A 57,671-nucleotide genomic window follows, 5' to 3' on the forward strand; every position below is an offset into this window, starting at 1 on the left:
TGGCTAAAAAATTCCCATTTTCTGTATTTATCAATAGGTTTTTAACCAAATGATCGATAAAATAACTTTCCTGCTCAAAATGCTCTTTTTGTGCAGAAAGCTTAGACTTTAAATATTTATTCCATTGTCCATCTAAGAACATCGAAATTCCATTAACTAATTTGTGATTTAACTCTGGGGAAAATTTAAAACCTGAATTGATGTAATTTGCAATTAAATCTAGTTCAGAACCTAAAACCATAGTCACTTTTTCTCCATCTAAAGCAATTTTTTCAATGGCACTTGCTGCGCTAATTTTATCATTTGTATGAAAGTCATACTCTTCCCTGGGAAACATAAAGGCGGGGTGGGTGCTGAATAAATTACAACGTGAAGTTAAGTATTGAATCATGTCAGGAAGTGTACTCATTTCAGTAATTGCAGATTTCCAAGCAAGAGCATCCATTATAGTGAAATGTTTGCTATTTCTAAATACTGATGTTTGGTAATACTTTACATCTTGACTGAGATTAATGACAATTCTGTATACATGATTAATGGTCTCTTTAATAAACACTTCTTCACTACGATCAGGATGTTTAAGAACAATTGGGCGTTGTCCAAATAGTTTTCTTTCGGCTCCTTCAATCTGGCTTATTGCTTTTTCAATGGTGTTATTAAAATAGCGTTCATAATTGCCCTTAAAAGTGTAATTTTTAACCGAAACAATTAAGCAGATATCATCAAATACAACCAAGAGATCACAGATTTCTTTATAATCTTTTGCAATGTCCAAGGGGCCAGGAAAACACCAGTATTTTAAGAAGGATTGATATGCAATAAAATTGACAAAATCTTCCCCTGCTTGTCCTTTATCCAATTCTAGATCGTTGTTCATCATTTATGCTTTGGAGTATTTAATGTATTCTAAATTTGAATGATTAAATCGCTAATGCAATTAGTAAAGCCATAATTAAATTTAAAGAAATATCTTTCTATAAATTGAAATTATTGAAGGTTTCAATTGTATTTAAAAGTTGATCTTTTGAAATGATTAAAAGGTTAGATGTATTAAATGTTGGCTTATCTACATTTCTAAGGAATTCAAAATATCGGTAAAGGTTTAAGAATGCACGATGCTTCTCATCATTATAACCGACGGCAATTCCAATTCTTCCCAATACTGAGGCATTGATTGCGCCTCCCATCAAATGTTTTCTGCTAACATTGTTTTCAACTTCAATCGCCATAAAGCACCTAGCGTTATAATTTGTGTAATAGAGCACCTCCACTTTTTGGTTAATTAATGCTATAATTTGATTACCATCCGTCGCCTCATTTATCAAACCGAGATTTTCCAAATGAATCTTGCATAACATTCTGAAAAATTGGATTTGGTTATTAAAAACATCATTGTGTTCAGCAGTCATATGTATTCCATCTTCAATGGCAAAAGGCCCGATTGCGACATCGACCCTGGGTGCATAAAGCCCATTGCCCATTTGCGACCGCCACTCAACAATCGTTTGGAACCCGAGTCTATCCTCTAAACTATTTTTTAGTATAGCCTGATAATTACCTACGCTCATTTTTTGAATTGATACTTAGTTTCTCTTTTGTAAAACGCATCCTTACCTCCCTCTAAGCTGACTAGTGTTTCTTTAGTCTTGGGGTTTTCAATTGTGGTACTGTGGATTTGTGTTTTGCCAGTCGTTTCATCGTTAGCGAGTATGTGGATATATTCAGCATCTCCATTGATTACGAAATTTGCATTATGTGTTGCGAAAATAATCTGCCTGCTTTGTTTAGATTTTTTTAGCACGTCCACTAAATAATTTGCAATAAGTAAGCTATCTAAATGCGCCTCTGGCTCATCTATTATTATTGGATTATTCCCTAACAATAACAAGATCACAAGGACGGCTGTGCATCTTTGTCCGAATGATGAAGAATCAACGGGCCTTCCGTCATAAAAAACATTTATTTTCCTAAAAGAGGCATAATCCAATAAGTTACGCTCACAAAGCCATTTATAAGCTTCAAAATTTGATGCCTCAGCAAATAGATCGATTAGAAAGAGTTTTGCGGCACTTGAACTGCTGTGAGATTTAAGTGCTACCAGCATTGTATCCCTATCTATAATATCTTCTGGATTAATTGTAAACAGTAGTTCTTTTAGAATTCCATCACCCTTATGCGCACTTTGATTAATGCGACCTTCGAACAGAGATTTGAAGTTGTCGAAAATTGCCTGTCTTGCAGCTTCCATATCAAAATCCAAGTGAAGTGAAATAGGTTTGACTGACTTATTGTCGATGTTTTCCAAGATCTCACTAATTGTTCTGATTTTGATTTCCAACTTTTCCTTGTATTCTATTGATGATTTTTTTAGTTTTTCCTTGTCAAAATTTTTGAGATTTTCTTCAAGGCTAGTGATCTCTTTTTCTTTCTCTGCTATTTCTCCTTCAAGCCCGCTTATTATAATTGCTGCATTGGAAATATCATTGAGATTTTCACTAGTAACACCTTTATCGGATAAAAATTGTCTTAGTTCAGCCTGCTTCACAGCAATAGTATTTTCCAAAGCCGTTAACTGTTCCTCTGCCTTTATAATTTCTCCTTCTGAAGATTTTGTTAGGCTACTTTTGATTTCGGAAACAATTCTTGCAGTTTCCTGATCAAAATAATTTTCTGTAGGCCGGCTACCAAGTGCTTTAATCAATTCTGATAGATCAGTTCCTAATTTGATGAAAGTTTCTTTGCCTTTTAAGAAATCACCGTAAACTTTGGTTGCATTTTGAACTGCCTGGCTAAGCTCTTTATATTCTGGACTGGAAAAAGAGTCAACTATTTTTTGATAACTGGCTTTCTCTTTTCTTTTTTGCAGAACATCTTTATTTAAACTGTTTAGCCGTGTGATGACGATCGTATTTAAGCGATATTTTAGAAGGTCGTTTTTTAACGCTTCCTCAAGTGTTTCAATGGATCCATCAATGTCGGATTTTAATAATCTAGAGTAGATTGCATTTGTTAGTTTGCTGTAATTTTGGGCAAATTCTTCTATTTCGTTTTGACTTAAAAATTCAATTTGCTTATCGTCATCATCATTGTCAATTTTTACACATTCGCTAATATCTATGACTTTTCCGTCTGCACCCTTTATTTTCTTGCTCCTGAAAAATATATTTTCACTTGGCTTTAACTTCTCATGTATGAGGTTTAATAATGTACTTTTGCCTGTTCCACGACCACCTATAATGCAGGTGAAATTAGGGCTAAAGTCAAGTTCCAATCTTCCGCTAAAACAAAAAGGTTCACCTTCAAATTCACAATTTTCAGGAAAGTCAAAAACTACCTTATCGATACTTCTAAGTGGATTTATTGGAGGTTCTTGCCCAACATAAACTCTATAAGATGGTTCATAAAGTATTTGTTTTAATCCTTCAAAAGTAGGCTCTGCTTTAATCCAAAGATTTTGTTTGACCGAGTAACTGTTGACGTCATGGTTGTCCGAGCAAATTATTGTTGGCATACTTTTGCCTGTTGTGCTCAAAACATGAGGTAAAACCATTTGGGCGTAAGCTTCAAAATCCTTTTCTTTTCCTAGTTCAAAAATATCAACTAATCTTGCAATATCTTCCTTTTGCGCCATACCGTGCGGTATAGCATGGGTAATGCGTTCAAAGCTATTAGATTTGGATCCAGCATGGATGGTTACAATTCCCCCAAGTTCCTTTATTTTTTCAATTGTTGATGGAAGTTCACAATAGACTTCATTATGTTTTTTTCCTTCACCTTCAATTTTTTTTAAACTGGTATTATGTTTCAGCTCGCCCCAAATGTAATCTAGTTTGCAGTCTTCGTCAAAAATCGCAATAAAATGGATTGGATCATCTGCTCGGGAATCGGAAAGAAATTCAATCCCAGGTAGAACAGTCAATCTACCTTTTCCTAATTTCTGTAGATTTCTTATACGAGCAACATCAATTGTATTGTGGTCTGTAATTGCAATGACCTCTACTCCACAACTAACTAATTTATCTACAATTTCTTGATCAGTAGTTGTTTTTGATTGGTGGTCATATGATGTTTGGGTGTGAAAATGTAAATCCCATTTCCTCCATTTTGAACCTGGCATAAGTTGAGCGTTATTATTTGAGTAAAGCTACTCATTAAATTATAACCACCCAACTCAAAGGTTAACAACAATTAAAACTAAAAATGTTAGTATATTGTTAATAACTTACTAATATTATTAGTATAAATTTGTAGTCCCAATTAACTATTCAAATTATGTCTGGCGATAAGCACATCATCCACATGGATCAAGATGCTTTTTTTGTGTCCGTTGAGGTCCGAAAAGATCCATCACTGATTGGTAAGCCCGTTATCATCGGGGGTACTGCGGATCGTGGTGTGGTGGCTTCGTGCAGTTATGAAGCCAGAAAGTTTGGGGTTCATTCTGCCATGCCCTCGCGGATGGCAAAGCTGTTATGCCCCCATGCCATCTTTGTTCGTGGGAACATGGACGAGTATTCCAAGGCTTCCCTAGAGATTACAGATATCCTTCGTGAACGTGTACCGCTGATCGAAAAGGCTAGCATCGATGAGCATTATATAGATATGACCGGAATGGACCGTTTCCATGGGGTGATGAAATATGCGCATGAACTGCGGGCAACGGTGATCAAGGAAACTGGGCTTCCCATTTCCTTTGGGCTTTCGGTGAATAAGACGGTTTCCAAGATGGCGACCAATGAATGCAAGCCAAACGGGGAGCTGAATATCGAACAGCCAGGGGTCGTTCCGTTTTTAAATCCGCTGTCGATCAAAAAAATACCTGGGCTTGGGGAAAAGACATTTATCAAGCTTTCGGATATGGGCATTCGCAAGATCATCAACCTTTCGCAGGTGCATCCCGATATGATGGTCTCGGTTTTGGGTAAAAATGGGCTGGTGCTATTGAACAAGGCGAAAGGGATCGACCATTCTCCGGTAATACCCTATGCCGAGCAGAAGAGCATCGGAACCCAGAGCACTTTTAAAGCAGATACGATTGATGTGGAAGCGATCAATCAATTGTTAACGGCTATGGTAATGGATTTGGGATTTGAGCTACGTGAGAAACAGAAACTGACCGCCTGTGTAACGGTAACGATCCGTTATTCCAATTTTGAAACGGTGACCAAACAGGCGATGATTCCCTATACTTCGCTGGACAAGGTGCTGCTTTTGAAAGTAAAGGAACTTTTTAAATCGGTGTATTCGAAACGTATGCTTTTGCGATTGGTCGGTGTGCGTTTTTCGCATCTGGTTTCGGGCTTTGAGCAGATGGATATGTATTCTTCTTCGCAGGAAGCCTATTCTTTATGCCAAGCGATGGACAAGATCAGAAGAAGGTTCGGCCAGGATTCAATTGCCCTTGCCTCCACTTTAAACCTAAATATGTAAGTGATGTATATCAATGTCCACTCCCAATATAGCTTGCGTTATGGCACGATGTCGATTGAAAAAATTGTTTCGGAGGCCATTGGTTTTGGGGTAACCCAATTGGTTCTGACCGATATCAATAACTCTACTGGAGTAATGGACTTTTTTCGCGAGTGTAGCGAAAAGGGAATAAAACCGATTGCGGGCATCGAGTTTCGTCGCGATAAAAAACTGCTCTTTATCGGTATTGCCAGAAATAAGGAAGGGATGAAAGAACTGAATGATTTTCTCACCTATCACAATTTGGAGCAGTTGGAACTTCCAGATGTTGCTCCGGCTTTTGTTCATGCGAACGTAGTTTACCCTTTTGGCCATTTAGGGGAACTGCTTTCAAATGAATATTTGGGAATCCATTTCTCGCAATTGCATGAGCTTTATGATAGGGATATTTCTGCCATTCGATCTAAACTTGTTGCGCTTCAACCTGTGTTTGTGGCCGATAAGATCGAATACCGTTTGCACGAATACCTTAGGGGGATTGATCTGAATACGCTACTTACGATGGTAGAGCCATTAGATAAATGCAGGTCTACCGACCGCTTTTTAAAGGCTGGGGAAATGGAATCAAAATTTGCAAAGCACAGTTTTATTTTGGATAATACCAGGGCGATGATGAACGATTGCGTGATGGATTATCCACTGGGTAGGATCAATCTGAATAGGAAAACGTTTACCGGTTCTAAAAAAGATGATAAGGCATTGCTAGAAAAATTGGCGATGAAGGGAATGGTCTACCGGTATGGTAGCAAGAACAAGGAGGCTTTGGGTAAGGTAAAACATGAGCTGAAGGTAATTGTCGATCTTGATTTCTGCGCTTATTTTCTCATTACTTGGGATATTATCCGCTATGCCAAAGACCAGGGATATTATCATGTAGGACGCGGTTCGGGTGCCAATTCTACGGTAGCCTACTGTCTGTGCATCACCGATGTTGACCCGATCGAGCTCGATCTGTATTTTGAGCGGTTCTTGAATGCAGAACGGACTTCTCCGCCAGATTTTGATTTGGATTTTTCTTGGGATGAGCGCGAAGATGTGCAGGATTATATCTTTAAGCGCTACGGCAGGGAGCATACCGCGCTGCTTGGTACAATGTCAACCTTTAAAGACCGTTCAGTGATCAGGGAAATTGGCAAAGTGATGGGTTTGCCCAAATCCGAAATTGATGGGTTCACCGACCCGACTAGAGCAGGGCTCAACAGGAACAATGAAACGTTCAAGAAAATTACGGCCATCTATAACCTCATGCAGAACATGCCCAACCAAAGGAGCATCCATGCTGGAGGAGTACTGATTTCAGAAGAGCCGATTACCTATTATACGGCTTTGGACTTGCCACCAAAGGGGATGCCTACGGTGCAATGGGATATGTACGAAGCGGAAAGAATAGGTTATGATAAATATGATATTCTTTCCCAGCGTGGTATCGGCCATATCAAGGAAGCGGTTCGACTAGTTGAGCTTAACCAACAGCGCACCATTGATATACATAAGGTGAAAGATTTTATGAAGGATCCGAATTTAAATGCTCGGCTAAAAGTTGGTAATACCATCGGCTGTTTTTATATCGAATCGCCAGCAATGCGACAACTGTTAACCAAACTTACCTGCGATAATTATTTGACCTTGGTGGCGGCGAGTTCGATCATTCGGCCTGGAGTTGCCAGTTCGGGGATGATGAAAACCTATATCCAAAGTTTCCATAATCCAACGGCTGTAAAATATCTGCACCCAGTAATGGAGGAAAGGTTGAAGGAAACATTTGGGGTAATGGTCTATCAGGAAGATGTGATCAAGATCTGCATCCACTTTGCAGGAATGGATGGTACGGATGCAGATATCCTAAGGCGTGGGATGAGCGGCAAGTACCGTTCCAAAAAAGAGTTTGATCGACTGGTCGAGCGGTTTTTTGAACTGGCCGAGGCACTGGGCAGGCCAAAAGAGGTAGTTGCAGAGGTCTGGCGACAGGTTTCCAGCTTTGCGGGCTATAGTTTTTCGAAGGCGCATTCGGCTTCCTTTGCGGTGGAGAGTTATCAATCGCTTTTTTTAAAGACCTATTATCCAAAGGAGTTTATGGTGGCGGTGCTGAACAATTATGGAGGCTTTTATTCAAGGTGGCTATATGTGCATGAACTTTCAAAGGCTGGGGCAAAAGTACATCTGCCCTGCGTGAACTGTAGTTTTGGAGTGGTTGCGATTTTTGGCGATGATGCCTATTTGGGCTTTATCGGAATCCAGGGATTTGAATCGAAGTACATCGAGATCATTACCGAAGAGCGGAGGATGAACGGGATTTATGCTTCGTTGGAAGAATTCGTAAAACGTGTGGGTATTACTTTGGACCAGTGCATTATTCTGATAAGGGTTGGTGCGTTGCGGTTTACCGGAAAGAGCAAAAAGGAAATGCTTTGGGAAGTTCACTTGCTATTTGGTTCCAAGGTCAAACCGAATAACCATGGGGAGCTGTTTGCAGTCGAGCATAAGGATTATGCAATGCCCGAACTGACCAATACTGCTTTGGAAGATGCGTATCATGAACTTGAACTGTTGGGCTTTCCGCTATCACTTTCCATGTTCGACCTACTGAAGACAGAATATCGGGGTGCTGCATTCGCACGGCAACTTTCTACTTTTGTGGGCAGACCAGTTCGGATGGTTGGACATTACGTGACCGAGAAAACGGTACATACCAAGAACAATAAAAAAATGTGGTTCGGTACGTTTTTGGATGCCGAAGGTGAATTCTTTGATACGGTTCATTTTCCCAATTCCACTCCTTCCTATCCATTTAGAGGCAGTGGATGTTATCTGATCGAGGGGAAAGTGGTGGAAGATTTCGGATTTCCTAGTATTGAGGTGCAGAAGTTCGCCAAATTGCCAATCGTAGAAAACCCAATTATGGTATAGGAAACACCTTTTACCGCATATACCTCTATAAAGGATATTCTGCTTTTTGTTCCAAAATCTCCTTGAGTTTTACTAATCTCGACTTTATGGGTTCATTTACTTTTGAATCGGGGTTTTCTTCCAATGCCTTAAAATGACTTTTTAAAAATAGACCAACATCGTTGATTCGCGCAGATGGGTCTAGGTAAACGGGTTCTTTTGGGATTTCGATGGAATTAAAGTAGTCTTTAAGTTCTTGGATCATCTTGCGAAGATAACCGCATCCAACCTAATTCCTCTCAAACTTTAACCTGAAGTTTTCCACTTTGAGTCCTATAAAACATTTAAAGAACATTTTTCATATAGGGAAATATAGAAATCTAAATTGAACTGTTTTCATCATACTGTTTTTCAACTGCATTCAAATACATCCAACCTTTTTGAGTAGCAAATTTCTGAACAATTGATTTTTCGAAAAGACCAGGCCCCCAAGGGGGTTTGCTGAAAAAATCTTCCCTGCTCGCTGCGCTCACGAGGTTTTTTTTCGCAAAGTCTTGTCTTGCAAATCAATTGTGTCAAGGTGAGGGGGCTTAACAAAAAGCCAGGAGGCGCTAGCCGACTGACCTAAATAATTAAGCCATGATAAGATTAAAAGACAGAAGCCCACCGAAAAAAAGCAGTGCCAAAAAATTAACTGCTCGAATTAGAAAAACTATGCCCATTGGGCAATTAATCAAAATTATCCACCCACAATTTTTAAAAACAGAAATCATGAAAACGTTAGATTTAAAAAGAAAAGCAGACAACAACGGTTCAAACGGAACAGCTACGGCAGTTCAAACGGCACAGGCTAAAAATGGAGCTATGCCAAATAGCACAACATTTGGCTATAAAAAGGAGGATGCCAAAAAAGTAGAAACCGCACAAGCGGTGCAAGTTCCCCAAACTCCAAAACCACAGACCGAAGAACCAAAAGCAGAAGAGAAAAAAGAGGAAGCAAAACCAATCATTGCTGAAAAACCAGCGTTAAACTTAGAGGGTACGTTAAAACTAGTGGAAGAATTACACAGACGTAAAATCCACCGTGATAATTTGCTGTCTACCATTAACACTTTGGATGGCTTTAAAGTACTGGTACAGGATGAAAATGAAGATATCGACTCGGCACAGTTCCAAGGTTGTAAATTGACGATTGAAGATGATGATAGAAATTCATTCATAACTAAAAACCCTGCAATCATCAAAGCGGTTGCCGATTACGTGAATAAGCTGTGTGTTGACAAATTGGCTGAAATCGAAGCTAATATTGTTATCCCTGCCTAAATCTTTTGCCCTTTGCCTATTGGCAAGGGGCAATTTTTTCTAATTCAAATTTACCAAAATGAAAAAGTACCACACCCTTTATTTAATGGTTAGGGTAGTTGCAGAAACTGAACTAACAACTATTTCCGATGCCGTCCACCAGGTGGAAATACATTCACGTTTGAATTTGCCCGATACGCCAAATGTGAAGATATTGGAAACAGAAATATTATTAACCCGAGTAACTAACCCAAATCGAATTAACCATGGCACACAATCTTAATTTCAATGAAGCCACGCAGAAACACAGTTTTTTCAGCGTTAAGGAAAAAGCCTGGCATGATCTCGGGCAGATTATCTCCGATTATCCAACAAGTGCCGAAGCTATCAAACATGCGCAGTTAGATTACTTGGTAGAGAAACGCCCTTTATTTACCTATGATAGTGAAAACCACAGGGGCAAAACGGATTTGATTATCCCCGAAATAGAAGTGAATAATTTTTACGCTACAGTTAGAATGGATACCGACCAAGTTTTAGGGGTAGTTGGCAAGGATTATCACATCGTACAGAACATTGACGCATTTGCATTTTTTGATTCCATTGTTGGCGGAAAAGATGGGATTCTATATGAAACCGCTGGTGCACTTGGCAACGGGGAAAAGATATTTATCACCGCAAAATTGCCCGATTATATCCGTGTAGGTAAAAATGATTTGATAGAGCAATATTTGTTTCTGACAACTTCGCACGATGGTTACGGAAGCATAACGGCAGCATTTACGCCCGTTCGCATCGTTTGCCAAAATACGCTAAATGCAGCGATGCGGAATAAAAGCAATTGCATTAAAATCCGTCACACCTCCAGTGCAACCGATAGGTTGAAACAGGCTCATGAACTGTTAGGCATTACCAATTTATTAGCGGGAGAAATGGAGCAACTGTTTAACCAATGGGCAAAAATCCGCATTACGGATTCCGAGGTTAAAAAATTGGTACAAATGGCAATGGCTCCAAATAAGGAAACCTTGCAGAGCCTGCAAAGTAACCGAGTAGATGAACTTTCGAGCATCTATAATAATTCGGTTAGTGCTGTCTTGGATTATGCAAATTCGCATCCTTCCCAATTAGAAGCCACCACACAAGGTACATTATATGGTGCTTACAATGCGGTAAATGGTTACTTTCAGAATGTGCGCAATTACAAGGATGAAGAGAGCAAATTTAAAAGCATTATGTACGGCACGGCATTACAACGAAACCAGACAGCATTTGATTTGTGCCAAAATTTTTTCAAAAGTGGCGTAAAGGCTTTTAATTAAAGCTAGTTTAGAAGTTATGGAACGTCTATAGGGATATAGACGTTTTTTTTGTGCGTTTTAAGTGCCTGATAAGTGAGGATTAAGGGAGTCAAAATTATTAATTTTTGTAGTACATTGTAAAGCCACAAAAGACCTAAAAGATGTGCGCTCAAAAGCTGTTTTACTGCAAGTATGGATAAAGAAATATTCAAGATTATCAATGTTGATCGGGATGCAATAGCTGTCAATAGAGGGTTTTATTATCAATACCTATGCTTATTAAAAAAGTGGATCAATAATTTTATAGCGGATAACTGCACAGAATTGTATTCCGAGGTTGGCGATGATATAAAGGAAGTTGGCGATGGTCTGGTGTTTACCCAGCTCAAGTGTTATTCAAGTTCGTTTAACTTAAAGTCGCCTGAAGTAAAGAAAGCTATATTTAATTTCTTTGTGCTTTATCTTAACGAAAAAGAGTTGATGCCGGAAATTCGTTTTGTATTTGAAACAAACTCCAGCATTGCTCCAAAAGAGAAATTATTGAAAATATGGGTTGAAAACCAGCAATATGTTGATGAAGAGCTTTTTACCTTGATTATAGATAAAATATCCGAAATTATTTTATCTGAACTAAAAAGATTGAGGGATGGTAAATTGCAGTCACCTAAGATGTCCGTAGAAAAGAGAGAAACCATTAAAAGGGCTTTTGAGAAATTTGGCAACGAAATTAAAAAAAATGGAGTAGGTGATTTTGTCAATAGGATCAGTTGGCAATTTGGCAATCAATCTCCTGAAAGCGCAATTCTTTCTACGGTTCATGAAATTAAATTCTTGCTGAAGGACAAAAAGTTCAGTAACAAATCCGAAGATCTATTAATCGATGTGCTTCTTTCAGAAATATATCGTTGCTCACAAGAAAAAGACCAATCAAGTCGAAAATTAGACAACGTCAAACTTTCAGCAATTTTAAGCAAGAATGATCAAGAACTTGAATCTCATATCAATAAAAAATTAATTGATCTCTTAGGCGGTAAGTTCATAGCAATGCAACATGCTATTGAAGAGCTTCAGAAAAGTCAGACCTTGCTAACTCGGCAGATTGAATCGATACAAAATAATGTTGACGTTAAGACATCGAAAGGGGCTCTGCCAAAATATATTACACCAGTCCCCCCAATTTATCCTGACCAAATTTTTGGGCGCGAGAATGATGTTGGTCTTGTGAAAAGCATGATAAGTAAACAAAAGCATTTGTCAATTTCAGGTGTCGGGGGAATGGGAAAGACTACATTGGCTAAGGCTTATGTAAATCAGGAAGCAGAAAATTATGACCATATAATCTGGGTCAATGTTCAGAGCAATTTGATTTCGAGCTTTGTAAACAACAATAGTTTTGAGTTACATTTCCCAGCAGGTCAAAATGGAAAAGAATTAGCAATCAATCGTTTTGATAGGATTTTAAGCCACTTAAATGATGCAAAGGGAAAAAACCTAATTGTCATCAATGATTTCAATGATGATCTAAAACATCTTAGTAAAATAAAAAGCTTGACAAATTGGGAAGTATTGGTAACCTCAAGGATGCTTTTAACAGGCATATCATCATTAAAGATTGCTGGGTTGGGTTTTGAGGCAGCAAAACACCTCTATCGAAAATATGAACCAAGTAGAATTGCTACTGATGAAACATTTTTGGTTTTTTTTGAAAGGATTGGCTATAATACACTGATAATTGAACTTGTTGCAAAGACCATAAATAACAGTTTTGAGCTTGACTTACTTGGGTTTATAGATTATATTAATTCCCAGGCGCTAGATGATTATGATTTGCAAATTGATATAGAAGATGATGTTCAAGAGCAAACTTCCCGACTTTTTGCCGTTCTGCAACAAACCTTCAGTATCGCAAACCTAAGTGATGTCGACCAGAGCCATTTAGTTTTCTTTGCCATTCTGCCTTCTGAAGGGGCAAAAATAAGTGAATTAATAGAGTGGTATGGCAAAGACCATGAAAAGCAGAACAAGGTGCAGTTCCCCAATCTGATCAACAAGCTTCAAAAAATAGGATGGATCGATAGAGATGGTGATGATGTTTTTATGCATAAAATGCTTCAAGAAACGATCATATATGAGGCCAGAAAGGAACTCAGTCCTTTTATGGGACAATGTCTCCAAATGGTCTGGCTTTCACGGAGATTAAATGAAGGTATAAGTAATGATCCTGCTAAAGCAATGCGATTTCTTAAGTATGGAGAATCTATTCTTGAGGCGATCAAAGAGCCATACAGAACGTCGGTTTACCAGCCTCTTCTAATTATAGAAAATGAAGTGCTTAATGTTTATAATTGGCTCATTGTCAAGCAAGATATGACAGCAAGATGGAAAGATCTAATGAAGCGTGCAGAAGGTTATTTAGGACCAGATTATGATGATCTCTTGGGGACAATCTATAATAACTATGCATTGTCGCTAAGTGTTAATCACCAAAATGAGGAGGCAATTTCTTTTTATAAAAAAGGAATTGTCATTCTACGTAAATATGGAGAAAAGACTGTCGCTAACCTGCTTTATGCTCTGAACAATCTGGCTAGAGCATATTCGGAGATGGAGCAGTTCGAACATTTCAAAACAACATTTGAACAGGCAATGGAGATCCGTGAGAGATATAAGCTGTTTAATGACCAGACTTTTGCAATACAATGTAACTTAATGGGCGTGGCAAATCAAAATGTGGGAAATTTCACTGCTGCAATTGATTTCTTTAAAATGGCGATCAAAGCACAGTACCAAATTCCTGTGGATAAAAGAAATGATCTAAATTTGGTAATATTTTTTAACAATCTTGCCTACAATCTTATGCTTATTGGTGAAAATGATATGGCGATGGGCTTTGTAAACAAATCTTTAGCTGAACTTGAAAAATTGGAGCTCTCCAATAATATTATATTTCCAGAAATAATCCGAACGCTGATTTTAATATTGGAGCAGCTAGGAGAGCATGATAAAGTAACCCAAATGAAGGACACATTGAAAGATATCTTGACTTAGTTGAACATAACCAGTAGTAGAATGAAACAGTTGACTGCTTTTCAAAAAGATTATCTCGCGAAGTTAAGGGAAGAAGAAATATCGGTTCTTGCAGAAAACTTTGAAATAATATCTTCTTTTAAGAAATATTGTGAGGCAATGGGTATTTTCCTTGGAGACGATAACTTCAAATATTATCACACTTCGGGGATCATTGCTACTTATCCCAATTTAATTGCATTACTTAACGATGATTTGACTGTAGATAAAGAAGGATTGTTGGATTTTGATATTCTTTGTAAGCAATTTGCCAGGAAGAGATTCATGAACGGGTTTCTGGATTGTGGGAATTACATGCTAATGGCTCATTATTACTTTAGACGTGGGTATCACCAGATCAATAATTTTGCCCCAAGTTTTATTGATATGTTCTGGGAACTTCCTAAGCCGAAAATGCAGAGCTATATTTCCATAGATCCAGATAGTGTCAGGATAAATATGGATGGCTATGCAATTATGGAGCGTGACATGTGGTTTGGTGCAAAGTTCGACAAGTTTATAGAAAGCATTCCTGATGGAATAGTTAAGCTAAGACCGCCATTGGATGTTGATGATTCTATCCTTTCATTCTTTTTCGCATCCGCCTATTGCCTAGATGTCAAATGGTCAACAAAGGAATTTATTAAAAGCATTCAGATCGAAGAATTCAAAAGTGAAGAAATTACAATAACTAAAAATACGAATGATTACTATCCAGTTAGGTATATCCACGCTGAATATGATCTTCAATCGCAATCATTTAGGCATTTTGATGGGGCTATTCATTTTTATTCTTCGGAAGAATATTTTCGTAGACGGGACAATGATTTTAATTATAATTCTAAAAACACCAATCATATTAAAACATTATCTCAAAAGCTTTTCAAAATTAATGGAACGGTTGAAGTTGAACATTTTGTTGAATTTACCTCTCATTTTTTCACAAAAAACCCATTAATTATTGAATATTTTGAAGGTGGGTATCCAAAGTACATTATTGAAATGTTGGAGAAGGTTAGGGCTAACAATTAGAAGATGGAGACGAAGGAAATATTGGCACGGATTGAACTTGCAATGGATAAGGTTATCGAGGAATATCAGAATGATAACTTTATTATTTTTTCTGACCATAATGATAAACAGAAATTTCTTTTCGACAAGGACTACTTCAAATCATTAAGATTTGGCAAAACGAATACCTGCATGTTTTTGGGATGTGTTCAGAGAGCAATTAATAATTCCCACACTATTCAAAAGGCGACATCCATTTCAACTATTTCAGAAGATGGACATTTGCTTTGGCCGACCTTTAATCACAAAAAAGGAGTTCTAGAGCTTAGCAAAATTGGATTAAATTATGCTTCAACTTTTCCTGGATTTTGTAGAGCTCATGAGCAAATGTTCAATCCTTTTGAAGAAAAAAAAGATATGAGTACAGAACAGGACTTTAGGCTTCAAGTTTACCGTTCGATCTGTAGGGAGATTGTAGAAAATAAACGGTCACTAGATACTTCATTGCTAAGAAGGAATCAGTACATTTTATTTCGAGATAACAAATTGTCTGAAATGATTAGAGCGGAAGCAGATGCTCTTCATATCGATAGCAAAAGTATTGTTTCGATGAGACATGAGTTCGTTGATTGGAGGTTAAGGGAACTAAACAAATCTGTAAAGCAAAGTGAAGCATATCTCGCTGATCTGCATAAACTTTACCTTTCTATTCACAATGATTTAGTAAAGAACAAGGCTCAGAAAGTTTTCGTGCAAGCAATGGAAGTTGATTGGGTGATCCCGTGTTGTTTGGCAGGAAGGGGCGGGTTTAAACTAAACAATAAGTCTAAAAGGAGAGCAGATATAATCCTAAATGCACTTCCTTATGAAAACAAAACTTTTTTGATTCTAGCCTCACATTTTAAAGACAAAAGATTTGTTGATACATACATCAACTCCTTTACCAAGCATCCGTTTCATCTGATAAAAATGGTAGAAAGCTGGATGTTATATGGATCAGATCACTGGTTTATTAGACCAAGTGTGTGGGAGTCACTAGCTGATGATGTAAAGGATAAAGTTTTAAAAGAGTTATTCAATTTCAATAAAAGCATATATGCTGTTGCCGATTTTGAAATTTTTGTTGGTTTGAGGGAACAACTGATATTAAGACAACAAACATAGGACATCCTTATAGCACAGAAGTGCAATAATTTGATTTTTAGGAGGTTGTATTGTAACGTTTAAGTTACAATAGATGTCTTGTTTACTAATATTCTTAGCTTTGAATACGTCAGTCATAAAGGTGTTTTTAACTAGTTAAAAACACCTTTATGACTGACCATTGTTTTAATAAAATTACTAAAATAATTAGTTTTATTTTGTATTTTTGCTAACAAATAAATGTGATGAAAAATATAAATGAAGTATGTGATTTCGTAGTTTTTAGATTGACTGGAGAAGGAAATGAATCTTTAAGTCACCTTAAACTGCAAAAAATACTTTTCTACATACAGTCGTGGCATTTAGCATTTGATAAGCAACCTCTGTTTGATGGAAAATTTCAAGCGTGGATACATGGTCCTGTAAATAGGACTATTTACAATAGGTTTAAGGATAGTAAGTATATGTATTCTTCGATTACCATGTCAGATATCCAATCCGACCTTACTTTTCCTTCATTAGATCAAAGTGACCGAGATCATATTAATGCGGTATTGGAAACGTATGCCCAATATAGTGATGTTCAGCTTGAAAAGATGACACATGATGAAAAACCTTGGATTGATGCAAGGGATGGTTTTCAACCATATGAAAGATGTGAAGTTGAAATAAATGAGTCAACTATGCAGAGTTATTATGCTGCTAGAATAAATGGCTAAGCAACCTCGTCTAGCAGAAAATATAGTACCTGAAAAGAAAATCCGTTCGGGAGTTCCGCAAGAGGAAAGGGCAATCCCAAAACCAATCGTAAAACCTGCACTAACAAGATTTACCTTTAGCTTACAATATTTTAAACAGATAAAATACTTTGAGATCGGCCAGCAACAACAAGCTTGGTATATATCTTTGATTGATCGCCTTCAGGAGCTTTCGTCCAAAACAAGAGAAGTTTTTTTGCGTGATATTACAGAGAAGCAAAATTTCAGATACCATGAAATTGATTGGAATGGAACAAACGTGCCAATTAAAAGAGAAGATCTCAATTGGATTGATACTGCTTACCTTTATAATAAAGAAGAGTACCCCTTTGTTCAATTTCATATTTCATTGGCGCTTGGAAGGGTTGTTGGATTTTGGGATGAGAACCATGTATTTCAAATCGTATTATTAGACCCTTTACACAATATACAGCCTTCAAAAAGATATGCTTATAAAGTAGATGATACTCACTTCATGAGTTCTCAGATATCTTCCCTATTGGTGGATATTCAGAAAATTAAAGCTAAAATTAAAGAGGGTTGTTCTTGTGAAACATGTTTGGAAATCAAAAAAATCCCAACAAAAATCAATATGACAAATTTGTTGATAGCTCATTTGGATGACTCCTATCTGGAAAAAATTGAAGGCTCAACCTTACATATTGAACAAATTTTAGAACTTGGCTTATTATCCATCGAGGAATGATATAATTGCTAAATCGTTTTTAAAATAAGAACTTTCTGATCATAAAATGGATGTATATTTTCGTAACGTTAGGGAATTAAAAAGAAAGCTAAAGTCAATAGAGGAACTAAATTTAGAGAACACCCCCTTAAGCAAGATATCAAATATCATAAATAAGGAGCTTTTTGTGCCCGTAACCGTTGCTAAAATCCATGCAGGACAATACGTAGAGCGTGTTCGGATTAATGCGGTAGGCGAAATTTTCAAACATAAGCAAGAACTCTCGTATAGATCAGATCCAGAAAATATTAAAAATTATGGGAGAGCAAATTCTCCAGGCAATTCGATATTTTATGGTTCGGTTAAAAGCAGTTTGGTTTCGTCTCCTAGAATAGTTGCCCTGGCAGAAACTGAAGAGGCATTACAAGGCGAACTCAAAGGAAATAGAGATAAAAAACTAATTATGACCGTAGGCAAATGGATTGTCAAAAAGGATATCCTCGTTTCAGAAATGGTGTTCAAGCGGGATGCAATTAATGCGATTTCTGAAGTAAAAATGGCATTCGATTTCCATTCAAATTTAATAAAACAAAACCAACCATCAGATATCGCTAAACAAAGTATTTTGTTGTTAGAATATTTTTCAGAGGTAATGTCAAAGCGAACAACAAAAAATAGCGATTACAAAATCAGTGCGGCATTTTCTGAAAGTATATTAAGATCTCCAAATATAGGGGGAATTCTATTCCAAAGTGTGCAGGCTAACTTCGAAGGAACAAATGTAGCCCTTAAGCCTGAGATAGTTGAAGATTGTTTATTTCTTGAGGAAGCTTTAATGGTACTTGTTGAAATCAGGGGTAAAAGGGTTTTTCTTGATAATATTGCCACAACGGGAACTCTGAAGCCAAACCAGACAATATTTGAATGGAAACTTTTAAAAAGGACCCCAAACAAAATAATTGAAGATTATTTTTTAAGTGGGACATTACCAGAAATCAAGTAGCATTTACAAAGTGCAATAACGATTTTAAGGCAAATCTTTGTATCTTCCATGATATGTCTTAACAAATGCAAAACGAAGATCTTACATTTTATTCTTTCGATGGGAACAAGGAAAACTTAATGGAATTCTTTGATAATTATGAAATTGAGAATATTTTTATTCCGCCAGATAGTGCCGTCCGAAACTTAAAAAAAAGGCCAGATAGAGTTTGTAGGTACTGCGGTCTTGGAGCAAACCAAACTACTTTTAAGAAAGAAGCCCACATCATCCCACATCTTATGGGAAATAGGTATATGGTATCTGATTTTGAATGTGATAGCTGCAATGAGCTTTTCTCGAAATATGAAAACCATTTAACCGATTTTTTGGGGATTACTCGAACGATATTTGGTACTGATGCCAAAAAAGGTACTCCGAATTATAGATCAAGGAATGCTGGACTAAGTGCTAAAGCATTAAATCTGCCGTCTGATCATAAAGCAATTGTTATTTCTGATAATAACGGGGAAAATTTTGAAATTGATGATGATAGCGGTAGGACAGAAATTTCGTACCAAAAAAATAAATATATCCCTCTGTTTGTTTATAAGAGTTTCTTGAAAATTGCACTAGGTCTTATAAAGCCTGACGATGTCATTAATTATAAGTATGCTTTTGAGCATTTAATTCATTCCCAAAGTGATGTCCAACTTGGTAAAGTTGCAACCATAAACGAATATAGTTATACTAGAAACTGTAAAGTCCACTGCTATTTATTTCGAAAACGTCGTAAAGACGATTTACGGCCAACCCATATTTTTCAGATATACTATGAAAATCTTTTATATCAATTTTTCATCCCGCTAAATTTAGAGGATTTGAATTTATATGATGGCAAAGAATTTACTATAAAATGGTGCCCACCTTTATTATTGTGGCCTCCAAAAGAAGGTGAAAACTGCAGGTCCAGAGCAAGAGATTTATCGGGACTAGAAAAGATTGATGAAGAAGGTCTCATATCGATGGAGTTCCTGCCGGGCACTATGAAAACGCTTTCTAGTTATGACCCAATAACAAAGGTCTTCATAGACGCTTCTGATTTTGATATGCAGAAAATCGTGAAGATACTGCTTGTTCCGCAAAATCCAGATATGGATTTTAAAGAGATCTTTAAGGACGGATTGCCTCCTGGGTATTAACAGCCATTTATGCCAGAACAATATTTTGTTGTAAACGAAACTTAAATTGATTTATTGTTTTCTTGAATGGATGGATAAAAACCTGTCTTCAGTTGTGTTTATGAGGTCAGTATTAGATTGTCTTTTACCCGAACTAATCCACTCCAATAATTCTGATCTGGAAAAATAAAGCCGTTTTCCCTTTTTGCAAAATGGAATCTCCTTTAGGCTGACCTTGCTGTACAATGTTGGCACAGCTAATGTTACAAGCTCTGAAGCTTGTTGAATGTTTAACAAATCTTGGTCGGGAAGGTTATAGCTTACTTTTAGATCTGTAATCATTTTCTCTATTGACAATAGCTTGTCATAAAGCACTACTATGGCTTCGGGCAATTGGTCAAAGGTTAGGTTTTCCATATCATCTTGTATGTGACAAAGATTGCACTTGAAAACCTATCAATAGTTTTATAAACCAGGTTATAACCCTAAGTAATAAAGTCCAATAACTTCTCTGCTACCTCGTGTTTTACCTTGCTCTCAAAACCTGCCCAATATTTTTGTGTTGTGGCAAGTGTTGTGTGTCCAAGCGCTTCTTGGGCAAATTCTAACCCTATTTCCCGGGTTACCGCCGTGGTAAAAGAATGCCTTGCGTACATTGTGCCAAGGTTAAACGGAATACCGACTATCTTTGCCAATCTGTTCATGTGCTGATTAACAAAACGGATAAAATTTTGGTTGACACGATGTCTTTCCTTTGCGTCCATTCCTTGTTCGAATATAGGGAATACATAATCTCTATCGTCTCCGTTTTTCCTGCCGTATTTGGAGATTATCCTGGCGACTGAAGCGGTTATTGGCACGACAATCGGCGTTGGGTCTTCTCTGGTTGTATTTAGAGTCTTGTGCCTAAGAAATGAAAAGTAGTCATCAGTAACATTCTTGAACTTTAGTTCAGCAATATCCCTAAAATTAATTCCATTGCACTGATAACTGAAAAACCAAAAATCTCTCGCCTTTATAATGAATTCATCATCTGTTTCCCAAGTGTAAAGTGATTTAAGTACATCTTTTTCAATGTTCTTCTTGATGTTTTTACCGGTAGGGATCTTGTATTTTTTAAAGGGATAGACTTCTGGTTCAATATCACCGTTTTCTATTGCTGTATTAAAAAGTTTTCTTAATGGTCTAAGATAGATGCCTACCGTACTTCGGCTCATATCTTTGTTAAGTGCCCACCGTTCGTACCTTTGCAAAAATTCGGGTGTGATGGTATCAAAAGTTAGCCTTTCAACTCTATGTGCCCTGTCCAGATTTACAAACCGCAAAATGGAGTTCATACTACACCTGTAGTTCGAGGCAGTACCAATCCTGTCTTGTCCCTCAAGATCGGAAATATATTCGCTGTAATGATCAATGATATTATTGATGCTTGCTTTGCTTCTGAACAATGCCCTTTCAAATTTTGCAAAAGAAAAAAAACGTAGAGTATTCGCGGCCTCTATTCCTTTGGATTCGATAGCTTTTAGACTTATCTGAATTTCTCTAAACCTACCACGGGGTGCGGGTTCTAAATATCCATGCTCAAATTCTTCAAGCGATACAGCCATTCCAGTCTCATACATTTTGGCTTTTTGATAATAGACACGCAACTTTATCGGAAATTTTCCATCCTCTAATGGTCTGCGGGTATCGTGGTAAAGGGAGATCAATGCTTTCTTCATACTATAACAAATATTTTTTGGCTTTTCATTTGCACAGATTTTGCACAAAAATCTTCGAAATAACCCAAAAAGAGTAAAATCAAAGATAAGAATAAAAAAGCTAAATACCTGATAAACAGAATACTTATAGATAACAATAGACATCACAAAACACCAAATAACTCCTGTTAATCAGAGGGTCGCTGGTTCGAGCCCAGCAGAAGGAGCAGAATAAAGCCCTTTACAAATCGTAAAGGGCTTTTCTTTTTTATCGTTTACCCTGCCCATCATGAAGAGATTTTTATACGGAATTGATTTTGGAACAACCAATTCGGCACTCGCCATTTATGATGAAGACGCCAAAGAAATTCATAGTACCATTATCATTCCATCCCTTATTTATTTTTATCATCAGCTAAATGCCGGGGATGACAAAAGTTACGTGGTAGGTGAAGAAGCCATCCATGCCTATCTCCATGATGGCATGAAAGGCCGCTTCATTAAATCAGTTAAACAAATCCTATCCAGAAGCAGTTTCACAGAAACACGGATACATAATAAAAGATATAATGCTTCTGACCTTGTAGCAATCATTCTAAAAGAATTGAAAAGCAGGGCAGATGAAGTGACCGGGCAGGACTGCCGAAAGGCTGTTATTGGCAGGCCTGTCTTTTTTGATGATGACAATGTACAAAAGGATACGCTGGCACAAAACAGACTTAATAAAGCTGCTGAAATTGCAGGTTTTACGGAAGTCCGTTTCCAGTTTGAGCCTATAGGTGCCGCTTTCGCTTATGAAAAAACGCTGCTAAAAAAAGAAAGTGTACTTGTTGCCGATCTAGGCGGTGGAACAACAGATTTTACTTATTTAGTTCTTGATCCTACAAAAGTAGGGAGTAAAGATCGAAAGAATGATATGATGGCCACCGGAGGAATTTATATAGGAGGTGATAGTTTTGATTCTGCTTTTATGTGGGAAAGAGGAACGCCCTACTTCGGTAAGCATACACAATACGAGGCAACTCCGGGTAAGGTATTAACGGTGCCTAAATCACTTTTCGCAAATATCTGCTCATGGGAACAGATGAATTTTTTTAACGGACAACGTATTCGAAAGGATATTGAAGACTATTATTATTTCTCCGGGAAAGACCGAAAGTTTAAAAATCTGATTACGCTCATCGAAAATAACTTAGGTTATTCCGTGTTTCAGGCGATAGAGAAGACTAAGATCACGCTGTCTAAATCAAATACATCAGAATTTCGGTACGATGGTATGGATATCCAAATTCAAGAGGAGGTCTCCTTGTCGGATTATGAGCAAATCATAAAAAAGGATGTTGATCGGATTTCAAATTATCTAAATGAATTTATGTCCCTGCACAATATTGGTGTAAATGATATTGACAGCCTTTTTCTAACTGGGGGTACTTCTATGGTTGGTAGTATTCAACAATTATTTAAAGATAAGTTTCCACACATCACTATGAATTCCGGAGATAATTTTAAAAGTGTTGCTAAAGGTTTAGCTTATAGTGGTTACCTGTTTGGGTAAACTAAATGATCGACTATCCTATTTCTTTGATTATTCCAGGACCTGTAAAGTAAGGTACTTTATCGCATCCTGATCTTTGTATTCCTGAGCTGCTGTGAGGAGCTTGGATTTGAAGCTCTTTAGCAGCGCTTCATACTTTTTGTCTGCAGCAAGATTATGAAGCTCATGCTTGTCATTCTTAAGGTCATAAAACTCCCAGGAGTTTAATTTCCCGTAAAAACGTATCAATTTATATTGTGAAGTCCTGATTCCAAAATGAGGATGTACCAGATGCGGACCCGGATATTCATAATAATGATAATATACCGGCTTTTCCGCGAGTCCGGTTTTGCTGCCATTCAGTGCAGACCAAAAAGATCTTCCTTGTATATCCATAGGTATCTTTCCTCCAGCCATATCTAATAAGGTAGGAGCCCAGTCGATATTTGCAACTACGTTATTGACCTTGCTGCCTGCCTTAATCTTTCCCGGGTATCTGATGACGAAAGGTGTTTTTAAGGATTCTTCGTACATAAATCTTTTATCAAACCATCCATGTTCTCCTAAATAAAACCCCTGGTCGGATGCATAAATTACTATTGTATTTTGTGAAAGCTCCTTTTTATCCAGGTAATCCAGCATTTTTCCTATGTTTCGGTCAAGTGAGTTTGCAGTAGCGTAATAATCCTTCATATAACGCTGATATTTCCATATCGCGAGTTCCTTTCCTGATGGTTTTTTGGCCTCGAAATCTTTAGTCACCTTTTGGATGTAGTAATTAGAAAACGCCTCACGCTGTGCTTTATTCATTCTTTTATAAAGGAGGAAATTTTCGAAATCAACGTTGACTTTTAGATCACGGTCCAACTCCATTGCCTTAGCTATACTCATGTATTGTTCCTTCGCAGCTTCACGACCATCATAATCATCGAAGAAAGTAGCTGGTATTGGGAAGTTGACGTGGTCATAGGCTCCAAGATCCTGTATATCAGGCAGCCACTCACGATGAGTGGCTTTCTCTCCAACTACTAAAAAGAATGGCTTTGTTTTATCCCGCTTATCCAGCCAGTCAGTTGCCTTTTGTGTGATGATATCGGTTACATAACCTGCTGTCCTGACTGTGTCATTTTGCTGATTGATGAAATCAGGGTTATAGTAAAAGCCCTGATCCGGCATGATCTCCCAATGATCAAACGCCTTCCCGGGTAAAGTGCCGAGATGCCACTTCCCAATCCAGGCAGTTTGGTAGCCTTCCTTACTCAACAATCCAGACAACATTTGTTGTTTTACATCAAATTTGCCATCATTAGCTTTATATCCGTTTATATGACTATACTTTCCAGTCAAAAAACAAGCTCTGCTGGGGCCACATATGGAATTTGTAACCAGCTGATTGTTTAATATAGCTCCTTCTTTTGCCAGTCGGTCAATATTTGGAGTTTTGGCAATTTTATTCCCGTAGGCACCTATTGCCTGATATGCATGATCATCTGAAATGATGAAAATGATATTTGGCTTCTGAGGTGCGGCTTCCTTGTGTCTGTTTATGCCAAATAATTTAGCGGATATTAATACGGCCGAAATGCCAATAAAAGCAAATATTGTAAGTAATCTGAACATCAATTAAGGATTTTATACAAAATAGCAATTTAAGTTATCGCTTACAAATCCAACTCAGCCCTGATCTGTTGAATATAGGTTGTCCCCGTTGTGATTCTGCTTTGCTTTTTATCAGTCATTGTGATGATCAGTCGATTATTAAAGTGTTTACTGATCTCCCCGATCTTGTCCTTATTAATTATGAAGGATTTTTGTACCCTTATAAAATTGGCAGGTAGTTTCTCTTCCAGGTCTGATAATGATAACTCGGATAAATACTCAGTTCCATTGTCGGTATATAAGGTAACATAACCAAGCTGAGATTCCAGATATACTAAATCCGGGAAGCGAACCAATAGGATCTTGTCTTTTACCTTTACCGGAAGGGCTGTAGCTTCTTTTTTAGGCTGCATCTGATCGAAAATCTCTTTTAGTTTTAAAAAATCGACCTGCATATTGCTATTATTCCAGCGTTTTATCTTTTCAATTGACTTCATAAACCGGCTGTCCTCAATAGGCTTAACGAGATAATCAAGTGTATTTTCCTGAAAAGCCCTGATCGCATATTGCTCAAAAGCAGTAGTGAAAATTACCAATGGCTTATGTCTAAGCCTGGTCAGCATATCAAATCCATTTAAGTCGGGCATGTGAACGTCAAGAAAAATCAGGTCAGGCTTTAGGTTGTCTATCAATTCAATCGCCTCTATTGCATTAGACGCCTCGGCAATGATTTCAAGAACATCGGGGTAATTTCCTGCGAGTCTGCTCATCATCAGTCTGGCAGGTCTCTCATCGTCAATGATAATGCTTCTCAATTTAGTGCTCACTATACTTTCGTCTTTAAATCGCTGATGGTAATTCTGACTTCTTTGGGTTCATTTAGAAAGGCAATCTCATACTTGCCTGCCGCTAATATATCCAATTTATCGTACAAAGATTTCAATCCATAACCAGGTTTTAAATCTGTATCAAAAGCCTTGCCTTCATCAAATACGCTGAGTATAATGTCTTTGCCGGATTTTTTAATACTTATGCTGATGACAATCCCATTTGGACCGGCACCGTATTTAACGGCGTTCTCCACCAGGGGCTGAAGCAAATGCATGGGAATTAAATCATTTTCAAGCCCTGGTTGGATTTTACTCGTGTATTGCAATCTTTCCTCAAATCTGATCTTTTCTATTTCCAGATAAAGAGAAACCATTTCCATCTCTTCGTTCACAGTAGCATAGTTATTTTCTTCCCTGTTGATGTTATAACGAAATAGTTTCGATAGGGCGATGGCCATATTCCGGGTTTTTAAGCCATCTTCCGTAGCCAGTCCGGCTATAGAATTTAATGAGTTGTATAGGAAATGTGGGTTTATTTTTGAAGCTAATGCATCCAATTGAGATTGAGCGACCTGTTGCTGGAGTCGAGATATCTGCAACTCTTTTTGCTGAATTTTGAATGCATTTAAGCGTGTCGCATAGCTGTAAATCAAAACAGCCAGACTAGTGCCGAATATTGCCGATGATGCAATTGCAAGACTAAGAAAAGCACGTTCTATGCCATATCCACTGCCTAATCGCATATTCGCGGTAAATTGAACGATTACTATTCCAATGCAGGCAATTAGAAACATTGTGAGAGCTTCGTAAAATGGTCTTTTGGCAGGGTTCTTTACCTCATTGATCCATCTTTCCTTAGCCCAGAAATAGATGAGATAAACTGAAGAAATAATTAGAGATATAACAAGACATCTAATTATTGGCAAAGTTGAGAGCCCAATATCCTGTCCGTCCGATCCAAATCTGAATTTCATGACAAGCATACCGAACAACTTTAATATTCCATAGCTAATGAACAAAATTATAGTTGACAACCAGGCTGCACTAAATGAAGCAAACCATTTATTCCTGATCGGCTTAGTAACTTTTTTAAAAACAATATTTATTAGTAAAAGGAATACAATAACTACTAAAAATGTGGCAATGGTATCTTGACTTAATACGTTGTTGAGCGCTCTTAGAGCTATGCTTTCTCTGTTCATAATTATTATTGTAAATAATGGATTTTTATTCAAATAAACAGGCCTCGAGCGCATATTGAAATTAAAATCTTGTAAACCTGAAGAAAACTGCTGCAAACCTGAAATAAAAGTCAATTCATTTTCTTAACATTGCTATAACCTAACGCCACAAACTAAACTAACCAAATGGACAATAAACTTGTGCACCATTTATTATGGGAACGCATCCGTTCCGGTGATAATAATGCATTCTTTGACCTTTACAAAGCGCTGTACTATGAACTTGTGAATTTCGGCATCCGTGTTTGCGGAGATGCTGAAACAGCAGGAGAGGCTACAGATCAGGTCTTTGTTACCATTTGGGAAAAACATGAACAACTAAACAGGGTCGACAATGTGCCGGCCTACCTGCGTACTTTTTTAAAACGTAAAATACTTCGGTTGCTCGAACGTAAAAAGAAGATCAACGATGCATTACAAAATGCTGGTTCGGAAGGGGAATGGATGGAGATGTCTTATGAAGAGTTTATTGTTAAGGTGCAGACTGATGAGTTAGTTAGGTATAAATTGAAAACAGCTCTTGAGAAACTAACCTTCAGACAAAAGCAACTCATCCATTTGAAGTTTTTTGACGGATTAAGTTACGAACAGATTGCAGAACAAACCCAGCAAACCATCAAGACTGCTTACAATACAGTTTATGATGCGCTTAAAATATTGAGAAAAGAACTCAAAGATTAGTATAGCGTTTCCATCCCACAGTGTCTTTTTTATCCAAAAAAATAAAAAAGTAAAATTTCCTTAGGAAAAGTTGAAGTTTTCAGGCACTGTCTTTATAAAAGCATAATATTATGATTGATCGTAGTCTTTTCAATGTCGAAGACTTTTTAGTGGATAATACTTTTCAGCTTTATTGTGCGGGAACAGATAAACTCTGCGTAACCTATTGGGAGAATTATATTGAAACTCATCCTGAACAAAAAGCCGTAATAACAGAAGCCAGACGTTTGTATGTCATCCTCAGTGGAAATAAAAAACCATTGAATCTGCAGGTCGAAACGCTAAAAGAAAACATTGAACACAAAAACAATATTGTCCCATTCCAAAGGAGATATAACTGGTTGAAAATTGCAGCGGCTATATTACTGCTGGCCGGTGTTTCTTTTTTTTACTTTAAAGCAGGGGATAAGGAGGGGGTCAAACAAATTATGGTCAGCAATTTTAATACGAAGGCTGGCGAACGCAAAAAGATCACGCTTAAGGATGGATCTGTAATTTTATTAAACGCCAAAAGTTCGTTATCCATTATCAAAGGGTTTAATGAAAAAACCCGTGAAGTAAACTTGGTAGGTGAAGCCTTTTTTGATGTGATGCATCAAAAGGACAAGCCTTTCAAAGTTCATACGGAAGATTTTGATATCAATGTATTGGGCACCTCTTTTAATGTGAAAATTTATCCTGACGAGCCTACATCAGAAGCTACTTTAATTAAGGGACTTATTGTGATGGAGGGTAAGGGGAGTAAAGGCAGTTCTATTACTTTAAGGCCAAGTCAAAAAGTGACATTCTATAAAAATCTGGACATTCAACCCCAAGCCAATAAACCCATAAAAGCCAAAAAACAATTGCCGGAAATTGCGATCAATCATTACACCAGGGTAAATGATAGCATCATCGCTGAAGTTGCCTGGACGCAAGACCGACTCGAAATTTCAGATCAGAGTTTTGCAGAAGTTAAGGGGGTATTGGAACGGTGGTATGATGTACAAATCAAATTTACTGATAAAGAAGTAGAGAAATATCGCTTTACGGCATCTTTCCCTGTAGAAAATATTGAGCAGGCATTAAACGCTTTACAAACAGCAGAACATTTTAAATATGAAATAAAAGGAAAACAAATTACCATATCGAAATAAGAAAGGGACGGTGTTGACGCACCGCCCCTATAAATTTTTTTGATATCAAGCAATGGCAGTTTTATGCGCAAACAGATTGCTGCCAAATACTATAGCAACCAAAAAAACAAAAATATGATTAATTATTACTTACTGCAAGCGCGCCGTGATTCCAGGGCGTTCTTAAAATTCATTATTTTAATGAAATTAACGTGTATCATAATTTTTATAACCTGCCTCAATGTCTCGGCATCGGTCTTTTCACAGCAAAAGATCAGCCTTGATGTGACCAAAACCAAGCTGAGTAAGGTCTTGAAAATTATTGAAGAACAGAGCGATTATCACTTCGTTTACAGTTCGGCAAATGTGCCTGTGAATAAAGATGTTACTTTATCTGTGAAAAACACATTGGTAACAGATGTACTCGCCGCAATCTTCAGCAATACCAATCTCAAATATTCCATTTCAAAAGAAGGATTAATTGTAATCAGCAGGAGAAAAGATACTAAGATTACCGGGACCGTAAAAGACAATGCCGGAGGACCATTGCCAGGAGCCACCGTCCGGGTAAAAGGTTCGGGAGCTGGTTCGTCTACAGATATCAATGGTAGGTTTTCTATCTCAGTTCCCGCAGGAGCCACTCTTGTCATTTCATTCGCCGGATTTCAAACTAAAGAGATCGCGGTCGACAATAAAACGGATATCGATGTAGTCCTTTTGGAAGATACCAAGTTGTTAAATGAAGTGGTGGTTACCGCTTTAGGTATCAAAAAGGAACGACGTGCTTTGGGGTATTCTGTTTCACAGGTACAAGGCGAGTCTCTGACCCAGGCCAGAGAAAATAATGTTGCCAATTCTCTGGTCGGCAAGGTAGCTGGTTTAGATATCAGTTCAACTTCAGGAGGTGCCGGAGCAGCTACAAGTGTGCTGATCCGCGGTGTGTCCAGTTTGAGCCAGACCAACCAGCCTTTGTATGTAATCAATGGTATTCCAATGGAAAATACGCCGACGGGGCTCAACAATCTAAATCCTAACGGGAATAAAGGTAGTCAATGGGACAATGCTCCGGATTTAGGAGATGCAGTTGGCAATTTAAACCCTGATGATATCGAAAGCATTTCTGTACTAAAAGGCGCAGCAGCCTCCGCATTGTACGGATCAAGGGCTAAAGCTGGTGTTATTTTGATCACCACCAAAAGTGGAAAGGGAAATAGCATAGATTTTAACAGCAATTATGTTGTAGAACAGGTGATGGATAGAACGGATTGGCAATATGTCTATGGACAAGGTGCCAATGGAGTAAAGTCCGCTGATGCGGCGGCGGCAGCACAGGTCGGAGGATCTAGCTGGGGAGCCAAACTGGATGGAAGTAATGTAGTTCAGTTCGATGGCGTGGCAAGACCATATTCTGCACAGAAAAACAATATAGAAGATTTTTATCGCAGTGGCGGAACCTGGTCAAACACCATTGCATTAAATAAGACATTTGAAGGTGGAACTATTCGTTTCTCTGCCAATGATGTACATAATAATTCTGTCGTGCCAAACTCTGGTTTGAACAGGCAGTCATTCAATTTGGTCGGCACATTTGAGCCTATAAAACGTCTTACGATCGATGCCCGTACCAATTACATTTTGGAACAGGCAAAAAATCGTCCTATGCTTTCTGACGGAGCAGGTAATGCCAACTATAACGTGGTATTCTTGCCTACCAGTATTGGTGTTAAAGACCTGAAGCCATGGAAGGATGCGAATGGAAATGAAATCCAGTACAATAAGGGGAACGCATACGCTACAAATCCCTGGTTTGCTGCAAATGAATTTAGAAATAACACCAAACGCGAACGCGCTATCAGTAGCTTCAGCGCAAAATACATTTTCGACAATGGCTTATTCTTGCAAGGTCGTGCAGGAAGAGATGCTTATAATGACAGCTATACCAATGTAGTTCCTTCAGGCACTGCTTATTATGCGCCTGGGAAAATAGCCGAACAAAAGACCAAATTTGCTGATGTAAGTACTGATATCCTGCTTGGTAAATCATTTACTGTACAGGATGATTTTACCATTACCCCAAATGTTGGTGCAAGCTACAGAAATACGCGGATCAACCAGACTACAAACAACGGGACTGATTTTGCGGTATTTGGTATCTATAATATCCTTAATGCAAAAAACAAGTCTGTTGATTATTCGGAGGCAGAATTTGAAACTCAATCTGTCTATGGTACCCTTGAGCTTTCGTACAGAGATATTTTATACCTGACAGGTAGCGGTAGAAGCGATTGGTTTTCTACACTTGCCACTCCTGGGAAAGATAATAAATTAAGTGTTTTCTATCCTTCTGTGAGTGGTTCATTTGTGTTTTCAGAACTATATAAGCCAAGCTATTTAAGCTTTGGTAAGTTAAGAGCCGGATATGCCATTGTTGGTCAGGCAACCGGTCCGTACCAAACCCTACTTACCTATGGTTTCAGAAGTGAAACCTTAAATGGTAATCCATTGGGGGTCATCAGTAATCCAAGTATTCCCAATCCAAGTCTGAAAGCTTCTAAAGCTACCGAATTGGAGATCGGTACTGAATTGAGGTTCTTTGGTGATCGTCTTAATCTTGATGTGACCTGGTATAAAAAGCACTCTAAGGATGAAATTTCTACCATAACTACAAGTAGCACGACAGGATATAGCGGAGCTGTACTCAACTCTGGAGAAATCGAAAATAAAGGAGTAGAGGCCTTAATCTCAGGGGTTGTCATTAAAAATGATGACTTCAACTGGACTTCCTCTATCAATGGAACTTATAATGAGAATACCATACTTTCATTAGCTAAAGGAATTACCTCTCAATTGCTGGCAACTTCACGTACCGGGGTGGGATACCTGCAAAATATTCCGGGAATGGCGGCAGCCCAGGTGATGGCTTATGATTTTAAATACGATGCCAACGGAGCTATCGTTAAAAATGCGCTGGGTGCACCAGAAAGAGGAGTTTTGAAACCATATGGCTCGGCTTACAATAAATGGTTTGCTGGCTGGAACAATGAATTTACTTACAAGGGCATAAATCTTTCATTTCTTATAGACGGTAAATGGGGAGGTAAGGTCTTTTCTGCTACTGATTACTATGGATATATATTTGGTTTGCACAAGGCAACCCTTGAAAATCGGGATGCTTTAGGCACTACCGCCGCTAAATTCTATGAAAACACGGCCGACAATGCCTCTCATAAGTTTGTTCAGGATGCAAGTTTCATTAAATTCAGACAATTGACACTGGGGTACAATTTCCCGGCTAAAATGTTCAATAACAAAATCAAAAGTCTGAATGTAAGTGTGGTAGGACGCAATCTGTTTATCCTGATGAAGAAAACAGATAACATCGATCCGGAATCAAGTTACAATGCAACATTCCCGGGTTTAGAACTTGGAGGTGTTCCTCCAGTGAGAACTTTTGGTTTAAACCTAAGTGTTAAGTTTTAATTATTTAAAGAAAGAACGATGAAAACGAATATATTCAATAAATATAGCCTGATGATTCTTGTGGGCATTTTAATAACCTTCGGTTGTACCAAGGATTTTAAAGAGATCAATACTAATCCTGTAGCATACGGACCTACCAATTTTGATCCTAATTACACGCTGACTACTTCACAGTTAACTTATACCGGAAGTATCGATTTTGCATACGATACCTGGAGAGGAAACCTGATTTATGCCTCGACTATGATGCAGGGATTGTCGACGGTAGTGAGTTACTGGGCCGGTGATAAATATTTTCTTAATGAAGGCTATACTGCGGCATATTGGGGCAATAGTGCAGTAGGTGCTTATATAGAACAGGTGAGACCTATAGTAGATGTTGTAGAATTTACAAAAGGAAGCACTAAATATGCTAACGTTCACCATGTAGCGCGTATATGGAAGGCTTTGGTCTTTGCCCGTATCACCGATTTGTATGGGGATGTTCCTTACTCTGAAGCTGGTCAGGGATTCTATAAAAGTATTTTTACACCAAAATACGACAGGCAGCAGGAGATTTATACAGACTTGCTTAAGGAAGTTGATGAAGCAACCAATGCCTTGAATGTGAGTGGCGATAAAGTCACCGGAGATGTGATCTATGGTGGTGACATCGCAAAATGGAAACGCTTTGGTAATACTTTGCTGGTACGACTGGCCATGCGATTAACTAAGGCTGATGAAAACCTGGCGAAAACCTATGTGCAAAAAGCAATAGGCAAGACCATGGTCGATAACAGTGATAACGCAACTATAGCTCATGACGTTTCAGGAGCAAGGGTAACTCAGAATAGAAATAGCCAGGTATTACTTGGAGATGGCGGACAGGAGAACTATTATACCAAATGGTCCAAAACATTTATCGATCTATTAAAAAATGCCGGTGACCCAAGGTTAGAAAAAGTAGCAGTCACCAAACTTTATCTTGTAGAATCGGGAAAAGATCAGAATGCAGCCTATGTAACAACTCCTGCGGTTCAAAAAGGAATGCCCAATGGAAAGGACTTAAGCGGAATTGCAGGAAGGGATATCAGACAAGATGCTGCTTATACGAGCATCGCTGATTATTCTTCGCCAAACCCGGGTATGATCAAGAGAAATGGAATTACTTTCATCCTGAGCTTTTCTGAAGGAGAGTTTTTATTAGCAGAGGCCGCCCAAAGGTGGGGTATTGCAGGTTCTGCTGCTGATCACTATAAAGCCGCATTAAAAGCATCAATCACTTGTCTTGGAAAGTACGATCCATTAATGGTAGTGTCAGACGGGGTTGCAGAGACTTTTGCTAGTGCCAATCCTTACAATGCAGCCAATGGTCTGCAGATGATCAACACACAATATTGGTTGCATACCAACACCCTGCTTGATTTTTATGAGACATGGGCCAACTGGCGTAGAAGCGGCTTTCCTGTGCTTGTGCCCGTAGTTTACCCGGGAAATGCTACAGGAGGGACCATACCAAGGAGATTCCCTTATCCTTCGGAAGAAGCCGCAAACAATGGTGTCAATTATCAGGCTGCCTCATCAGCGGTACCTGGTGGTGATAAGCTAACCGGCAGAGTATGGTGGGATAAATAATAGAATTAATAATAATAAAAAGCCCTTCAATAAAAACTGAAGGGCTTTTTTAATGCTGGCTTTCTTGTAATGCTAACGCAAATCATGTAAATTCACTATTAGATTCATCCTAACACAATCATCATGTCAAACATTCAGCTGATTATAGAAGAAAGACCAAGTAATATTGGGAATTTTATGGTGGGAAGGTTATTGCCATTTCGAGAAAAAAGAATGGTAGGTCCTTTTGCTTTTATCGATCATATGGGGCCGGTATCTTTAAATGATTACGAGAATCTTGATGTACCTCCTCATCCGCATATTGGTCTTTCTACGCTAACCTACCTTTTTGAGGGATCAATCATGCACAAAGACAGTCTGGGCACTGAAGTTGAAATAAAACCCGGACAGGTAAACTGGATGACGGCAGGGAAGGGTATTGTTCACTCTGAAAGAACACCGGCTTACTTAAGGAATTCTACTAAAGTGATGCACGGATTGCAGATCTGGGTAGCATTACCTAAGCACCTCGAAGAAATGGAGCCCGAATTCTTCCATTTCGATGAAGAGGCCATGCCGGTTTGGGAAAAAGATACTGTCAGTTTTAAATTGATTGCCGGGGAAGTAATGGGACATCAGTCGCCGGTGCCGGTTTATAGTAAACTGTACCTTTTAGAATTAAAATCCAGGACTGCACAAACCATCAGAATAGGAGATGATCTGTTTGGAGAAAGTGCATTGTACATTTTGGAAGGTGCTATAAAGAGCGAAGAACACACTTTTGGCCCTAAGCAAATCCTCATTGCAAAAGACAGTAAATTATGTGAGTTTGAAATGCAGGAAAACACAACCGTTTACATATTTGGTGGAGATGCTTTTCCGGAAGAGAGATTTATCTACTGGAACTTTGTGGCCTCCAGCAGGGAACGCATTGAGGATGCTAAAACAATGTGGCTTGAGCAAACTTTTATACCAGTACCTGGCGAAACCGAATTTGTGCCCCTTCCTCTACAGTCTAAAAACGTAAGATAAAATATATATGAAAATCCTAGCATTTGCCGGAAGTACAAGCAGACAATCCATTAATCGTAAACTCGTTCGTCACTCACTTAGTTTTTTCCCGGATAATGACATTACATTCCTGGATCTTAATGATTTTGAAATGCCGGTATTTTCTGTGGATAAAGAAAAATCCGACGGTTATCCGGAATATGCCCACCAGCTTTTGTCATTGATTGAGGCTGCGGATCTGGTTATACTTTCTTTGGCTGAACACAATGGAAGTTACAGCACTGCTTTTAAGAATACACTCGACTGGTGTTCCAGGATTAACGGAAAGGTATTTCAGGATAAGCCTGTATTTTTAATGAGTACCTCTCCCGGTGGCTTTGGAGGAGGAAATGTAATGGCAGCAGCATTATCCCGGTTTCCAAAGATGGGTGCAAACATCATTACTCACTTCTCATTGCCGTCATTTCACCAGAATTTTCAGGAAGAAAATGGAATAGTTAGTGAAGAACTGTCAACCCTGTTCCTCACCGCTATTGATGAGGTGAAAAACCATTTTGCTACCTACCCGTAAGATCGATTACGAATTCATCAAACAGTGCTGCGGATCCATAGTTTTCAAAGGGCATAGTATAATATTCTCCTTTAATTGTAAAGCGGAAAGGTGTTTTTTCAATGGCTATTTTTAAAAATCCATGACGGTCATCACAATAATTTATAAGCTGGACATTTTCAAGCAATTCATTGTCAGTTCTATATGTGTTGTCAAATGGATCTGCCAGCTGATGCAGCTCTTCGAAACCTCCCGCACCAGCTACAATAAAAGGAACGCTCTTCCCATCTTCGTATGTCTTGATGAATCTTTGATAATTGTGTACATGACCGCTAAATATGAGATCAGGTTTTACAGCTGCTGCTGTAAAACATTCTTCCACAAATCGAATCATAGGCATACTAGAACCATGATTGAAGTCTGCTGAATATGGCGCATGGTGCATACAAATAATGATTGCTTTTTCAGGGTGCTCGGTTGCCGTATGTTGTAATTCTTTAATAAACCAGTTTTTTTGCTCCTGTGTAATGTGACCATATTTGGGAACATTTGTGTGCAATCCAATAATAGTAGCGAGGGGTGTTTGCATTGTCCAGTAAACATGGGGCTGCGTCTGGCTTTTTCTGATCCGGTTTTCGCCAAAATGTATTGTCCGCGGAACAGTATTGCAAAAAGCTGTATAAAAAGCTTCAAGGCTGTCATAATTTTCATCCGCATCAGGATTAACGTCAGTGTCGTGATTTCCTGCGATTGCATAAATTGGAGCCGGATATACCTCAAAAGGTTTTAAGAATTGTGCATCATACTGTTGGGCTTCACCATAATGGTAGACAAGATCACCAAGGTGATACAGGAATGCAGGCTCATCACTTGTGGTTAAAGCATTCTTACATTGATTGGTTAGCTGATCAGCCAATCTTTGTTGGGTATCTGCCGATTTAACCCCGCCCGTATCGCCAACCATATGAAAGACGAGCTTCTTAGTTAAACTGTCTGCCGGCTGTTCATCAAGTGTCAATCTGTAAGGATAGCTTCCCGCCGGCAAAGGTAGCGGCTGGATTTTATGAAGGTCGTCAATCTGCTCAGTTTTGAATACGGCAGAGTAAAGAATTTTGGTGCTGATCATAATGTTATCGCTTTTGGTGATCACAATAAAGTTAACTACCTAATATTAAGACAATATTAAACAGGCATTATATTCTTTTCCATCGGATTTGGTATGTAAATTTTTCATTCTTTATTTAAGATCAGCATGAATGCTTGCACAGATTTATCTAAGTTTGATTAAACACTAACCTAAAATTCATGATGAAGAAAACTAAAAGTCCTTTTAGGATCCCTGTTGTTGCTAGCGCAATATTAATATTTGCAGCCTGCAATAATCCGGATAAACAGATGGATCTCCATTCAGGTATCATATTAAAAAATATGGATACCACAGTTGTTCCCGGCGATAATTTTACCGATTATGTAAATGGAATATGGATGAAAAATACCAAAATGCCTTCAGACAAATCCAGGTATGGGGTAATGGCGATGATAAACGACAAGGCGCAGGAAGATGTGAAGGCGATTATTGAAAATGCGACAAAGAGCGGGGGTAAGGATGGTTCTGAAGAACAAAAGATTGGTGATTTTTACGATTCTTATCTAAACACAAAAGTTCGTGATTCTATAGGCCTTGCTCCTTTAAATGAAGAGTTTAAGAAAATTGAGGCAATCGCTTCGGCAAAGGACCTGACTGCCTATTTCGCGCATGCAAATAAAGTAGGTTATAAAATACCTTTTAATGTCAGTGTCAGCGAGGATTTTAAAGATCCAAAACGCTATATGCTATTGACCTGGCAGGGAGGTTTAGGTCTGCCGGACAGAGAATATTATGCTCTTAAAGATGCTAAATCTGCAGAAATCAGGACTAAATATATTGCACACATTGAGACCATGTTAGGTCTGGCAGGTATTCCTGACGCCAAAGCTAATGCTGCACAGATTATGGCACTGGAAACATTGCTCGCATCTAAGCAGATGAAAAAAGAAGAAACCAGAAATATTGCTGGCCTGTATAATAAATACGCGGTGAAGGACTTAAAAACCCTTACCCCTGATTTCGACTGGAATACCTTATTGTCTGAAGCAGGTATTAAAAATTCAGATAGTCTTGTGGTCACCCAGGTTGCTTATACAAAAGACCTCAATGCAATTATTAAGAATACTCCGCTGACTACCTGGAAGACCTATTTGAAATGGAGCGCCGTAACGGGATCTGCTTCTGTTCTGAATTCTGCTCTTGATCAGGAGAATTTTAATTTCTACTCAAAAACGTTAAATGGTGTAAAAGAACAAAAACCGCAATGGCGCAGGGCGGTTGATGTGGTGAACAGCAATCTTGGTGAGATGGTCGGTAAACTCTATGTGGAGAAACATTTTTCACGGGAAGCAAAGGATAGGATGCTGAAGCTGGTAGACAATTTATTGAAAGCTTATGAAGCCAGCATCAAAACATTAGACTGGATGAGTCCTGAAACCAAGAAACAGGCGCTGGATAAAATCAATAAATTCACCCCCAAAATTGGGTATCCTGATAAATGGAGAGATTACAGCTCACTTAAGATTGTTAAAAATGATCTTTTTGGAAACATGCAGCGTGCTGCCGAATTTGAATACAACCGTACCATAAACAAACTTGGTAAACCAGTAGATCGTACAGAATGGGGGATGACACCTCAAACGGTAAATGCTTATTATAATCCTCCAATGAATGAAATCGTTTTTCCTGCCGCAATTTTACAACCGCCATTTTTTGATATGAACGCAGAAGATGCTGTAAATTACGGGGGAATCGGCGCTGTAATCGGACATGAAATTGGTCATGGTTTTGATGATCAGGGAAGTACTTTTGATGGAAATGGTGTGATGCGCAATTGGTGGACGGCTAAGGACATGAGTGAATTTAAAAAGCGTACCAACGCACTTATAGCACAATACAGCAGTTTCAAAGTTTTTCCTGATCTGAATGTAAACGGAGATTTCACATTGGGAGAAAATATCGGGGATCTTGGCGGTTTGAGTATTGCGATTAAAGCTTATAAAACAAGCCTATCGGATAAGCCATCACCAAAAATGGATGGCTTTACCGGTGAGCAACGCGTATTTATCGGATGGGCACAGGCCTGGTTGAGTAAATCCACTGATGAGGCTTTAAGGACACAGGTAGGTACTGATCCTCACTCTCCTGCTATGTTTAGGGTAAATGGGGTAGTGAGAAACATCCCTGAATTTTATACTGCATTTAATGTAAAACCAACAGATTCCTTATATCTGGCACCAGATAAAAGGGTTAAGATCTGGTAAGTAGATCACAATTAAGAGCCCTGGCCGTAAAGCCGGGGCTTTTTATTTAACTGCTAATGTAATTTTCCAGCTGAGATATGGTTAATTTCTGGTCAGCGATGATGAACTTAACTACGTCTCCGATTGACACCATTCCCTGTACTACATTGTCCTGCATGACAGGTAAATGCCGAATGTGTTTCTCCGTCATGATTTCCATGCACAGGTCTATGCTGTCTGCTGGCAATACCGTAATAGGGTTTGCAGTCATTACTTCTTTGATTGACGTTTCTGCCGATGATTTTCCATGCAAAATGATTTTTCTTGCATAGTCCCTCTCCGTAAAAATCCCACGCAATTCAGGCCCCTCCAGAATCAGCAAGGCGCTTATGTTTTTTTCCATCATTAGCTGAAGTGCTTCTAAAACAGATGAGTTTTCTGAAACAGAAAAAATATTAGAAGGCTTTGTGCCGAGTATTTGTTGTACTGTCTTCATAAGCGTTTAAGAATTAGCTATTTAAATTTAATGAAAAAATATTAGATAGCCATGAAGTTCAGTAAAAATATATTACCCGAAATAAGTAGACGATATCAACTCAATAAGGGAAGAATTTCTTCTACATATTTTCTGTCATTGGACAGGCGCGGTACCTTATGCTGCCCTCCAAGTTTACCTTTTGATTTCAACCAGTTGTAAAAAGTGTTACTTGGAGCATTGTGTACTTTTGGTCGTCTAAGGGCCATGTCCTTAAATCTTTTAGCATCATAGTCAGAATTAACTTCTCTTAAAGTTTCATCCAGCACGTCTATAAATCTTTCAAAATTATTGGGCTGCTGGTCAAACTCAATGATCCATTCATGACCGCCTACTTCTTCGCCTTTAAAGTAAATAGGACATGCCGTATAGTCCTTAAAAACGGCGCCTGTCGCATCACATGCCCTGCAGATGGCCTGCTCAGCATTGTCTATGATGACTTCTTCTCCGAAGGCATTGATGAAATGCTTCGTCCTGCCGGTTATTTTTATTCGATAAGGAGAAAGACAAGTAAATTGAACTGTATCTCCAATCATATACCTCCACAGGCCACCATTCGTAGAAATGATAATCGCATAATTCTTATTTAATTCTACCTGATCGAGCGCAAGCGTGTCAGGATTTTCATCTTCCATCTTTTCAATCGGAAGAAACTCATAATAAATTCCATAATCTAGCATGAGCAGCATCTCGTCTGAATTTACTTCATCCTGTATGCCAAAGAAGCCCTCAGAAGCATTATAAGTCTCCAGGTAATACATGTTGTCACACGGGATCAGTTCTTTAAACTGCTCTCTGTAAGGCTTAAAATTCACAGCGCCGTGAATATAGAGCTCCAGATTCGGCCATACTTCTAACAGGTGCTTCTTGCCCGTCATTTCCAATACCTTTTTGGCAAGCACGATTGTCCAGGTCGGAACCCCTGCAATGTTGGTTACGTTTTCTTTAATGGTAGCTTCCGCCATTTTCTCCATTTTTTCTTCGTAATTGTCCATCAAAGCAATTGATATGTTTGGCGTGCGGTAATATTCTGCCCACATCGGCAGGTTCTTGATCAATACGGCAGAAAGATCACCATAAAAAGAGTCTTCATTCAACTGGTTGATCTGGTGACTCCCGCCAAGTACGAGTCCTTTGCCTGTCAGGATCTGATTTTCAGGCCTGTTATTGCAGAAAATAGAAAGCATATCCTTACCACCCTTAAAATGACATTCCTGCAAAGATTCTTCTGACACGGGAATGAATTTACTCCTGTCATTGGTAGTGCCCGATGATTTTGCAAACCATTTGATCTCTGAGGGCCATAGGATATTCTGCTCTCCTTTGAGCATGCGCTCTATATAAGGTTTTAAAGTATCGTAATTTTGAATCGGTACGCTTTCCTTAAACTGTCTTACGGTCTCGATCGACCTGTAATTGTATTTTTCACCCCACTCTGTATCTTCTGCACTTGAGATCAGTTTCTGGAACCATTCTTCCTGTACATCATGCGGGTATTTCATGAAGAGCTCGATCTGGTGAACCCGCTTTTTCATATACCAGGTAAAGATTGAATTTACAAATGCCATGAGTCGATCTAAAGTGAATTATAAGTTTTTACTGCGAAGTACAAAGTTTGATCCGAGGTAAACCCGTCTAACCATTTCGTTTGCTGCCAGTACTTCAGGCGTGCCGGATTCCAGAATCTTGCCTTCAAATAAAAGATAGGCCCTGTCTGTGATGGATAATGTTTCCTGTACGTTGTGGTCGGTAATCAGAATGCCTATGTTCTTTTGTTTCAGCTTGGCAACTATTGTCTGGATTTCTTCTACCGCAATTGGGTCAACTCCTGCAAATGGTTCATCAAGTAAAATGAAGTTAGGACTGGCGGCGAGCGCCCTCGCTATTTCTGTCCGTCTTCTTTCTCCTCCTGAAAGCAGGTCGCCACGATTTTTTCTAACCTTGTGTAAGCTAAATTCGTTAATCAATTCCTCCAGTTTCTCATGACGCTCTTCTTTATTCATCTTAGTCATTTCCAGAATGGCCATGATGTTGTCCTCAACAGAAAGCTTTCTGAAAACGGAAGCCTCCTGAGCCAGATAGCCGATGCCTTTTTGTGCCCTTCTGTACATAGGATCGGTCGTAATCTCTTCCTCGTCTAAAAAAATCTTGCCTTCGTTCGGTTTAATTAAGCCAACGATCATATAAAATGAAGTGGTCTTCCCCGCACCATTCGGGCCAAGTAAACCAACGATTTCACCCTGACTCACATCAAAAGAAACATCGTTTACTACAGTCCGCTGTTTATATTTTTTTATCAGATTCTCCGCTCTTAATATCATCCAGGTGTATTAATTATCTATGTTTATCGCTTTAATATTTAACTGCAGTTTCTTTTGGTCTTTCCAGACGTTTTCTTCTACGGTATAACAAACAGAAAAAGGTCTGTTTGGTTGTAAAAGTTTTTCATATTCCGCAAGGCCGAAACCAATGCTTTCAAAAATAACGGAATTTTGTTGTTTTAAGTTTAATTTTAAATGTTTTGTGCCAACAACATATGGCCTTCCTGCAATGGATACGTTATGGGTAACAAAAACCGGAGCTGGATTATGGGGTCCAAATGGTGCCATTTGAGCTATAATCCGCTGGAACTTACTGGTTATCTGATCAAAATTAATCTCTGTATCTATGTTGATCTCCGGACAAAGTAAATCGTCAGTGATGGTGGAGGCAACTATCTGCTCAAACCTCTCAGAGAACGAACCTATGTTTTCAGGTTTTATCGTAAGGCCGGCAGCAAATTTATGTCCGCCAAATTGTACCAGCAGATCTTCACATCCAAGGAGGGCCTCGTAAAGATCAAATCCTGCTACTGAACGTGCAGAGCCTGTCAATAGTCCATTCGACTCAGTTAGTACTACTGTAGGTCTGTAATATTTCTCGGTAAGACGTGAAGCAACGATTCCTATGACACCCTTGTTCCAGCTCTCATGGTAAACCACAGTCGTCTTTTTGTTGATCAGGATCTCACATTCATCTATCAATGCAAGCGCTTCGGCAGTGATGTTCTGATCTGAAGTTTTTCTTTCGGTATTCTGAAGATTGATGAATAAACTTTGCTCCTGTGCCAGCAGGTCTTCATCGCAGATCAGCATCTTTACGGCCTGGTTGGCGTGATCCATTCTGCCCGCGGCATTAATTCTCGGTGCCAGCGCAAAAACTACATCAGTAAGGCTATAGTCTTTATTTCTGCCTGAAATATCCATCAGTGCCTTAAGGCCTATGCAAGGATTTGTGTTTAATTTAACGAGTCCGTGATAAGCCAGAATCCGGTTCTCATCCTCAACAGGGACGATATCAGCAGCGATACTAACCATTACCAGGTCCAGATATTGCTCATATCTTTCGGCTGGCAGGTCGTTTTTTATACAATAAGCCTGTGCGAGTTTAAAGCCGATGCCGCAACCGGCAAGTTCCTTAAATGGATATGGACAGTCACTGCGTTTTGGATCAAGAATAGCGACTGCCATTGGTAGTTCTTCTCCCGGCAAATGGTGGTCGCAGATGATAAAATCTATTCCTAAAGTATTGGCATAAGCTATTTTTTCGCCGGATTTTATTCCGCAATCCAGCGCAATGATCAGACTGAAGCTATTTTCTTTGGCATAATCTATTCCGGTCGTTGAAATTCCATAGCCTTCTTTATGGCGGTCGGGAATGTAGTATTCAATCGCAGTCGTAAAAGCCGTGAAAAAACTATAAGCCAGTGCCACGGATGTTGTTCCGTCTACGTCGTAGTCGCCATAAATCAGGATTTTCTCATTGTTCTTTAATGCAGTCTCTATTCTGAGAATAGCTTTATCCATGTCTTTCATTAAAAAAGGGTCATGAAGATGCGCCATTTGCGGACGAAAATAATCCCGTGCCTGGTCGAAGGAAGAAATGCCACGATGAACCAATACCTGGGCCAGACTATTGTCTATATTTAATTGTTGTGCAAGCGATTCAATCGTTTCTTTATTGCCCTTTTCGGCTTGCACCCATCTTTTCTTCATTAGAATATCTCGTTTTTATCGGGAACCGGAACATGAAGTTCATACAGGTTCCATATCTTTGCATATGATATCGTAAATATATCATTTAATTTAATTACTACGCCATTGCAAGTTTTCACATTATATGAAGGCACTTATTCTGTAGCCGCTGATAAGAAATTTATTCCCTTTAACCCGGAAATTGACAATCCGAAAGACCGTCCGGCTTCTTTGTTTGTCAATATACAGCCTTTTCTGGTTAAGCTCAAAAATCATCTGGTGTTATTTGATACAGGATTAGGATATAGTGATGATGCTGGTGAACTCCTGCTTCACAACAACATTAGGAAGGCCGGTTTTAATCCTGATGATGTAGATCTGGTACTGATGTCTCATTTGCATTTTGACCATTCCGGGGGAATGATACATCATGTAAATGACAAGATAGAGTTGAGCTTTCCCCATGCCACCTATGTGATTCAGCAAGGCGAATGGGAAAGTGCATTTACAAACACTTCATCTTCTTATAAAACCGAAATCTTTGATTTTCTTCAGCGTAATGCACAGCTAAAGTTCATTGAAGGTTCAGGTCAGCTTACCGACGAGATTAGCTATGAACTTACCGGCGCCCATACACCATTCCACCAGGTATTCCTGATTACTGATGGACAGGAAAAGGTTTTCTTTGGTGGTGATGTATTGCCGGAGCCTGAAGAGTTGCTTAGAAAATTCATTGCCAAGTATGATTTTGATGGAAGGAAAGCAATGGAGTTGAGGGAAGAATTCGGGAAAAAGGCAGCCGCTGAAAATTGGAAATGCTTGTTTTACCATGCAAAATCTAAAGCAACGGGGCATGTGACCTTAACTGACGGGCAATTTAAAATAACTTGATCAGGGAGTAACTAAGCGAAGCAGCTCTGAAAGTCTTTCTATAGTAAGTGGCTTGGAAATGAAACCTTTAATGGTTTTGTAGCTCTTTGCCTTTTCGATATCGTTTTCATAAACCGAAGAAGAAAGCATGTACATGTCTGATTTTTGAGGAAGATTAAGTTGTTCATAAGCCTCAAGAAATTCCCAGCCGTTCAGTATAGGCATGTTAATATCAACCAGCATAAGTTGGGGAAAAACATCCCGATTATCAGCAATTTCGGTCAAATATTCCACAGCTAACTGGCCGTTACTTCTGGATACCATGTTAACTTTATAGCCTGTTTTTTCTACGATTTTTCTAATGATGAATATATTAATATCATCATCGTCAATGACAAGAAGGTTGATTACAGAATCTGCCATATAATTTCAAAAAACAGGAGGGGATTGATCATTTACTAAGTTATAAATAAAATACAAATGTTTAAACTCCTATTGTCTTATGTAACAAAAAAAAAGCCATTATGTTTATAATGACTTTTTCTTTAGGATGTTAGTCCAAATTATTTTTTTGCAACTAGTTTAATCGCAAGCTCAAATTCATCATAGATCATTTTATCACCCACATCAGGGAACATTCCTTTTGATCTGTATTTAATTCCGTATTTAGTTCTGTCAACCAGCACTTTATCAGCATTTGCTGTTACGGTTCCATCTGCATTCCAGGTAATTGTTGCTGGAAAAGTAATAGAATTGGTGATGCCTTTGATGGTAAGGTCGCCAGTAACATTTACCGTGCTTCCACTTGCAGCGGCTACTTTTTTGATGACAAAAGCAGAGGTTGCAAATTTATCTGCTCCAAAGAAATCATCAGCTTTTAAGTGCCTTTCCAGATTAGCACTTTTGTCGGCATCTTTAATAGTGGTCATGTTGATCGTAAAATTACCGCCTGTTAATTTTTTGCCGTCAAATAATAGATCGCCGGATTGCAGGTCAATAGTTCCATTGTGACTTCCGGTGAGCTTTTTACCTACCCATGTCAATGTAGATTTCGTAAGGTCAACTTTATAGGTAACTGGTTTAACTGGAGCAGCTATAAAGGCCGAAGATGCGACTACTATAAGAAGTAATGCCAAAGAGGTGATTTTTAATTTCATTGTTCTTTTATGTTTTAGTTTTTAAACTAAGAACCTGTCTTAGCCTTTTGATACATTGTTAGAACACAAATGTATCAAAAGGTTTAACCGGTTAGATTAATCTATAATAAGATTTTTGTTACGCGAAGCTTTCTTCATAGCTCTCGATAGGAGGGCATGAACAAACCAATGACCTGTCGCCATAGGAATCATTCACCCTGCCCACTGATGGCCAGAATTTATAAGCTGCCACATAAGGAAGAGGGAACGCAGCAGTTTGTCTGCTATAGCTATGGTTCCACTCATTGCCGGTTACTACGGTCGCTGTATGTGGAGCATTTTTCAATGGATTGTCTGTCTTGTCCATTTCACCTGCCTCTACCGCAGTAATTTCATTTCTGATGGCGATCAGCGCATCACAGAAACGGTCAAGCTCGTGCTTAGGTTCACTCTCTGTAGGTTCCACCATTAGTGTTCCTGCAACCGGGAATGATACTGTAGGCGCATGGAAGCCATAATCCATCAAACGTTTTGCAATATCAACTACCTCAATTCCGAAGTTTTTGAAGCCGCGGCAATCCAGGATCATCTCATGTGCACAACGGCCTTTTGAACCTGAATACAATACCGGGTAGTGTTGCTCCAGACGTGCTTTCATATAATTCGCGTTTAAGATCGCGTACTTTGTAGCATTTGTTAATCCTTCTCCACCCATCATTGCGATGTAAGCATGGGAAATGATCAGAATAGAAGCAGAACCCCATGGCGCAGAGGATACCGCGTGAATAGATTTTCCTTTATCAATATCCACAACTGCATGTCCCGGAAGGTAAGGAATAAGGTGTTTTGCAACGCCGATTGGACCCATGCCAGGACCACCACCACCGTGAGGGATACAGAATGTCTTATGTAAATTCAAGTGACAAACGTCAGCGCCAATATTTGCCGGACTTGTTAATCCAACCTGTGCATTCATGTTTGCTCCATCCATATATACCTGACCTCCATTTTCATGGATGATGTTACAGATATCAATAATGCTTTCTTCAAACACACCATGTGTAGACGGGTAAGTAACCATCAAACATGATAGATCTGTAGCGTATTGTTCTGCTTTAGCTTTAAGGTCATCCACATCAATGTTTCCGTTCTCCAATGATTTTACAACAACGATTTTCATGCCTGCCATTGCTGCAGAAGCCGGATTGGTTCCGTGTGCAGATGAAGGAATCAAAGCGATGTTACGGTGATCATCACCACGGTCCTGATGATAAGCCCTGATGACCATCAGTCCGGCATATTCACCTTGTGCACCGGCATTAGGCTGTAAGCTCATCGCAGCAAAGCCTGTGATTTCACTTAACCATCTGTCCAGTTCGTTAAATACAGTATAATAACCAGCTACCTGATCAGCAGGAGCGAAAGGATGGATTCTTCCAAATTCCGGCCAGGTTACAGGAATCATTTCAGTAGTTGCATTCAGTTTCATGGTACATGAACCCAAAGCAATCATAGAATGACAAAGCGAAAGATCTTTAGTCTCTAATGATTTGATGTAACGCAGCATTTCATGCTCTGAATGATGCGCATTGAAAACCGGGTGACCTAAGTATGCTGAAGTACGTTGTAGTTTTTCAGGGATTACAGAGGTGATATTTTTGTCATCAGCAAGCTCTACAGCATCAGATGCAATTGCTTTTACTTTTGAGAAGATCTTAACCAACAATTTAATGTCTTCCGCAGAAGCGGTTTCATCTAATGCGATGGTTACAATACTTCCATTGTAATTTAAGTTTATCTCATTGTCAATACACTCTCTGTGGATCGAATCAACAAGATCGCCAAGGTCTAACTGAATCGTGTCAAAATAAGCACTGTTCAATTGTTTGTAACCTATTTTCTCCAGCGACTGGGCTAGGTTTATAGCCAGGCCGTGAGTACGTTCAGCGATTAATTTTAATCCTTTCGGACCATGATATACGGCATAAAAACCAGCCATAATAGCCAATAATGCTTGTGCAGTACAGATATTAGAGGTCGCTTTATCCCTGCGGATGTGTTGCTCTCTGGTCTGTAAAGCCATACGTAAAGCATAGTTGTTATTGCTGTCGATCGTTACACCGATGATACGTCCAGGAATAGAACGTTTGTATTCTTCTTTAGTAGCGAAATATGCTGCATGCGGTCCGCCAAATCCCATTGGCACACCAAAACGCTGAGTTGTACCAACAACGATGTCAGCACCCCATTCTCCCGGAGGAGTTAATAACGTTAAGCTTAAAAGATCCGCAACAACAGTAACTTTTACATTCTTCTCATGTGCATTCTGTGCAAAACCGGTATAGTCAAATACCTCACCATTTCCTGCAGGATACTGGATGATTGCACCAAAGAATTCTTCATTCAGCTCAGAAGATTGATGATCGCCGATCACCAGCTCAATTCCAAAAGGATTTGCACGGGTTTTCAGGATGTCTATGGTTTGAGGGAATAACAGTTCCGACACAAAGAATTTAGCAGCCTGCTGGTTCTTACGCAAGCTGTATTGCATAAACATCGCCTCAGCTGCTGCAGTACCTTCATCCAGTAAAGAAGCATTGGCAATTTCCATTCCCGTAAGGTCTATCACCATCGTCTGGAAATTTAACAATGCCTGTAAGCGGCCTTGCGCAATCTCGGCCTGGTATGGAGTATATTGTGTGTACCATCCCGGGTTTTCCATTACGTTACGTAAAATTACCCCTGGAGTGATCGTATCATAATATCCCTGACCTATGTATGATTTGAAAACTTTGTTTAAAGAAGCCGTTTGTCTTAAGCTGCTCAGATAGTCTTTTTCAGACTTAGCTGCCGGCAGGTTTAATGGCTGTGCCAGTCTGATCTTTTGAGGAACAGTTTGTTCAATCAATTCGTCAACAGAACCAACGCCAATTGTGGCAAGCATTGCATTTGTGTCATCTGAATTAGGTGCAATGTGGCGATCTTTAAAGTCTTCTTGGTAATGAATGTTTAAGCTCATGTAATCTTGAAATAAAAAGTTGCGCAAAGGTAATAAAAAATCCCCTTTCTTTAACCTATTCCCCGACCAATATCCATCCTGTTTCTTTCTTAAACTTTACTTTATAAGTTTTTGTGATAAAATCACTTGCAGTTCCCTTGTTTTTCAGGAATACAGCAAAATCATTCTTTACCTTTTTTAACGAAACGGTCACTTTTGCAATCCTGGAATCACTCTGTAAAAGACTGATTGGCTGTTCTTCGTCCAGCTCATAATTAACGGCTTTTACAGTAGCATGTCTTTCGTCCTGCTTTAGTATATAAGGCTTCGACTGATCTGTAAGGCTCACCATATAAAAATAGGTGCTGTCTTTAGACAGGAACTTTTTCTTTTGTTTCTGAAGCGTCAGGTCTATCAGGCCTTTTTCTTTAAGGCCTTTGTATTTTTTGAGCAAAATCATATCATTTATGCTCCTGAATCTGATTTCTCCCACATCAATTTTTGCCGTCTCATACTCAGGGTTTGATTTTAGATACGCAGTCACCAGGTCTTCCGCCGTACTTTCGTCTAAAGCCGCATTGTTTTTACAGCCTGAAGCCATAAATAGAACCAATGCAGTAAGCATTAATAGTGTGTTTTTCATGGTAGCATAGATTTAATGTTTCAATTGCTTCAGGTATAGCTGTATCGTATTTTCCAGTCCGAGATATAAAGCGTCACTGATCAGGGCATGGCCTATGCTTACCTCAAGTAAACCCGGGATGCTCTCCGCAAAATACTTAAGGTTATGCAGGTCCAGATCATGGCCGGCATTAATACCAAGCCCAATCTCGTGCGCCTTGTGGGCTGCGGCTACATATGGTAAAATCGCCTTTTCCCGGTTGTCATAATAATTGTGTGCATAAGCCTCTGTATACAGCTCAATCCTGTCTGTACCGGTCAATGCCGCCGCCTTAACCATCTCCACAATTGGATCTACGAATATAGAAACGCGTATGCCTGCAGATTTGAAAACTGCAACCATTTCTTTAAGGTAATCTTCATGTTTAATGGTATCCCATCCGTGATTTGAGGTAATTTGTCCTTCTGCATCTGGTACAAGTGTCACCTGGGCAGGCTTATTCTCAAGCACAAGGTCTACGAATTTTTGTTCCCTGCAATTTCCTTCAATATTGAATTCGGTAGCGATGACAGACTTAAGGTCATAAACATCCTTATAACGTATGTGCCGCTCGTCCGGACGAGGGTGTACAGTGATGCCTTCAGCACCAAACCGCTCACAGTCCAGCGCCACTTTTACCAGGTCAGGATTGTTGCCCCCGCGACTGTTGCGGAGCGTAGCGATTTTGTTGATGTTTACAGATAACTTCGTCATAGAGCAAATATAAAATATTGTAAAACTTTAAGGTGCTACCTGTTTGCATTATTTTCACTAAATTTAATTTGTATAAAAACATAAAAAGCCCTTAATCATGAAAAAACTAACATTATTGTTCCTGTTGCTGCCTTTTATAGGATTAGCGCAAGAAAAAGGAACCCATTTTGAACATGGCCTCAGCTGGCAGCAGGTCAAGGAAAAGGCAAAAAAAGAAAATAAATACCTTTTTGTTGATTGTTTCACTACCTGGTGCGGCCCTTGCAAGTACATGGCCAGCACTATTTTTCCTCAGGAAAAAGTAGGGACGTTCTTCAATAAGAATTTCGTGAATGTAAAAATCCAGTTCGATAAAACCAAAGACGATAATGAAGAAGTAAAAGCCTGGTATGCAGACGCTGAGTCCATGAGCAAAGAATTCAATGTCCGTGCTTACCCGACCTTCCTGATCTTTTCACCCGATGGACAATTGGTTCACCGTATCGTAGGTGGCGGCGAGGCTGATGACTTTATCGCCAGGGCAGAAAAAGCTTTGAAACCTGAAACACAATATTATACGCTGCTGAAAAAATATGAGGCAGGTAAGTCTACACCGGAAGAGTTAAGACAACTGGCCATGACTGCGGCGGGTGCTTATGATCAGGAAAATTCTGATAAGGTGTCAGCAGCATATCTGAATACACAAACCAATCTTTACACTAAAGAAAACCTGGAATTCCTTGGTTTATTTACCAATAACAGTAAAAGCAAAGGCTTTCAGTTGATGTTAAAAGAGCCTGCTAAAGTAGATGCAACCCTTGGAAAAGGTAAAGCCAATGAAACCGTAGGACGGGTAATTCTTTCAGAAGAAATCTACCCTCACCTGAGAAAACCTAATGCCAATATAGATTCTCTGATTGCCGTGGCAACCGCTAAATATCCTACTGTTGACATCAGCAAGTCAACTGACCTTTTGAAGGTTCAGGTTTATCAGGGTGCAAAAGCCTGGGACAAATTCCAGACTGCAGTGCTTGCTTATATGAAAAAATACGGTACCGAAGTAAACCCTCAGATGCTGAACAGTTTTGCCTGGACAGTCTTTGAAAACTGCAAGGATCCTGATTGCGTCGCCTCTGCCTTGGCATGGAGCAAACGCAGTGTTGATGCAACTCAGGAAAAAGAACCTGCTTTCCTGGATACTTATGCAAACCTGCTTTACAAATTAGGTAAGAAAGACGAAGCAATTGCGATGCAGCAAAAAGCAGTTAACCTGGTTGCCGCAGCAGAAAAACCGCAATACCAAGGTACCCTGGACAAAATGAAGAAAGGTGAAAAAATAGAAAGTAAAGTGGAGTAATTCGTCATCCCGAATTTATTTCACTGTTGTCCAGAAAAAATAATGGGTTAGCTTTTTAGCTAGCCCATTGCTGATATATTTGAGTTACAATACCTAGATAAAATCAACATGGGCAAGAGTAATATTTTCCTCAGACTCCTGTAAATACCCATTTTTAGGTATTGTAGTTACAGTAAAATAGTCATTTCTTTATAGTTAAACTATAACTGCGATATGGCGTTTTTTGGTGCTGATAAAATTTCTTTAAGCAAATTAACAGAACTTGAGGAGAGCTCTCCTGAAATAATTGTTTATGCAATCCCTGTAATGGCCTTTTTTACTTTCCTGGAGATTGGATTTTCATGGTTTGAGAAAAAACAAATATATAAAACCAGGGAAAGCATTGGTTCTACACTGGTTGGTCTTGGTAACGTATTTATTAATTTTTTAATAAAGACAGGCATGATCTATGGTGCTGTCTGGATTTATAATCTTGTACCCTGGCGGATGGAACTGAGTTGGTGGACAATAATACCTTGTTATTTGCTATTTGATCTTTGTAGTTATTGGTCTCACAGAATTTCTCATGAAAACCGTTTTTTATGGGCTACCCATATTGTACATCATTCTGCTGAAACCTATAATTTAACTGTAGCTTTTAGACTAAGCTGGATTCAGAACATAAAAATATTGTTCTTTTTGCCTGTAGCCTTGTTGGGCTTTCATCCAGTTGTATTCTTTGTTACCAGTCAGGTAAGTGTGCTTTTTCAGTTTTGGGTACACACGGAGTACATTGGAAGGTTACACCCATATCTTGAGTATCTTTTGGCTACACCGTCTAACCACAGAGTTCATCATGGCCGTAATGAAAAATATCTGGATAAAAATTTCGCTGCAACCTTTATTTTCTGGGACAGGATGTTTCGAACTTATCAAAAAGAAGAAGAACGACCCGACTATGGAATTACCACTCCGATAGGAAACAGGCTAAATCCGCTATTTCTGAATTTTCACGAACTCAATGACATCATAAAAGACGTGAGAAAAGCAAAGGGTTTGAAGAAGAAGCTTTTTTACCTGTTTGGAAGTCCAACAGACATTTATCATGAGAAGTTAAAAGATAAAAGTCAGTAACCTTTGATTAAATAATAAAAAAGGATGCTGCAGTTATTTTTGCAACATCCTTTTACACTGCATGGGAAAGTTGTAAAAACTAAAATCCCAGACAGTAAATCAAATTAGTATCTGTAAGCATCAGGTTTAAAAGGGCCTTCTACCGGAACACCAATATAATCAGCCTGGTGCTGATCTAAAACGTCCAGCTCTACACCAATTTTTGCAAGGTGTAAACGGGCAACTTTCTCATCCAAATATTTAGGAAGAACGTAAACTTTGTTCTCATATTTATCTGTATTCACCCAAAGCTCCAATTGCGCAAGCGTCTGGTTGGTGAAAGAGTTAGACATTACAAAGCTCGGGTGACCAGTGGCGCAACCTAAGTTTACCAAGCGGCCTTCAGCCAATAGAATGATGTCTTTACCGTCGATGGTATATTTATCTACCTGAGGTTTGATCTCAACTTTAGTATCCCCATAGTTTTTGTTTAACCAGGCTACGTCGATCTCATTGTCAAAGTGACCAATGTTACAAACGATTGCTTTATCTTTCATGGCTTTGAAATGCTCAGCACGAACGATATCGCAGTTACCAGTCGTGGTAACGATAATATCAGCTTCTAAAACCGCTGTAGCAAATTTCTTCACTTCATAACCTTCCATTGCAGCCTGCAGTGCACAGATCGGGTCAATTTCTGAAACGATCACACGTACACCTTGTGAGCTTAAAGATTCAGCAGAACCTTTACCTACATCACCATAACCGGCTACAACTGCTACTTTACCAGCCATCATTACGTCAGTTGCACGACGGATCGCATCAACTAAAGATTCACGGCAACCGTATTTGTTGTCAAACTTAGATTTTGTAACTGAATCATTTACGTTGATTGCGGGTAAGTGCAATGTTCCGTTTTTCATGCGCTCATATAAGCGGTGAACTCCGGTTGTAGTTTCTTCAGAAAGACCTTTGATGTTTGCAATTAATTCAGGGAATTTATCAAATACCATGTTTGTCAGGTCACCACCATCATCTAAGATCATGTTTAATGGCTGACGCTCAGGTCCGAAGTGTAAAGTTTGTTCGATACACCAGTCAAAGCTTTCTTCGTCTAAGCCTTTCCATGCATATACCTGGATACCTGCAGCGGCGATAGCTGCAGCAGCATGATCCTGGGTAGAAAATATATTACAAGAAGACCAGGTAACTTCAGCACCTAGTTCTACCAGCGTTTCAATTAAAACTGCAGTTTGGATGGTCATGTGCAGACATCCCGCGATGCGTGCGCCTTTTAAAGGTTTTGACGGACCGAATTCTTCGCGTAATGACATTAGTCCCGGCATTTCAGCCTCTGCCAATCCGATCTCTTTGCGGCCCCATTCTGCCAGTGAAATGTCCTTAACTTTGTAAGGAACGTAAGTTGTCTCTACTGATGACATATTATTATTATTTTTAAATGTTTCTTTATTTTAAACAGTAATCACTGCTTTCGTGATGCAAAAGTAGGCAATAGTTTAGCCAAATTCAAAAATGACGGCCGTACCATTGCATAAGTACATTGTTTTGACAGTCAAGCCTTCAGTTCGTGCTGTGGTCGTAATTGCTCCGGTACAACTGCGCTCCATCTTCGGTGTTGATTCGATCCCAATCGAACCAACACCGAAGATGATACGGAGGAGTACCCTAGTTGATACGAGCGCATAGCGAGCACAATGTAATCTGAGATTGTGTGGTCTTGAAACTTACCTGCTTCGGGTCTGCTTCGCAAAAGGGTACCCATTTTCCGAAGGAATTTTCTATCAGTTACGAATCAGTCTACTACCAGTCGAATAGTTGGACACATCCAGGGGTGACTTTCAGTAGTAATATAGAATATGTAATCTAAAATCTTTCGGCATAAATAAGGTAATGCTTGTAATTTGAGGGTAAAAACTATGCTTCAACAAGCCTAAGCCTTTGATGCTAACTGCAAGTGCAGTACATTTGTCGCGTTGAAATAGAAATTATTAAAAGCATTTAAAGATATGTATCCAGAATATTTAGTTGAGCCAATGCGTGCAGAGCTTACAAAAGTAGGTTTTGAGGAATTGAAAACAGCAGAAGAAGTTGATAATGCCATTAGCGGTGAAGGAACTGTATTCGTTGTGGTAAATTCAGTATGTGGTTGTGCTGCGGCAAATGCACGCCCTGCTGCGAGACTTGCAGCGGCTAATGAAAAACATCCTGATAAACTGGTAACAGTTTTTGCAGGTATGGAAAAAGAAGCGGTAGACAGAGCAAGAGGTTATATGATGCCTTTCCCTCCGTCATCTCCTTCTATGGCATTGTTCAAAGACGGTAAGCTTGTTCACATGATCGAGCGTCACCAGATTGAGGGACGTCCTGCACAAATGATTGCCGATAGCTTAATCGGTGCGTTTGACCAGTATTGCTAAGCAATTAGGTAGATAACAAAAAAGGAGTATTGCTGTGTTGCAATACCCCTTTTTTTTATTGAGCTATTTTGCGGAGATTCTCCATATCGTACTACTCACATCATCAGCCACCAATAGGGCGCCATCCTTAGTTACAGCTACTCCCACAGGCCTTCCATATACTTCACCTTTATCCGGATCAGCTATGAAACCAGTGAGGAAGTCCTGCACAGGGCCGCTGGGTTTCCCATTTTTAAAGGGGACAAAAGCAACCTTATATCCCGATAGCGCAGATCTGTTCCATGACCCATGCTGACCGATAAAAGCGCCATTCTTATATTTTTCCGGGAATTTATCTCCAGTATAGAACGCCAGTCCCAGAGACGCGGTATGGGCGCCGACCGGCACATCCGGGGAGATGGTTTTATTTACCATGTCAGGATGTTTACCTTTCCATCGCGGATCTTCATTTTTCCCAAAGTAGGCGTAAGGCCAACCATAAAATGCACCTTTTTTCACGCTGGTGATATAGTCAGGTACCAGGTCATCTCCCAGGCCGTCCCGTTCATTTACTGCTGTCCACAAGGCGTCTGTACTTGGTGCCCAAGCCATTCCAACAGGATTCCTCAATCCGCTTGCATAAATTTGCTCGCCTGTGCCATCCGGATTAATCTCCAGGATATTTGCTCTGCGGACTTCATGCTCCATGCCGTTTTCTCCGACATTGCTGCCTGAGCCTACAGAAACATAGATTTTAGAATTATCGGCATTTGCGATCAGGTTACGCGTCCAGTGGTTGTTGTAGCCGCCCGCTGGCAGACTTAAAATTTTGGTGCCTTTTCCGGTGATCTTTGTGTCGCCCGTTTTATAAGGATATTTCATCAGTCCATCGGTATTGGCTACATAAAATGCATTTCCGAAGATCAGCACACCATAGGGCTGGTTTAATCCTGTGATGAAATCACTTTGTATTTCAGGCGTTCCGTCGTTATTGGCATCTCGCAGGAGGACCACGGTGTTGGCACTTTTTCCCGCTACTTCTGCTTTGGCTTTGCCGGTGATGGCATTGGCTACCTTTTCTTTTAGCGAGCGTTCGGAGTTGGACAACACGATAAGAATATCTCCATTGGGCGCAACATAGATATTTCTCGGGCTTTTATAATCAGTGGCAAATTTTGTCACCACAAAGCCCTCTGGCGCTACAGGTGCTTTGTCAGCAGGCCAGCCTATTACTTTGCTGAATTTGTTTTTAGAAGAATTGGTGTCTGGTGCGGGCAATGCAGCATGCTGAGCAGTATCGCTGATTGCGGTGTCTGTAGCCAGGCTATCTGTCACGGACTTGTTAGATCTCGTATTGGAATTGCATGCGGCTAGGAATGCAGCAATAACGATTAAAAGTGATGTTCTCATAGTTAAAGGGTTGATTTCAATAACTATAACACTTTTTTAAAGCTAATGTTTAAAGGACAGAGAATTCAGGCGCCAGGATTGTATTTATCCAGCCTGACCAAACAAGTATATACCGAAAACACCCAGGATAAGGTATGGTACAAGTCCTGCTGCACCTGCATAATCCTTTGCAATTCGCTGTCCCAAAAACAGACAAACTAAACTTATGACAGACAATTGCAGGCCGATTACCAACATGATGCTTTCCTGTGTGAGAAGATAGTAAATACTGCCAGTACTACATAAAATGCCAGCTGCGGTTTCCAATAGCAAAATCCCAATAAAAAGAAGAGGGGAGAAACTTTTTAAAAATGTTTTCTCAAAAACACTGTCAATATAAGATTTATTGTCCCGGTAATTAAGAACCTTGTCTAAGCCCGATTGAAGGAATAAGATGCTGAAAAACAGCCCGATGATAATCTGAATGAAAATGAGTAGTGAGTAATCCATGATCTATAAATAGTTTGGGCTTAAAGTTAAGTAAATATCAGGCAAGGGTGTTAGTAAGAAAGCATTTAACACAAACTCTATGCAGGTCTGATCATCATATACTCGAAAGCTGTGTTTCTAACAAATATTTTCTTTAATATTGGATAACAATACATGGACATAGAAAACAATTTATTGGAACGGATAGCTCAGAGAGACGAAAGTGCTTTCAGGGTTATTTATGAGAAATACTATCCAAGAGTCTATACTTATGCATTGAGATACCTCAAATCGGAAACAGATGCGGAGGAAGTGGTTCATGAGGTATTTTTAAAATTGTGGTTGAGAGATTCCAGTGCATTGCCGATAAAAAGCCTGAACCCCTATCTGCAAACATTAACGAGAAATCGTTCCTTCGATATGTTACGACGTAAGGTATTAGAGAATCGCCGCGATCTTAGTTCGGCCGTGACCTGGCATGAAGATCATAATGAAACAGAAGAACTGATTATTCTCAACGATACTAAAAAGGTTTTGGAGAAAGGCATTGAACTCCTGCCGGCTCAGCAAAAGCAGGTATACCTGCTTTGCAGGGAAGAAGGTTTGAAATATGAGCAGGTAGCGGAAAAGCTTCATTTATCGCCTGCAACAGTACATACGCACATGAAATTGGCATTGAAATTTCTAAGGGTATATGTGCAGCAGCATACTGATATTGCTGCTTTATTGATTATTTATAAATTATTTCAATAAATTTTAATTTTCCATTACCCCGATGGAATTCCTCATGCGTTCTTATAATAAAGGGGGCATGGAGGATCGTTATCCGAAACCAAAATATTAAAAGATGAATAAAGAAAGAGTAGATTACCTTCATCAACAATATATTCACAATCAGATGTCTTCATCTGAATTTGAGGAATGGAAATCTCTTGTAGGAAATCTATCCTCAGAGGAGGATATAAAAGTGGCGATGGATGATCATTGGACTTCATTTCAGGACGATCATCTGCTTCGTATGCCTGTAGCTAAATCAGACGCAATATACAACAGGATGCTTGCCGGGAGAAAAATAAAGCGGATCTATTGGAAATGGATCGCTGCAGCGGCAGCGATTATAATGGTGGTCGGGTCAGTATCGTTGCTCAATTCTACAGATGACAGGATACACGTGGAAGCAGGTAAAAATACAGCGACCCTTACGTTGCCAAACGGAAAGGCGATTGCCTTAAGTGATGCGAAGTCGGGATTGGTGATAGATGCAGGTAAACTGACTTACGATGACGGCTCTTCTGTTTCAGATGCAGCGGTGGGATTGAATGAAGATAATGAGGCTGCGATGCTAAGTATCAGTACACCGAAAGGCGGCACCTATGAAATCGTGTTGAGGGACGGTACCCATGTTTGGCTGAATGCTGATAGTAAACTGGAGTTTCCAGCAAAGTTTTTAAGCTCCGGACGTGTGGTGAAATTAAGTGGAGAGGGTTATTTTGAAGTAGCGAAAAACAAACAGGCTCCTTTCAGGGTGCTGACTAAG

At 39.2% G+C, this 57,671-nt stretch carries 47 protein-coding genes (2 of these 47 only partly in view); 25 read left to right on the forward strand and 22 right to left on the reverse strand.

Features of this window, described 5'->3' with window-relative positions:
• The 3 genes from FA047_RS17320 to FA047_RS17330 all read right to left on the reverse strand — a co-directional run.
• Nucleotides 1-880 carry the 5' portion of a hypothetical protein gene (locus FA047_RS17320; RefSeq protein WP_136837338.1) on the reverse strand. The gene continues 407 nt to the left of window position 1, outside the view, so the window shows 880 of its 1,287 coding nt (coding positions 1-880); the start codon lies at nucleotides 878-880; its stop codon lies off the left edge, out of view.
• A 94-nt stretch (nucleotides 881-974) separates the two neighbouring features.
• Nucleotides 975-1,568: a hypothetical protein gene (locus FA047_RS17325; protein ID WP_136837339.1), complete on the reverse strand. Its 594-nt coding sequence runs from the start codon at nucleotides 1,566-1,568 to the stop codon at nucleotides 975-977.
• Complete coding sequence (locus FA047_RS17330; protein ID WP_136837340.1) at nucleotides 1,565-4,117, reverse strand: TrlF family AAA-like ATPase; 2,553 nt, start codon at nucleotides 4,115-4,117, stop codon at nucleotides 1,565-1,567. Before FA047_RS17330 ends, FA047_RS17325 begins: the two co-directional genes overlap by 4 nt.
• 155 nt (nucleotides 4,118-4,272) lie before the next feature.
• Here FA047_RS17330 and dinB point away from each other — a divergent pair, with 155 nt between their 5' ends.
• Nucleotides 4,273-5,430 (forward strand): DNA polymerase IV, encoded by a 1,158-nt coding sequence (dinB, locus tag FA047_RS17335; RefSeq protein WP_136837341.1) that lies wholly within the window; start codon nucleotides 4,273-4,275, stop codon nucleotides 5,428-5,430.
• Nucleotides 5,431-5,433: 3 nt separating this feature from the next.
• Nucleotides 5,434-8,376: a DNA polymerase III subunit alpha gene (locus FA047_RS17340; protein WP_136837342.1), complete on the forward strand. Its 2,943-nt coding sequence runs from the start codon at nucleotides 5,434-5,436 to the stop codon at nucleotides 8,374-8,376.
• 25 nt (nucleotides 8,377-8,401) lie between these two features.
• Here the strand turns inward: FA047_RS17340 and FA047_RS17345 are convergent, their stop codons facing one another.
• Nucleotides 8,402-8,620 (reverse strand): DUF6965 family protein, encoded by a 219-nt coding sequence (locus FA047_RS17345; RefSeq protein ID WP_136837343.1) that lies wholly within the window; start codon nucleotides 8,618-8,620, stop codon nucleotides 8,402-8,404.
• Nucleotides 8,621-8,994: 374 nt separating this feature from the next.
• On the opposite strand from FA047_RS17345, the gene FA047_RS17350 reads away from it, so the two are divergent.
• The 9 genes from FA047_RS17350 (at nucleotide 8,995) to FA047_RS17390 (ending at nucleotide 19,802) form a co-directional block, all read left to right on the forward strand.
• The gene (locus FA047_RS17350) at nucleotides 8,995-9,678 is read left to right on the forward strand and encodes a hypothetical protein (RefSeq protein WP_136837344.1); all 684 of its coding nucleotides are present in this window, start codon (nucleotides 8,995-8,997) and stop codon (nucleotides 9,676-9,678) included.
• A 245-nt stretch (nucleotides 9,679-9,923) separates the two neighbouring features.
• Nucleotides 9,924-10,979, forward strand: a complete 1,056-nt coding sequence (locus FA047_RS17355) for a DUF932 domain-containing protein (protein WP_136837345.1) — start codon at nucleotides 9,924-9,926, stop codon at nucleotides 10,977-10,979.
• 171 nt (nucleotides 10,980-11,150) lie between these two features.
• Nucleotides 11,151-14,006: a tetratricopeptide repeat protein gene (locus FA047_RS17360; protein WP_136837346.1), complete on the forward strand. Its 2,856-nt coding sequence runs from the start codon at nucleotides 11,151-11,153 to the stop codon at nucleotides 14,004-14,006.
• Between the two features lie 21 nt (nucleotides 14,007-14,027).
• Nucleotides 14,028-15,056 (forward strand): hypothetical protein, encoded by a 1,029-nt coding sequence (locus tag FA047_RS17365; protein WP_136837347.1) that lies wholly within the window; start codon nucleotides 14,028-14,030, stop codon nucleotides 15,054-15,056.
• A gap of 3 nt (nucleotides 15,057-15,059) precedes the next feature.
• Nucleotides 15,060-16,199: a hypothetical protein gene (locus FA047_RS17370; RefSeq protein WP_136837348.1), complete on the forward strand. Its 1,140-nt coding sequence runs from the start codon at nucleotides 15,060-15,062 to the stop codon at nucleotides 16,197-16,199.
• Nucleotides 16,200-16,423: 224 nt separating this feature from the next.
• Nucleotides 16,424-16,897 (forward strand): Panacea domain-containing protein, encoded by a 474-nt coding sequence (locus tag FA047_RS17375; RefSeq protein ID WP_136837349.1) that lies wholly within the window; start codon nucleotides 16,424-16,426, stop codon nucleotides 16,895-16,897.
• The gene (locus tag FA047_RS17380; protein ID WP_136837350.1) at nucleotides 16,890-17,642 is read left to right on the forward strand and encodes a hypothetical protein; all 753 of its coding nucleotides are present in this window, start codon (nucleotides 16,890-16,892) and stop codon (nucleotides 17,640-17,642) included. Before FA047_RS17375 ends, FA047_RS17380 begins: the two co-directional genes overlap by 8 nt.
• 46 nt (nucleotides 17,643-17,688) lie before the next feature.
• Nucleotides 17,689-18,624: a hypothetical protein gene (locus tag FA047_RS17385; protein WP_136837351.1), complete on the forward strand. Its 936-nt coding sequence runs from the start codon at nucleotides 17,689-17,691 to the stop codon at nucleotides 18,622-18,624.
• Nucleotides 18,625-18,689: 65 nt separating this feature from the next.
• Nucleotides 18,690-19,802 (forward strand): HNH endonuclease, encoded by a 1,113-nt coding sequence (locus FA047_RS17390; protein WP_136837352.1) that lies wholly within the window; start codon nucleotides 18,690-18,692, stop codon nucleotides 19,800-19,802.
• 51 nt (nucleotides 19,803-19,853) lie between these two features.
• On the opposite strand, the gene FA047_RS17395 is transcribed toward FA047_RS17390, so the two are convergent.
• Together FA047_RS17395 and FA047_RS17400 are read right to left on the reverse strand one after the other, a co-directional pair.
• Nucleotides 19,854-20,198 (reverse strand): helix-turn-helix domain-containing protein, encoded by a 345-nt coding sequence (locus tag FA047_RS17395; protein WP_136837353.1) that lies wholly within the window; start codon nucleotides 20,196-20,198, stop codon nucleotides 19,854-19,856.
• Nucleotides 20,199-20,266: 68 nt separating this feature from the next.
• The gene (locus FA047_RS17400; protein ID WP_136837354.1) at nucleotides 20,267-21,502 is read right to left on the reverse strand and encodes a tyrosine-type recombinase/integrase; all 1,236 of its coding nucleotides are present in this window, start codon (nucleotides 21,500-21,502) and stop codon (nucleotides 20,267-20,269) included.
• Between the two features lie 268 nt (nucleotides 21,503-21,770).
• Between FA047_RS17400 and FA047_RS17405 the strand changes: the two genes are divergently transcribed.
• The gene (locus FA047_RS17405; protein WP_136837355.1) at nucleotides 21,771-23,036 is read left to right on the forward strand and encodes an Hsp70 family protein; all 1,266 of its coding nucleotides are present in this window, start codon (nucleotides 21,771-21,773) and stop codon (nucleotides 23,034-23,036) included.
• A 30-nt stretch (nucleotides 23,037-23,066) separates the two neighbouring features.
• Here the strand turns inward: FA047_RS17405 and FA047_RS17410 are convergent, their stop codons facing one another.
• From FA047_RS17410 to FA047_RS17420, 3 genes are read right to left on the reverse strand one after another with little or no spacing between them, the layout of a single operon-like run.
• Nucleotides 23,067-24,635 carry a sulfatase family protein gene (locus FA047_RS17410; RefSeq protein ID WP_205943341.1) on the reverse strand — a complete coding sequence of 523 codons (1,569 nt, stop codon included), beginning with the start codon at nucleotides 24,633-24,635 and terminating at the stop codon, nucleotides 23,067-23,069.
• 41 nt (nucleotides 24,636-24,676) lie between these two features.
• On the reverse strand, nucleotides 24,677-25,441 hold the full coding sequence (locus tag FA047_RS17415; protein ID WP_136837357.1) for a LytR/AlgR family response regulator transcription factor: 765 nt from the start codon (nucleotides 25,439-25,441) through the stop codon (nucleotides 24,677-24,679).
• Complete coding sequence (locus FA047_RS17420; RefSeq protein ID WP_169304450.1) at nucleotides 25,441-26,646, reverse strand: sensor histidine kinase; 1,206 nt, start codon at nucleotides 26,644-26,646, stop codon at nucleotides 25,441-25,443. Before FA047_RS17420 ends, FA047_RS17415 begins: the two co-directional genes overlap by 1 nt.
• A gap of 165 nt (nucleotides 26,647-26,811) precedes the next feature.
• On the opposite strand from FA047_RS17420, the gene FA047_RS17425 reads away from it, so the two are divergent.
• The 6 genes from FA047_RS17425 to FA047_RS17450 all read left to right on the forward strand — a co-directional run bounded on the left by FA047_RS17425 (nucleotide 26,812) and on the right by FA047_RS17450 (nucleotide 35,175).
• Complete coding sequence (locus tag FA047_RS17425) at nucleotides 26,812-27,366, forward strand: RNA polymerase sigma factor (RefSeq protein ID WP_136837359.1); 555 nt, start codon at nucleotides 26,812-26,814, stop codon at nucleotides 27,364-27,366.
• A gap of 110 nt (nucleotides 27,367-27,476) precedes the next feature.
• Nucleotides 27,477-28,541, forward strand: a complete 1,065-nt coding sequence (locus FA047_RS17430) for a FecR family protein (protein WP_136837360.1) — start codon at nucleotides 27,477-27,479, stop codon at nucleotides 28,539-28,541.
• A 180-nt stretch (nucleotides 28,542-28,721) separates the two neighbouring features.
• The gene (locus tag FA047_RS17435; RefSeq protein WP_225872773.1) at nucleotides 28,722-32,000 is read left to right on the forward strand and encodes a SusC/RagA family TonB-linked outer membrane protein; all 3,279 of its coding nucleotides are present in this window, start codon (nucleotides 28,722-28,724) and stop codon (nucleotides 31,998-32,000) included.
• An 18-nt stretch (nucleotides 32,001-32,018) separates the two neighbouring features.
• Nucleotides 32,019-33,614, forward strand: a complete 1,596-nt coding sequence (locus FA047_RS17440) for a SusD/RagB family nutrient-binding outer membrane lipoprotein (protein ID WP_136837362.1) — start codon at nucleotides 32,019-32,021, stop codon at nucleotides 33,612-33,614.
• A gap of 123 nt (nucleotides 33,615-33,737) precedes the next feature.
• Nucleotides 33,738-34,625 (forward strand): pirin family protein, encoded by an 888-nt coding sequence (locus tag FA047_RS17445; protein ID WP_136837363.1) that lies wholly within the window; start codon nucleotides 33,738-33,740, stop codon nucleotides 34,623-34,625.
• Nucleotides 34,626-34,632: 7 nt separating this feature from the next.
• Entirely contained in the window at nucleotides 34,633-35,175 is a 543-nt protein-coding gene (locus FA047_RS17450; protein WP_136837364.1) for an NADPH-dependent FMN reductase, read from the forward strand.
• Here the strand turns inward: FA047_RS17450 and FA047_RS17455 are convergent.
• Nucleotides 35,162-36,280: a metallophosphoesterase family protein gene (locus FA047_RS17455; RefSeq protein ID WP_136837365.1), complete on the reverse strand. Its 1,119-nt coding sequence runs from the start codon at nucleotides 36,278-36,280 to the stop codon at nucleotides 35,162-35,164. The genes FA047_RS17450 and FA047_RS17455 overlap by 14 nt on opposite strands.
• Nucleotides 36,281-36,459: 179 nt before the next feature.
• On the opposite strand from FA047_RS17455, the gene FA047_RS17460 reads away from it, so the two are divergent.
• Entirely contained in the window at nucleotides 36,460-38,505 is a 2,046-nt protein-coding gene (locus tag FA047_RS17460; protein ID WP_225872774.1) for a M13 family metallopeptidase, read from the forward strand.
• A 46-nt stretch (nucleotides 38,506-38,551) separates the two neighbouring features.
• Here the strand turns inward: FA047_RS17460 and FA047_RS17465 are convergent, their stop codons facing one another.
• The 4 genes from FA047_RS17465 to recJ all read right to left on the reverse strand — a co-directional run bounded on the left by FA047_RS17465 (nucleotide 38,552) and on the right by recJ (nucleotide 43,053).
• Nucleotides 38,552-38,980 (reverse strand): CBS domain-containing protein, encoded by a 429-nt coding sequence (locus tag FA047_RS17465; protein WP_136837366.1) that lies wholly within the window; start codon nucleotides 38,978-38,980, stop codon nucleotides 38,552-38,554.
• A 95-nt stretch (nucleotides 38,981-39,075) separates the two neighbouring features.
• Entirely contained in the window at nucleotides 39,076-40,587 is a 1,512-nt protein-coding gene (locus FA047_RS17470; RefSeq protein WP_136837367.1) for a GH3 auxin-responsive promoter family protein, read from the reverse strand.
• Between the two features lie 18 nt (nucleotides 40,588-40,605).
• Nucleotides 40,606-41,340, reverse strand: a complete 735-nt coding sequence (lptB, locus tag FA047_RS17475; protein WP_136837368.1) for an LPS export ABC transporter ATP-binding protein — start codon at nucleotides 41,338-41,340, stop codon at nucleotides 40,606-40,608.
• Nucleotides 41,341-41,349: 9 nt separating this feature from the next.
• A complete protein-coding gene (recJ, locus tag FA047_RS17480; protein WP_136837369.1) occupies nucleotides 41,350-43,053 on the reverse strand; it encodes a single-stranded-DNA-specific exonuclease RecJ in 1,704 nt (567 codons plus the stop codon).
• 105 nt (nucleotides 43,054-43,158) lie between these two features.
• Between recJ and FA047_RS17485 the strand changes: the two genes are divergently transcribed.
• Complete coding sequence (locus tag FA047_RS17485) at nucleotides 43,159-43,923, forward strand: MBL fold metallo-hydrolase (RefSeq protein WP_136837370.1); 765 nt, start codon at nucleotides 43,159-43,161, stop codon at nucleotides 43,921-43,923.
• Here the strand turns inward: FA047_RS17485 and FA047_RS17490 are convergent, their stop codons facing one another.
• The 5 genes from FA047_RS17490 to FA047_RS17510 all read right to left on the reverse strand — a co-directional run bounded on the left by FA047_RS17490 (nucleotide 43,924) and on the right by FA047_RS17510 (nucleotide 49,411).
• Entirely contained in the window at nucleotides 43,924-44,325 is a 402-nt protein-coding gene (locus FA047_RS17490; RefSeq protein ID WP_136837371.1) for a response regulator, read from the reverse strand. It abuts the gene before it with no gap.
• Between the two features lie 140 nt (nucleotides 44,326-44,465).
• On the reverse strand, nucleotides 44,466-45,059 hold the full coding sequence (locus FA047_RS17495; protein ID WP_136837372.1) for a YceI family protein: 594 nt from the start codon (nucleotides 45,057-45,059) through the stop codon (nucleotides 44,466-44,468).
• Between the two features lie 118 nt (nucleotides 45,060-45,177).
• Nucleotides 45,178-48,057 (reverse strand): aminomethyl-transferring glycine dehydrogenase, encoded by a 2,880-nt coding sequence (gcvP, locus tag FA047_RS17500; RefSeq protein WP_136837373.1) that lies wholly within the window; start codon nucleotides 48,055-48,057, stop codon nucleotides 45,178-45,180.
• A 55-nt stretch (nucleotides 48,058-48,112) separates the two neighbouring features.
• Complete coding sequence (locus FA047_RS17505) at nucleotides 48,113-48,679, reverse strand: hypothetical protein (RefSeq protein ID WP_136837374.1); 567 nt, start codon at nucleotides 48,677-48,679, stop codon at nucleotides 48,113-48,115.
• 12 nt (nucleotides 48,680-48,691) lie between these two features.
• Nucleotides 48,692-49,411 carry a pyridoxine 5'-phosphate synthase gene (locus tag FA047_RS17510; protein ID WP_136837375.1) on the reverse strand — a complete coding sequence of 240 codons (720 nt, stop codon included), beginning with the start codon at nucleotides 49,409-49,411 and terminating at the stop codon, nucleotides 48,692-48,694.
• Between the two features lie 97 nt (nucleotides 49,412-49,508).
• Here FA047_RS17510 and FA047_RS17515 point away from each other — a divergent pair, with 97 nt between their 5' ends.
• Both FA047_RS17515 and FA047_RS17520 read left to right on the forward strand, forming a co-directional pair.
• On the forward strand, nucleotides 49,509-50,747 hold the full coding sequence (locus FA047_RS17515) for a thioredoxin family protein (protein ID WP_136837376.1): 1,239 nt from the start codon (nucleotides 49,509-49,511) through the stop codon (nucleotides 50,745-50,747).
• Between the two features lie 213 nt (nucleotides 50,748-50,960).
• Nucleotides 50,961-51,860, forward strand: a complete 900-nt coding sequence (locus tag FA047_RS17520; protein ID WP_136837377.1) for a sterol desaturase family protein — start codon at nucleotides 50,961-50,963, stop codon at nucleotides 51,858-51,860.
• Between the two features lie 104 nt (nucleotides 51,861-51,964).
• On the opposite strand, the gene ahcY is transcribed toward FA047_RS17520, so the two are convergent.
• Nucleotides 51,965-53,281, reverse strand: a complete 1,317-nt coding sequence (gene ahcY / locus FA047_RS17525) for an adenosylhomocysteinase (RefSeq protein WP_136837378.1) — start codon at nucleotides 53,279-53,281, stop codon at nucleotides 51,965-51,967.
• 585 nt (nucleotides 53,282-53,866) lie between these two features.
• On the opposite strand from ahcY, the gene FA047_RS17530 reads away from it, so the two are divergent.
• Nucleotides 53,867-54,277, forward strand: a complete 411-nt coding sequence (locus FA047_RS17530; protein WP_136837379.1) for a BrxA/BrxB family bacilliredoxin — start codon at nucleotides 53,867-53,869, stop codon at nucleotides 54,275-54,277.
• A 63-nt stretch (nucleotides 54,278-54,340) separates the two neighbouring features.
• On the opposite strand, the gene FA047_RS17535 is transcribed toward FA047_RS17530, so the two are convergent.
• Together FA047_RS17535 and FA047_RS17540 are read right to left on the reverse strand one after the other, a co-directional pair.
• Nucleotides 54,341-55,666, reverse strand: coding sequence for a PQQ-dependent sugar dehydrogenase (locus FA047_RS17535; protein WP_136837380.1), 1,326 nt, complete (start codon nucleotides 55,664-55,666; stop codon nucleotides 54,341-54,343).
• Nucleotides 55,667-55,750: 84 nt separating this feature from the next.
• Nucleotides 55,751-56,155: a DoxX family protein gene (locus tag FA047_RS17540; RefSeq protein WP_136837381.1), complete on the reverse strand. Its 405-nt coding sequence runs from the start codon at nucleotides 56,153-56,155 to the stop codon at nucleotides 55,751-55,753.
• A gap of 153 nt (nucleotides 56,156-56,308) precedes the next feature.
• Between FA047_RS17540 and FA047_RS17545 the strand changes: the two genes are divergently transcribed.
• Both FA047_RS17545 and FA047_RS17550 read left to right on the forward strand, forming a co-directional pair.
• Nucleotides 56,309-56,887: an RNA polymerase sigma-70 factor gene (locus FA047_RS17545; RefSeq protein WP_136837382.1), complete on the forward strand. Its 579-nt coding sequence runs from the start codon at nucleotides 56,309-56,311 to the stop codon at nucleotides 56,885-56,887.
• A gap of 94 nt (nucleotides 56,888-56,981) precedes the next feature.
• Nucleotides 56,982-57,671 carry the 5' portion of a FecR family protein gene (locus tag FA047_RS17550; protein WP_136837383.1) on the forward strand. The gene runs 429 nt beyond the window's last position, so 690 of the gene's 1,119 nt are visible here — the first part of the coding sequence; its start codon is at nucleotides 56,982-56,984; the stop codon falls past the right edge of the window.

Origin of the sequence: Pedobacter frigoris, from assembly GCF_005116445.1 — a bacterium.
Classification (GTDB): domain Bacteria; phylum Bacteroidota; class Bacteroidia; order Sphingobacteriales; family Sphingobacteriaceae; genus Pedobacter; species Pedobacter frigoris.

What these genes read in the sequence shown, in the direction of transcription:
- FA047_RS17515 (WP_136837376.1), top strand. Translation starts at nt 49,509, where the DNA reads ATGAAAAAACTAACATTATTGTTCCTGTTGCTGCCTTTTATAGGATTA.
- FA047_RS17470 (WP_136837367.1), bottom strand. Translation starts at nt 40,587, where the DNA reads ATGGCATTTGTAAATTCAATCTTTACCTGGTATATGAAAAAGCGGGTT.
- FA047_RS17530 (WP_136837379.1), top strand. Translation starts at nt 53,867, where the DNA reads ATGTATCCAGAATATTTAGTTGAGCCAATGCGTGCAGAGCTTACAAAA.
- FA047_RS17535 (WP_136837380.1), bottom strand. Translation starts at nt 55,666, where the DNA reads ATGAGAACATCACTTTTAATCGTTATTGCTGCATTCCTAGCCGCATGC.
- FA047_RS17545 (WP_136837382.1), top strand. Translation starts at nt 56,309, where the DNA reads ATGGACATAGAAAACAATTTATTGGAACGGATAGCTCAGAGAGACGAA.
- FA047_RS17505 (WP_136837374.1), bottom strand. Translation starts at nt 48,679, where the DNA reads ATGAAAAACACACTATTAATGCTTACTGCATTGGTTCTATTTATGGCT.
- FA047_RS17405 (WP_136837355.1), top strand. Translation starts at nt 21,771, where the DNA reads ATGAAGAGATTTTTATACGGAATTGATTTTGGAACAACCAATTCGGCA.
- FA047_RS17430 (WP_136837360.1), top strand. Translation starts at nt 27,477, where the DNA reads ATGATTGATCGTAGTCTTTTCAATGTCGAAGACTTTTTAGTGGATAAT.
- FA047_RS17375 (WP_136837349.1), top strand. Translation starts at nt 16,424, where the DNA reads ATGAAAAATATAAATGAAGTATGTGATTTCGTAGTTTTTAGATTGACT.
- FA047_RS17345 (WP_136837343.1), bottom strand. Translation starts at nt 8,620, where the DNA reads ATGATCCAAGAACTTAAAGACTACTTTAATTCCATCGAAATCCCAAAA.
- lptB (WP_136837368.1), bottom strand. Translation starts at nt 41,340, where the DNA reads ATGATATTAAGAGCGGAGAATCTGATAAAAAAATATAAACAGCGGACT.
- FA047_RS17395 (WP_136837353.1), bottom strand. Translation starts at nt 20,198, where the DNA reads ATGGAAAACCTAACCTTTGACCAATTGCCCGAAGCCATAGTAGTGCTT.
- FA047_RS17325 (WP_136837339.1), bottom strand. Translation starts at nt 1,568, where the DNA reads ATGAGCGTAGGTAATTATCAGGCTATACTAAAAAATAGTTTAGAGGAT.
- gcvP (WP_136837373.1), bottom strand. Translation starts at nt 48,057, where the DNA reads ATGAGCTTAAACATTCATTACCAAGAAGACTTTAAAGATCGCCACATT.
- FA047_RS17340 (WP_136837342.1), top strand. Translation starts at nt 5,434, where the DNA reads ATGTATATCAATGTCCACTCCCAATATAGCTTGCGTTATGGCACGATG.
- FA047_RS17420 (WP_169304450.1), bottom strand. Translation starts at nt 26,646, where the DNA reads ATGAACAGAGAAAGCATAGCTCTAAGAGCGCTCAACAACGTATTAAGT.
- FA047_RS17435 (WP_225872773.1), top strand. Translation starts at nt 28,722, where the DNA reads ATGAAATTAACGTGTATCATAATTTTTATAACCTGCCTCAATGTCTCG.
- FA047_RS17520 (WP_136837377.1), top strand. Translation starts at nt 50,961, where the DNA reads ATGGCGTTTTTTGGTGCTGATAAAATTTCTTTAAGCAAATTAACAGAA.
- FA047_RS17450 (WP_136837364.1), top strand. Translation starts at nt 34,633, where the DNA reads ATGAAAATCCTAGCATTTGCCGGAAGTACAAGCAGACAATCCATTAAT.
- FA047_RS17425 (WP_136837359.1), top strand. Translation starts at nt 26,812, where the DNA reads ATGGACAATAAACTTGTGCACCATTTATTATGGGAACGCATCCGTTCC.
- FA047_RS17350 (WP_136837344.1), top strand. Translation starts at nt 8,995, where the DNA reads ATGATAAGATTAAAAGACAGAAGCCCACCGAAAAAAAGCAGTGCCAAA.
- FA047_RS17385 (WP_136837351.1), top strand. Translation starts at nt 17,689, where the DNA reads ATGGATGTATATTTTCGTAACGTTAGGGAATTAAAAAGAAAGCTAAAG.
- FA047_RS17495 (WP_136837372.1), bottom strand. Translation starts at nt 45,059, where the DNA reads ATGAAATTAAAAATCACCTCTTTGGCATTACTTCTTATAGTAGTCGCA.
- FA047_RS17365 (WP_136837347.1), top strand. Translation starts at nt 14,028, where the DNA reads ATGAAACAGTTGACTGCTTTTCAAAAAGATTATCTCGCGAAGTTAAGG.
- FA047_RS17540 (WP_136837381.1), bottom strand. Translation starts at nt 56,155, where the DNA reads ATGGATTACTCACTACTCATTTTCATTCAGATTATCATCGGGCTGTTT.
- FA047_RS17330 (WP_136837340.1), bottom strand. Translation starts at nt 4,117, where the DNA reads ATGCCAGGTTCAAAATGGAGGAAATGGGATTTACATTTTCACACCCAA.
- FA047_RS17390 (WP_136837352.1), top strand. Translation starts at nt 18,690, where the DNA reads ATGCAAAACGAAGATCTTACATTTTATTCTTTCGATGGGAACAAGGAA.
- FA047_RS17380 (WP_136837350.1), top strand. Translation starts at nt 16,890, where the DNA reads ATGGCTAAGCAACCTCGTCTAGCAGAAAATATAGTACCTGAAAAGAAA.
- FA047_RS17490 (WP_136837371.1), bottom strand. Translation starts at nt 44,325, where the DNA reads ATGGCAGATTCTGTAATCAACCTTCTTGTCATTGACGATGATGATATT.
- FA047_RS17400 (WP_136837354.1), bottom strand. Translation starts at nt 21,502, where the DNA reads ATGAAGAAAGCATTGATCTCCCTTTACCACGATACCCGCAGACCATTA.
- ahcY (WP_136837378.1), bottom strand. Translation starts at nt 53,281, where the DNA reads ATGTCATCAGTAGAGACAACTTACGTTCCTTACAAAGTTAAGGACATT.
- FA047_RS17360 (WP_136837346.1), top strand. Translation starts at nt 11,151, where the DNA reads ATGGATAAAGAAATATTCAAGATTATCAATGTTGATCGGGATGCAATA.
- FA047_RS17440 (WP_136837362.1), top strand. Translation starts at nt 32,019, where the DNA reads ATGAAAACGAATATATTCAATAAATATAGCCTGATGATTCTTGTGGGC.
- recJ (WP_136837369.1), bottom strand. Translation starts at nt 43,053, where the DNA reads ATGAAGAAAAGATGGGTGCAAGCCGAAAAGGGCAATAAAGAAACGATT.
- FA047_RS17445 (WP_136837363.1), top strand. Translation starts at nt 33,738, where the DNA reads ATGTCAAACATTCAGCTGATTATAGAAGAAAGACCAAGTAATATTGGG.
- FA047_RS17465 (WP_136837366.1), bottom strand. Translation starts at nt 38,980, where the DNA reads ATGAAGACAGTACAACAAATACTCGGCACAAAGCCTTCTAATATTTTT.
- FA047_RS17410 (WP_205943341.1), bottom strand. Translation starts at nt 24,635, where the DNA reads ATGTTCAGATTACTTACAATATTTGCTTTTATTGGCATTTCGGCCGTA.
- FA047_RS17355 (WP_136837345.1), top strand. Translation starts at nt 9,924, where the DNA reads ATGGCACACAATCTTAATTTCAATGAAGCCACGCAGAAACACAGTTTT.
- dinB (WP_136837341.1), top strand. Translation starts at nt 4,273, where the DNA reads ATGTCTGGCGATAAGCACATCATCCACATGGATCAAGATGCTTTTTTT.
- FA047_RS17370 (WP_136837348.1), top strand. Translation starts at nt 15,060, where the DNA reads ATGGAGACGAAGGAAATATTGGCACGGATTGAACTTGCAATGGATAAG.
- FA047_RS17510 (WP_136837375.1), bottom strand. Translation starts at nt 49,411, where the DNA reads ATGACGAAGTTATCTGTAAACATCAACAAAATCGCTACGCTCCGCAAC.
- FA047_RS17455 (WP_136837365.1), bottom strand. Translation starts at nt 36,280, where the DNA reads ATGATCAGCACCAAAATTCTTTACTCTGCCGTATTCAAAACTGAGCAG.
- FA047_RS17460 (WP_225872774.1), top strand. Translation starts at nt 36,460, where the DNA reads ATGATGAAGAAAACTAAAAGTCCTTTTAGGATCCCTGTTGTTGCTAGC.